Source organism: Pseudomonas sp. AK181, assembly GCF_051122975.1.
GTDB lineage: Bacteria > Pseudomonadota > Gammaproteobacteria > Pseudomonadales > Pseudomonadaceae > Aquipseudomonas > Aquipseudomonas lactis.
Map to the genome: position 1 here is coordinate 5,316,884 of NZ_CP146348.1, position 57,671 is coordinate 5,374,554.

General features: G+C 58.6%; 49 protein-coding genes, 2 tRNA genes and 1 other RNA gene (2 of these 52 running past the window's edge). 19 read left to right on the forward strand and 33 right to left on the reverse strand.

Going from position 1 to position 57,671, the window contains the following annotated elements; translation table 11 throughout:
- The 8 genes from V8689_RS24285 to V8689_RS24320 form a co-directional block, all read left to right on the forward strand.
- Positions 1–233, forward strand: partial view of a polynucleotide adenylyltransferase PcnB gene (locus tag V8689_RS24285; protein ID WP_003194157.1) — the end only. Its footprint begins 1,171 nt before the window's first position; 233 of the gene's 1,404 nt are visible here — the last part of the coding sequence; the start codon falls outside the window, past its left edge; it ends in the stop codon at positions 231–233.
- 2 nt (positions 234–235) lie between these two features.
- Positions 236–721 carry a 2-amino-4-hydroxy-6-hydroxymethyldihydropteridine diphosphokinase gene (gene folK, locus V8689_RS24290; RefSeq protein WP_056785054.1) on the forward strand — a complete coding sequence of 162 codons (486 nt, stop codon included), beginning with the start codon at positions 236–238 and terminating at the stop codon, positions 719–721.
- Positions 722–1,084: 363 nt separating this feature from the next.
- Positions 1,085–1,885: a 3-methyl-2-oxobutanoate hydroxymethyltransferase gene (gene panB, locus V8689_RS24295; RefSeq protein WP_032895284.1), complete on the forward strand. Its 801-nt coding sequence runs from the start codon at positions 1,085–1,087 to the stop codon at positions 1,883–1,885.
- Positions 1,882–2,733 carry a pantoate--beta-alanine ligase gene (panC, locus tag V8689_RS24300; protein ID WP_003194163.1) on the forward strand — a complete coding sequence of 284 codons (852 nt, stop codon included), beginning with the start codon at positions 1,882–1,884 and terminating at the stop codon, positions 2,731–2,733. Before panB ends, panC begins: the two co-directional genes overlap by 4 nt.
- Before the next feature lie 224 nt (positions 2,734–2,957).
- On the forward strand, positions 2,958–4,622 hold the full coding sequence (pgi, locus tag V8689_RS24305; RefSeq protein WP_056785050.1) for a glucose-6-phosphate isomerase: 1,665 nt from the start codon (positions 2,958–2,960) through the stop codon (positions 4,620–4,622).
- A gap of 105 nt (positions 4,623–4,727) precedes the next feature.
- Entirely contained in the window at positions 4,728–6,665 is a 1,938-nt protein-coding gene (gene acs / locus V8689_RS24310) for an acetate--CoA ligase (protein WP_056785045.1), read from the forward strand.
- A gap of 92 nt (positions 6,666–6,757) precedes the next feature.
- On the forward strand, positions 6,758–7,774 hold the full coding sequence (locus tag V8689_RS24315) for a class I SAM-dependent rRNA methyltransferase (RefSeq protein WP_056785043.1): 1,017 nt from the start codon (positions 6,758–6,760) through the stop codon (positions 7,772–7,774).
- A gap of 88 nt (positions 7,775–7,862) precedes the next feature.
- Positions 7,863–10,784 (forward strand): DUF748 domain-containing protein, encoded by a 2,922-nt coding sequence (locus V8689_RS24320; protein WP_056785040.1) that lies wholly within the window; start codon positions 7,863–7,865, stop codon positions 10,782–10,784.
- 819 nt (positions 10,785–11,603) lie between these two features.
- Here V8689_RS24320 and V8689_RS24325 read toward each other — a convergent pair.
- The 16 genes from V8689_RS24325 to rlmE form a co-directional block, all read right to left on the reverse strand.
- Positions 11,604–12,224, reverse strand: coding sequence for a BON domain-containing protein (locus tag V8689_RS24325; RefSeq protein WP_056785037.1), 621 nt, complete (start codon positions 12,222–12,224; stop codon positions 11,604–11,606).
- Positions 12,225–12,519: 295 nt separating this feature from the next.
- Positions 12,520–14,625 (reverse strand): polyribonucleotide nucleotidyltransferase, encoded by a 2,106-nt coding sequence (pnp, locus tag V8689_RS24330; protein ID WP_003194180.1) that lies wholly within the window; start codon positions 14,623–14,625, stop codon positions 12,520–12,522.
- Between the two features lie 195 nt (positions 14,626–14,820).
- The gene (rpsO, locus tag V8689_RS24335; RefSeq protein WP_003177875.1) at positions 14,821–15,090 is read right to left on the reverse strand and encodes a 30S ribosomal protein S15; all 270 of its coding nucleotides are present in this window, start codon (positions 15,088–15,090) and stop codon (positions 14,821–14,823) included.
- Positions 15,091–15,205: 115 nt separating this feature from the next.
- Positions 15,206–16,123, reverse strand: coding sequence for a tRNA pseudouridine(55) synthase TruB (gene truB / locus V8689_RS24340; RefSeq protein ID WP_003176136.1), 918 nt, complete (start codon positions 16,121–16,123; stop codon positions 15,206–15,208).
- A gap of 3 nt (positions 16,124–16,126) precedes the next feature.
- Positions 16,127–16,522 carry a 30S ribosome-binding factor RbfA gene (gene rbfA / locus V8689_RS24345; RefSeq protein ID WP_016973761.1) on the reverse strand — a complete coding sequence of 132 codons (396 nt, stop codon included), beginning with the start codon at positions 16,520–16,522 and terminating at the stop codon, positions 16,127–16,129.
- Positions 16,523–16,681: 159 nt separating this feature from the next.
- Positions 16,682–19,198 carry a translation initiation factor IF-2 gene (gene infB, locus V8689_RS24350; protein ID WP_003194185.1) on the reverse strand — a complete coding sequence of 839 codons (2,517 nt, stop codon included), beginning with the start codon at positions 19,196–19,198 and terminating at the stop codon, positions 16,682–16,684.
- Between the two features lie 27 nt (positions 19,199–19,225).
- Positions 19,226–20,707 (reverse strand): transcription termination factor NusA, encoded by a 1,482-nt coding sequence (gene nusA / locus V8689_RS24355; protein WP_003194187.1) that lies wholly within the window; start codon positions 20,705–20,707, stop codon positions 19,226–19,228.
- Positions 20,708–20,754: 47 nt separating this feature from the next.
- Positions 20,755–21,213 carry a ribosome maturation factor RimP gene (rimP, locus tag V8689_RS24360; RefSeq protein WP_032873230.1) on the reverse strand — a complete coding sequence of 153 codons (459 nt, stop codon included), beginning with the start codon at positions 21,211–21,213 and terminating at the stop codon, positions 20,755–20,757.
- 140 nt (positions 21,214–21,353) lie between these two features.
- Positions 21,354–21,430, reverse strand: a tRNA-Met gene (locus V8689_RS24365).
- A 96-nt stretch (positions 21,431–21,526) separates the two neighbouring features.
- Positions 21,527–21,612 (reverse strand) — tRNA-Leu (locus V8689_RS24370).
- Between the two features lie 22 nt (positions 21,613–21,634).
- The gene (secG, locus tag V8689_RS24375; protein WP_003194191.1) at positions 21,635–22,018 is read right to left on the reverse strand and encodes a preprotein translocase subunit SecG; all 384 of its coding nucleotides are present in this window, start codon (positions 22,016–22,018) and stop codon (positions 21,635–21,637) included.
- A gap of 4 nt (positions 22,019–22,022) precedes the next feature.
- A complete protein-coding gene (gene tpiA, locus V8689_RS24380; RefSeq protein ID WP_003194193.1) occupies positions 22,023–22,778 on the reverse strand; it encodes a triose-phosphate isomerase in 756 nt (251 codons plus the stop codon).
- Between the two features lie 66 nt (positions 22,779–22,844).
- Complete coding sequence (gene glmM / locus V8689_RS24385; protein WP_003194195.1) at positions 22,845–24,182, reverse strand: phosphoglucosamine mutase; 1,338 nt, start codon at positions 24,180–24,182, stop codon at positions 22,845–22,847.
- Between the two features lie 16 nt (positions 24,183–24,198).
- A complete protein-coding gene (folP, locus tag V8689_RS24390) occupies positions 24,199–25,050 on the reverse strand; it encodes a dihydropteroate synthase (RefSeq protein WP_056785035.1) in 852 nt (283 codons plus the stop codon).
- 8 nt (positions 25,051–25,058) lie between these two features.
- A complete protein-coding gene (gene ftsH, locus V8689_RS24395) occupies positions 25,059–26,969 on the reverse strand; it encodes an ATP-dependent zinc metalloprotease FtsH (RefSeq protein ID WP_032895273.1) in 1,911 nt (636 codons plus the stop codon).
- Positions 26,970–27,169: 200 nt separating this feature from the next.
- Positions 27,170–27,820, reverse strand: a complete 651-nt coding sequence (rlmE, locus tag V8689_RS24400; RefSeq protein ID WP_003194199.1) for a 23S rRNA (uridine(2552)-2'-O)-methyltransferase RlmE — start codon at positions 27,818–27,820, stop codon at positions 27,170–27,172.
- A gap of 107 nt (positions 27,821–27,927) precedes the next feature.
- Here rlmE and V8689_RS24405 point away from each other — a divergent pair, with 107 nt between their 5' ends.
- The gene (locus V8689_RS24405; RefSeq protein ID WP_003176146.1) at positions 27,928–28,236 is read left to right on the forward strand and encodes a YhbY family RNA-binding protein; all 309 of its coding nucleotides are present in this window, start codon (positions 27,928–27,930) and stop codon (positions 28,234–28,236) included.
- Between the two features lie 9 nt (positions 28,237–28,245).
- Here the strand turns inward: V8689_RS24405 and V8689_RS24410 are convergent, their stop codons facing one another.
- From V8689_RS24410 to grpE, 8 genes are all read right to left on the reverse strand, one after another.
- Complete coding sequence (locus V8689_RS24410; protein WP_056785033.1) at positions 28,246–28,650, reverse strand: hypothetical protein; 405 nt, start codon at positions 28,648–28,650, stop codon at positions 28,246–28,248.
- A gap of 28 nt (positions 28,651–28,678) precedes the next feature.
- On the reverse strand, positions 28,679–29,155 hold the full coding sequence (gene greA, locus V8689_RS24415) for a transcription elongation factor GreA (RefSeq protein WP_003194203.1): 477 nt from the start codon (positions 29,153–29,155) through the stop codon (positions 28,679–28,681).
- Positions 29,152–32,373, reverse strand: a complete 3,222-nt coding sequence (gene carB / locus V8689_RS24420) for a carbamoyl-phosphate synthase large subunit (protein WP_003194205.1) — start codon at positions 32,371–32,373, stop codon at positions 29,152–29,154. Before carB ends, greA begins: the two co-directional genes overlap by 4 nt.
- Before the next feature lie 105 nt (positions 32,374–32,478).
- Complete coding sequence (gene carA / locus V8689_RS24425) at positions 32,479–33,615, reverse strand: glutamine-hydrolyzing carbamoyl-phosphate synthase small subunit (protein ID WP_056785031.1); 1,137 nt, start codon at positions 33,613–33,615, stop codon at positions 32,479–32,481.
- 259 nt (positions 33,616–33,874) lie between these two features.
- Positions 33,875–34,681 (reverse strand): 4-hydroxy-tetrahydrodipicolinate reductase, encoded by an 807-nt coding sequence (dapB, locus tag V8689_RS24430; protein ID WP_032895268.1) that lies wholly within the window; start codon positions 34,679–34,681, stop codon positions 33,875–33,877.
- Between the two features lie 10 nt (positions 34,682–34,691).
- Positions 34,692–35,816, reverse strand: a complete 1,125-nt coding sequence (gene dnaJ / locus V8689_RS24435; protein ID WP_056785028.1) for a molecular chaperone DnaJ — start codon at positions 35,814–35,816, stop codon at positions 34,692–34,694.
- Positions 35,817–36,132: 316 nt separating this feature from the next.
- Entirely contained in the window at positions 36,133–38,049 is a 1,917-nt protein-coding gene (dnaK, locus tag V8689_RS24440) for a molecular chaperone DnaK (protein ID WP_014719959.1), read from the reverse strand.
- A gap of 102 nt (positions 38,050–38,151) precedes the next feature.
- The gene (gene grpE, locus V8689_RS24445; RefSeq protein ID WP_003194215.1) at positions 38,152–38,712 is read right to left on the reverse strand and encodes a nucleotide exchange factor GrpE; all 561 of its coding nucleotides are present in this window, start codon (positions 38,710–38,712) and stop codon (positions 38,152–38,154) included.
- A gap of 254 nt (positions 38,713–38,966) precedes the next feature.
- Here grpE and recN point away from each other — a divergent pair, with 254 nt between their 5' ends.
- On the forward strand, positions 38,967–40,640 hold the full coding sequence (gene recN, locus V8689_RS24450) for a DNA repair protein RecN (protein ID WP_056785027.1): 1,674 nt from the start codon (positions 38,967–38,969) through the stop codon (positions 40,638–40,640).
- 85 nt (positions 40,641–40,725) lie between these two features.
- Here recN and fur read toward each other — a convergent pair whose 3' ends face one another.
- On the reverse strand, positions 40,726–41,130 hold the full coding sequence (gene fur, locus V8689_RS24455; RefSeq protein WP_003194220.1) for a ferric iron uptake transcriptional regulator: 405 nt from the start codon (positions 41,128–41,130) through the stop codon (positions 40,726–40,728).
- Positions 41,131–41,228: 98 nt separating this feature from the next.
- Between fur and bamE the strand changes: the two genes are divergently transcribed.
- On the forward strand, positions 41,229–41,756 hold the full coding sequence (gene bamE, locus V8689_RS24460; RefSeq protein WP_056785024.1) for an outer membrane protein assembly factor BamE: 528 nt from the start codon (positions 41,229–41,231) through the stop codon (positions 41,754–41,756).
- A 290-nt stretch (positions 41,757–42,046) separates the two neighbouring features.
- On the opposite strand, the gene V8689_RS24465 is transcribed toward bamE, so the two are convergent.
- Both V8689_RS24465 and V8689_RS24470 read right to left on the reverse strand, forming a co-directional pair.
- Positions 42,047–42,349: an RnfH family protein gene (locus V8689_RS24465; RefSeq protein ID WP_056785020.1), complete on the reverse strand. Its 303-nt coding sequence runs from the start codon at positions 42,347–42,349 to the stop codon at positions 42,047–42,049.
- Entirely contained in the window at positions 42,342–42,776 is a 435-nt protein-coding gene (locus V8689_RS24470; RefSeq protein WP_003194226.1) for a type II toxin-antitoxin system RatA family toxin, read from the reverse strand. The genes V8689_RS24465 and V8689_RS24470 overlap by 8 nt, the downstream gene beginning before the upstream one ends.
- Before the next feature lie 167 nt (positions 42,777–42,943).
- On the opposite strand from V8689_RS24470, the gene smpB reads away from it, so the two are divergent.
- Complete coding sequence (smpB, locus tag V8689_RS24475) at positions 42,944–43,426, forward strand: SsrA-binding protein SmpB (RefSeq protein ID WP_003176160.1); 483 nt, start codon at positions 42,944–42,946, stop codon at positions 43,424–43,426.
- Between the two features lie 27 nt (positions 43,427–43,453).
- On the opposite strand, the gene V8689_RS24480 is transcribed toward smpB, so the two are convergent.
- The gene (locus V8689_RS24480) at positions 43,454–44,221 is read right to left on the reverse strand and encodes a GntR family transcriptional regulator (RefSeq protein WP_056785017.1); all 768 of its coding nucleotides are present in this window, start codon (positions 44,219–44,221) and stop codon (positions 43,454–43,456) included.
- A gap of 252 nt (positions 44,222–44,473) precedes the next feature.
- Between V8689_RS24480 and V8689_RS24485 the strand changes: the two genes are divergently transcribed.
- The 5 genes from V8689_RS24485 to V8689_RS24505 all read left to right on the forward strand — a co-directional run bounded on the left by V8689_RS24485 (position 44,474) and on the right by V8689_RS24505 (position 51,398).
- Positions 44,474–46,168 (forward strand): lactate permease LctP family transporter, encoded by a 1,695-nt coding sequence (locus V8689_RS24485; RefSeq protein ID WP_056785014.1) that lies wholly within the window; start codon positions 44,474–44,476, stop codon positions 46,166–46,168.
- A 70-nt stretch (positions 46,169–46,238) separates the two neighbouring features.
- Positions 46,239–49,049: an FAD-binding and (Fe-S)-binding domain-containing protein gene (locus tag V8689_RS24490; protein WP_056785011.1), complete on the forward strand. Its 2,811-nt coding sequence runs from the start codon at positions 46,239–46,241 to the stop codon at positions 49,047–49,049.
- Positions 49,050–49,185: 136 nt separating this feature from the next.
- Entirely contained in the window at positions 49,186–49,464 is a 279-nt protein-coding gene (locus V8689_RS24495) for a hypothetical protein (RefSeq protein WP_003194233.1), read from the forward strand.
- A gap of 94 nt (positions 49,465–49,558) precedes the next feature.
- Positions 49,559–49,955: a transfer-messenger RNA gene (ssrA, locus tag V8689_RS24500) on the forward strand.
- Between the two features lie 186 nt (positions 49,956–50,141).
- Positions 50,142–51,398, forward strand: a complete 1,257-nt coding sequence (locus V8689_RS24505) for an integrase domain-containing protein (protein WP_150804664.1) — start codon at positions 50,142–50,144, stop codon at positions 51,396–51,398.
- Positions 51,399–51,562: 164 nt separating this feature from the next.
- Here the strand turns inward: V8689_RS24505 and V8689_RS24510 are convergent, their stop codons facing one another.
- From V8689_RS24510 to V8689_RS24530, 5 genes are all read right to left on the reverse strand, one after another.
- Complete coding sequence (locus V8689_RS24510) at positions 51,563–51,832, reverse strand: hypothetical protein (protein WP_150804663.1); 270 nt, start codon at positions 51,830–51,832, stop codon at positions 51,563–51,565.
- A complete protein-coding gene (locus tag V8689_RS24515) occupies positions 51,829–52,809 on the reverse strand; it encodes an integrase domain-containing protein (RefSeq protein ID WP_200645671.1) in 981 nt (326 codons plus the stop codon). Before V8689_RS24515 ends, V8689_RS24510 begins: the two co-directional genes overlap by 4 nt.
- Positions 52,793–53,146 carry a hypothetical protein gene (locus tag V8689_RS24520; protein WP_198834694.1) on the reverse strand — a complete coding sequence of 118 codons (354 nt, stop codon included), beginning with the start codon at positions 53,144–53,146 and terminating at the stop codon, positions 52,793–52,795. Before V8689_RS24520 ends, V8689_RS24515 begins: the two co-directional genes overlap by 17 nt.
- Positions 53,133–54,539 carry a YfjI family protein gene (locus V8689_RS24525; protein ID WP_200645672.1) on the reverse strand — a complete coding sequence of 469 codons (1,407 nt, stop codon included), beginning with the start codon at positions 54,537–54,539 and terminating at the stop codon, positions 53,133–53,135. Before V8689_RS24525 ends, V8689_RS24520 begins: the two co-directional genes overlap by 14 nt.
- 1,068 nt (positions 54,540–55,607) lie before the next feature.
- Positions 55,608–56,144 carry a LasR-specific antiactivator QslA gene (locus tag V8689_RS24530; protein WP_200645673.1) on the reverse strand — a complete coding sequence of 179 codons (537 nt, stop codon included), beginning with the start codon at positions 56,142–56,144 and terminating at the stop codon, positions 55,608–55,610.
- A 723-nt stretch (positions 56,145–56,867) separates the two neighbouring features.
- Between V8689_RS24530 and mads1 the strand changes: the two genes are divergently transcribed.
- Positions 56,868–57,134, forward strand: coding sequence for a methylation-associated defense system helix-turn-helix domain-containing protein MAD1 (gene mads1 / locus V8689_RS24535; protein WP_325167889.1), 267 nt, complete (start codon positions 56,868–56,870; stop codon positions 57,132–57,134).
- Positions 57,134–57,671, forward strand: partial view of a DUF499 domain-containing protein gene (locus V8689_RS24540; RefSeq protein WP_034115122.1) — the 5' end (the start) only. 2,207 nt of this gene lie beyond the right edge of the window; only the first 538 of its 2,745 coding nucleotides appear in the window; the start codon lies at positions 57,134–57,136; the stop codon falls past the right edge of the window. Before mads1 ends, V8689_RS24540 begins: the two co-directional genes overlap by 1 nt.

Consider the following 57,671-nt stretch of genomic DNA (forward strand, 5'->3'; position numbering starts at 1 on the left):
TCCGTGCCGGCTACGACTTCCTGCTGCTACGTGAAAGCGCGGGCGAGCAGACCGATGGCCTGGGCGAATGGTGGACCGATTATCAGGACGCCAATGACAGCCAGCGCCGCGAGATGATTCGTGAGCTAGGCAGCAAAGGCGATAGCGCCGGCGAAGGCCCGAAAAAGCGTCGCCGCAGCGGCACCAAGCGTAAACGCAGCAGTGCCGATGCCTCGGGCGCTGCGGGCGAATAAACGTGGAACGTATCTACATCGGCATGGGCAGCAACCTGGCTGCCCCGCACCAACAATTGCGCAGCGCGATCCAGGCGCTGGCGCAATTGCCTGGCTCCCACCTCGCTGGGGTGTCCGCTTTCTACCAAAGCGATTCACTGCTGCCAGGCCAGCCGCGCTACACCAACGCCGTTGCGGCGTTGGACAGTCACTTGGCGCCATTGGACCTGCTCGATGCGCTGCAAGCCATCGAGAACGATCAGGGCCGCGAACGCCTGGAACGCTGGGGCCCACGCACCTTGGACCTGGATATCCTGCTGTTCGGTGATCGCCTGATCGACGAGCCGCGCCTGAAGGTGCCGCACTATCAGATGCATCTGCGCGCGTTTGTGCTGTATCCGTTGGCTGAGCTGGCGCCTGCCGACCTGCAACTGCCTGACGGCCAGCGCATGAGCGACCTGCTCACCGCCTGCCCGTTCGTCGGCCTGGAACGCCTCCCGCAAGAATGACTCGGTCAATGTGGGAGCTGGCTTGCCTGCGATGCAAGCGACTCGGTGTATCAGCCACACCGAGTGGATGCCATCGCAGGCAAGCCAGCTCCCACCTTTGATCTTCTTTGCCGTAATACCGCGCACACGTTGCGCAATCGCTTCAGTAACAGCGGTAACACCGCCATCGTAACAATGCGGTAACACATCCAATTGACTTCCCGTGTCCTCCTCACGACTATAGGCGTCCCGCTGCCGCCAACCCGGCGCGACAGGGCGCAATCCAGGCCTTATAAGCACTGCTTTCAAGACAGTGCGCCTGTATAAACGAAGACTCACGCGCGTTACTCGCTGTTTCCAAGCGCCTGAACGAGGACCCTTTTCATGCCAGACATTACCCTGACCACCTTGCAGAGCCTCAAGCTCAAAGGTGAAAAAATCACCATGCTGACCTGCTATGACGCCACTTTCGCCCACGCCAGCTGCAAGGCTGGAGTCGAAGTGCTGCTGGTGGGCGACTCCCTGGGCATGGTTCTTCAAGGGAATGACAGCACGCTGCCCGTGACCACCGATGAACTGGCCTACCACACCGCCAGCGTCAAGCGTGGCAACAAGGGCGCCTTTATCATCGCCGACCTGCCGTTCATGGGTTACGCCACCCTTGAGCAAACCTTCCTGAACGCCGGCAAGCTGATGCAGGCCGGCGCGCACATGATCAAAGTCGAAGGTGCGGTGTGGTTGGCCGAGTCGATCCGGCTGCTGGCCGAGCGCGGCGTACCGGTGTGTGCGCACATGGGGCTGACGCCGCAGTCGGTCAATATCCTCGGTGGCTACAAGGTCCAGGGCCGCAATGAAGCCCAGGCCCGCCAGATGCGCGCCGATGCCATCGCCCTGGAACAAGCCGGTGCGGCGATGATTCTGCTGGAGTGCGTGCCGAGCGAACTGGCCGCCGAAATCACCCAGGCCGTCAAAGTGCCCGTGATCGGCATCGGCGCCGGCTCCGCCACCGATGGCCAGGTGCTGGTCCTGCACGACATGCTCGGCCTTTCGATCACCGGCCACGTGCCGAAGTTCGTGAAGAACTTCATGGCCGGCCAGGACAGCATCCACGCCGCCCTGAGCGCCTATGTCAGCGAAGTCAAAAACGTGACGTTCCCAAGCGTTGAACACGGATTCTCGGCATGAACACCGTTAAAACCGTCCGCGAACTGCGGGCTGCCGTAACCCACGCCCGTAGCGCCGGCAAGCGCATCGGCTTTGTGCCCACCATGGGCAACCTGCACAGCGGCCACGCCACGCTGGTGACCAAGGCTGCGCAGCAAGCGGATTTTGTGGTGGCGAGCATTTTCGTCAACCCGCTGCAATTCGGTGCTGGCGAAGACCTGGACAAATACCCGCGCACATTGGCCGCCGACCAGGAAAAACTCCTGCAGGCCGGTTGCAACCTGCTGTTCGCGCCCACGGTCGAGGAAATGTACCCCGATGGCATGAACGGCCAGACCCGCGTCAGCGTGCCACAACTGTCTGAAGGCTTGTGCGGTGCCAGCCGCCCAGGGCACTTCGAAGGCGTGGCCACGGTGGTCAGCAAGCTGTTCAACATGGTCCAGCCGGACATGGCCGTATTTGGCCAGAAGGACTACCAGCAGTTGGCGGTGATCCGCGCCATGGTCCGCGACCTGAACATGCCGATCCAGATCATCGGCGAGCCCACCGTGCGCGCAGAAGACGGCCTCGCGCTGTCATCACGCAACGGTTACCTCACCGAGGAGCAACGGGCGGTTGCGCCGGTGCTGTACCGCGCGCTCAGCCAGATCGCCACGGCCATCAAAGGCGGTGATCATGATTTCGCCAGACTGCGCGCCGAGCACATCCAGCAGATTGAAGCCGCTGGGCTGCGCATGGATTACCTGGAAGTGCGCCAAGGCGTGCATCTGCGCCCGGCCACGGCTGAAGATCGTGATGTGGTGATCCTGGTCGCCGCTTACCTGGGGGCTACACGCCTGATCGATAACCTGCACCTGAACCTCGCCTGACTCCCGCTTTACCCTCAACCTGTTGCCCCGACGGCTGTGCCGGTATAAAAAAGTACCGGCCACAGCGCAGACAAAGCCAAGACATATCCACACGCTAGGTTTAATGTAACTGCCCTGCGCTATGGTTAGCGCTGTCTGGAACCCAATCCTTGCGATAAGACTGGATGTTCCGGGCTTTGAAGTGTCCTAAAGGCAGTCCCCGTAATAAAAGGAAACCCGCAGCGATGGCGTACTACCGCACCCCTCATGACGTTACCGCGCTGCCCGCCTGGCAAGCGCTTGTTCAACATCGCCAAGCCATGCAGGATTTCAGCATGCGCGAGGCGTTCAATGCCGATCCTCAGCGTTTTTCCCAGTTCACCTTGAGCAGCTGCGGACTTTTCCTCGATTACTCGAAAAACCTGATCACCAGCGAAACCCGCGACCTGCTGGTGGGCCTGGCCAAGGAAGTCAATCTCAAGGCGGCGATCGACGCGCAGTACGCCGGCGAACCGGTCAACTCCTCCGAGGGCCGCCCTGCCCTGCACACCGCCCTGCGCCGCCCGGTGGGCGACAAGCTGTCGGTCAACGGCGTGAACATCATGCCGGACGTGCACAAAGTGCTGAACCAGATCACTGACCTGGTCGGCCGTATTCACGACGGCCTGTGGCGTGGCTACACCGAGAAGCCGATCACCGACGTGGTGAACATCGGCATCGGTGGCTCGTTCCTCGGCCCGGAGCTGGTCTCCGAAGCGCTGCTGTCCTACGCCCACAAAGGCGTGCGTTGCCACTACCTGGCGAATATCGACGGCAGCGAGTTCCACGAACTGACCATGAAGCTGCGCGCCGAGACCACGCTGTTTATCGTCTCGTCCAAATCCTTCAACACCCTGGAAACCCTGAAAAACGCCCAGGCCGCTCGCGCCTGGTACCTGGCCCAGGGGGGCTCGGAAGCCGAGCTGTATCGCCACTTCATCGCCGTCTCGAGCAACAATGCCGCGGCCGTGGCGTTCGGTATCCGCGAAGAGAACATTTTCCCGATGTGGGACTGGGTCGGTGGGCGCTACTCGCTGTGGTCGGCCATCGGCTTGCCAATTGCTTTGGCCATCGGCATGTCCAACTTCAAGGAACTGCTGTCGGGTGCCTACACCATGGACCAGCACTTCCTGAACGCGCCGTTCGAAGCCAACATGCCCGTGCTGCTGGGCTTGCTGGGCGTGTGGTACGGCAACTTCTGGGGTGCGCAGAGCCATGCGATCCTGCCGTACGACCATTACCTGCGCAACATCACCAAGCATTTGCAGCAGCTGGACATGGAATCCAATGGCAAGAGCGTGCGCCAGGACGGCACGCCCGTGTCCACCGATACCGGCCCGGTGATCTGGGGCGGCGTAGGCTGCAACGGCCAGCACGCTTACCACCAGTTGCTGCACCAAGGGACTCAACTGATCCCGGCCGACTTCATCGTGCCGATCGTCAGTTTCAACCCGGTGTCCGACCACCATCAGTGGCTGTACGCCAACTGCCTGTCCCAGAGCCAGGCGCTGATGCTCGGCAAGACCCGCAGCGAGGCCGAGGCCGAACTGCGTGAGAAGGGCCTGCCGGAAGCCGACGTACAGAAGCTGGCACCGCACAAGGTGATCCCGGGCAACCGTCCGAGCAACACCCTGGTGGTCGAGCGCATCAGCCCGCGCCGCCTGGGCGCGCTGGTGGCAATGTACGAGCACAAGGTGTTCGTGCAGAGCGTGGTGTGGGGCATTAATGCCTTCGACCAATGGGGCGTGGAACTGGGCAAGGAGCTGGGCAAAGGCGTGTACAACCGCCTGACCGGCGCCGAAGAAACCTTGGCCGAAGATGCTTCGACCCAGGGCCTGATCAACTACTTCCGCGGTCGTCACCGCGGCTGAAGCCGTGCCTTCAAGGCCAACGTGCGTTTGGACGTTGGCCTTGAACCCTCCCGCCCCAGGGTGCATCTTTATGACTTGTCGCAAAAACAAGAATAAGGAGCGCTCATGTTCGATATCAGCACCTTTCCCACCGCCGATGCCGTCCGCCGGGCCGCGCAACTGCGTCAAGAGGACTACCAGCGCCTCTATCGCCAATCCATCGACCAGCCAGACACCTTCTGGGCCGAACAGGCCAAGGGCTTTCTCGACTGGATAAAACCCTGGCACAGCGTCCAGCAGTCAGACATCCACACCGGTGCCGCCCAATGGTTTGCCGGTGGTCAGTTGAATGTCAGCTACAACTGCATCGACCGCCACCTGGCGCAACGCGCTAATCAGCCGGCCTTCATCTGGGAAGGCGATGATCCGTCAAAATCCTGCACGATTACTTACCGTCAACTGCACCAAAACGTCAGCCGTCTGGCCAACGTGTTGAAAAGCCGTGGCGTGAGCAAAGGCGACCGCGTGTGTATCTACATGCCGATGATCCCCGAAGCGGCCTACGCCATGCTGGCCTGCACGAGAATCGGCGCGGTGCACTCGGTGGTGTTTGGTGGCTTCTCCCCGGACGCCCTGCGCGACCGCATTCTCGACGCTGATTGCCGCACCGTGATCACCGCCGACGAGGGCGTACGCGGTGGCAAGCCCGTGGCGCTGAAGCAGAACGTCGACAAAGCCCTGGCCAGTTGCCCGAACGTCAGCACCGTGCTGGTGGTCGAGCGCACCGGAGCGAGCGTGACTTGGCACGAAAGCCGCGACCTCAAGTACCAAGCCGCCCTGGACGCCGCCAGCGACAACTGCCCACCCGAGCCGATGGACGCCGAAGACCCGCTGTTCATCCTCTATACCTCCGGCAGCACCGGCAAACCCAAAGGCGTGCTGCACACCACCGCTGGCTACCTGCTGCAAGCGGCGATGACCTTCAAGTACGTGCTCGACTATCAGGAGGGCGAAGTGTTCTGGTGCACCGCCGACGTGGGCTGGGTCACCGGCCACAGCTATATCGTCTATGGTCCGCTGGCCAATGGCGCCACCTCGCTGATGTTCGAAGGCGTGCCGAGTTATCCGGACAGTTCGCGTTTCTGGCAGGTCATCGATAAACACCAAGTGAATATCTTCTACACCGCGCCCACCGCCCTGCGCGCCCTGATGCGTGAAGGCCACGGCCCGCTGCAGAGCACATCCCGCGCCAGCCTGCGCCTGCTGGGCAGCGTCGGTGAGCCGATCAACCCGGAAGCCTGGGACTGGTATTTCAACGCCGTCGGCGAACAGCGCTGCCCGATTGTCGATACCTGGTGGCAGACCGAAACCGGCGGCATCATGCTCAGCCCGCTGGTCAGCGCCCAGCGCATCAAACCAGGTTGTGCTACCCAGCCCATGTTCGGCGTACAACCGGTGTTACTCGATGAGCAGGGCAAGGAAATCAGTGGCGCCGGCAGTGGCGTCCTGGCGATCAAGGCCAGCTGGCCGGGGCAGATTCGCAGCGTCTACGGCGACCCGCAGCGCATGATCGACACTTACTTCAAACCTTACCCCGGCTACTACTTCACCGGGGATGGCGCACGGCGGGATGAAGACGGTGACTACTGGATCACCGGGCGTATCGACGATGTGATCAACGTCTCGGGCCATCGCATCGGCACCGCTGAAGTGGAGAGCGCCCTGGTGCTACATGATCAGGTCGCCGAAGCCGCTGTGGTGGGCTACCCCCACGACGTCAAAGGCCAGGGCATCTATGCCTTTGTCACCCCCATGAATGGCGTCGAACCCAGCGACGCGCTGAAAAAGCACCTGCTGGAGTTGGTCAGCAAGGAGATTGGCAGCTTCGCCAAACCGGAACTGATTCAATGGGCGCCTGCCCTGCCGAAAACCCGCTCTGGCAAGATCATGCGGCGCATCTTGCGCAAGATCGCCTGCAACGAACTGGACAGCCTGGGCGACACCTCGACCCTGGCCGACCCCAGCGTGGTGGACGGTTTGATCGACAAACGCCTCAACCGGTAGCGTGAGGATAATCCCCGGCCTGTGCAGGCCGGGGTTAGCTGTTAAACTTCGCGCCCCCTTTTTCTTATTCATCTGCAAGCAAGGCGCGCTCCATGACTCCCTTGAATCAGGCGCTGCGCGCCGCCCTCGATCACCGCCAAGACCTGATCAACACGCTGCACGCTCAGGGTACGGACTGCTATCGGCTGTTCCACGGCAGCCAGGAAGGCGCCGGTGGCTTGACCATCGACCGCTATGGTCCGCAATTGCTGGTACAAAGCTTCCACCAGTCCTTGGAAACGGCAGACCTGCTGGACTTGCACCAACTGATCAACCAGTACATGGGCCTGGAATTGTTGCTGGTGTACAACGACCGTGCCCGCGGCAACTCGCGTATCGACCGCGAAGACACGGTGTACCGCGCCGAGCCTGGCGCTTTGGAAGACCTGGTCGGCCACGAGTGGGGCCTCAATTACCGTGTGCGTGGGCGCCACGCCGGGCAAGACCCACTGCTGTTCCTCGACCTGCGTAACACCCGGGGCTGGGTCAAGGACCACAGCGCCGGCAAAAGCGTGCTGAACCTGTTCGCCTATACCTGCGGCGTCGGTTTGAGCGCGGCAGCAGGCGGCGCACGCGAGGTGTGCAACCTGGATTTTGCCGAGGGCAACCTGGCGGTGGGGCGTGAAAACGGCCAGCTCAACCCACAGTTGCCGAGCATGGAGTTTGTGCAGTCCGATTACTTCCCGGCGATTCGCCAACTGGCGGGCCTGCCGATCACCCAGCGGCGCGGGCAGAAGCTGCCGAGCTATCCACGCCTGGAGCAGCGCCAGTACGACCTGGTACTGCTCGATCCTCCCGCCTGGGCCAAGAGCGCTTTCGGCACCGTCGATTTGTTGCGCGACTATCAAAGCCTGCTCAAACCCGCACTGCTGACCACCGCCGACAATGGCGTGCTGATTTGCTGCAACAACCTGGCAAAGGTCAGCATGGAGGACTGGCGTGAGCAGGTGCTGCGCTGTGCAGAAAAAGCCGGGCGCCCGGTGCGCGAGTGGCAGGTTATGACACCTGGGGCCGACTTTCCTTCCAGAGACCAACAGCCTCCGTTGAAGACCCTGATCCTGCATTTGTAGGAAGTTTCCCAGCGCCCACGGTTCTTCGGAACCGAATTCCCGTGCCATACTCCAAGGCACTCTCGTTCGACATAGATGGCGTTCACCCATGCCCAAAGGATTGATCCGCGCCGTAGGCGCCTTGTTGACCGCCCTTGCTTTGTACAGCTTGCTGGGCTTTCTGATATTACCCGGCATCGCCCTTCGCATTGCCAACCAACAGTTGGCCAACTACGCCACAGTGCCGTCGCGCATCGAGCGCATCGAGCTCAACCCCTTCAGCCTGGAACTGACGCTGTGGGGCCTGAAGATTGGTGAGCCAGGCAAAGAGCAAGTGGGTTTCGAACGCCTCTACGCCAACCTGCAGATCGACAGCCTCTGGACCCGCGCCCTGCACCTGGCCGATGTGCAACTGGACAAGCCCAAGACCGAACTGCTGTTCGACAAGTCCGGCCAACTGAACCTGGCGCAGCTGTTCAAACTGCCACCGAGCGAGCCAACCCCGACCGATCCTGATGCCAAGCCGTTCCCATTGCGTATCGACAGCATCAAGCTGGCCGGTGGTAATGTGCATTTCCAGGACTTGCGCCCCAGCGAACCCATCGAATTCCTCTACGACGAACTCGACTTCGAGCTGAAAAACCTCAGCACCTTGCCCGACGACAATGCCGACATGACCCTGGTTGCCGCCGGCCCCGAAGGGGGTCAGATCGACTGGAAAGGCAATTTCAGCCTGGTACCGATCACCTCCGAAGGCACCTTGAAGGTTACCGACGGCAAGATGAAAGCCTGGTGGCCGTATGTGCGCGACGCCCTGCCATTGGTGTTGGAAGACGGGGTGCTCAACTTCAGCACTGACTACAAATTCAGCCTGGCCAAAGAGACCGAGCTGAACCTGACCAACACCGCCGCCAGCATCGCCCCCTTTGCGATCAAGGCCCCCGATGGCCGGCCACTGGCACGCCTGGAACGCCTGGACGTCAGCGAAACCACGGTAGACCTGGCCAAGCAGCAGGTGGTTATCGGCAAGATCCGCAGCAACAAGCTGGAAACCTGGGCCGCCCGTGAGGCCGATGGTCAACTGGACTGGCAAAAACTGTTCGCCAGCCAACCGAGCAAGCCTGCCAAGGCACCGGAGCCAGCCGCTGCCGACGCGCCTTCGGCGCAACCGGCTGCCCCGAGCAAACCGTGGCAAGTGCTGCTCAAGGATGTGCAACTGCGTAACTATCAGGTGCACCTCGCAGACCGCCAGGCTAAACCGGCTGTGGCGCTGGAGCTGGGCCCGTTGAATGTCGACGTACAAAACTTCGACAGCCTCAACCAGAGCCCCTTTGCCTTGAAGGTCGACACCGGCCTGGGTAAACAAGGCAAAATCCAGGCAACCGGCGAGGTTAACCTCAACCCCGTCAGCGCCAAGCTGAAAGTGAACACCCAGGACATCGACCTGCGGGTCGCCCAGGCTTATATCAGCCCGTTTATTCGCCTGGAATTGCGCAGCGGCATGCTCGGCAGCAACCTGGACGTGAACCTCAAAAGCACCGAGCCACTGGCCCTCCAGGTCACCGGCCGCGCCCAGGTTGACCAGTTGCATACCTTGGACACCCTCAAGACCCGCGACTTCCTCAAATGGCAGCGCCTGGTGCTGGAAGGCGTGAATTACCAGCACGGCCAAAGCCTGTCGATCGACAAGGTCAACCTGTTGCAGCCGTATGCGCGCTTCATGATCAACGAAGATCGCACCACTAACATCGACGACCTGCTGATCCCGCAGCCCGCCGACAGCGGCAGCAAGTCGGCCGCCAAACCTGCCGCCAGTAACGAGAAGCCCTTGGGCATTCACATCGGCCAGATCGCGATCAACGACGGTTCGGCCAACTTTGCCGACTTCAGCCTCACGCCCAACTTTGCCACCGCGATTCAACAGCTCAACGGCCAGATTGGCACCATCGACAGTCGCCAGGCCAAACCGGCCAGCGTCGACATCAAGGGCAAGGTGGACCGTTACGCGCCAGTGACGATCAAAGGCAGCGTGAACCCGTTTGACCCGATGGCCGCGTTGGACATCGCCACTAGCTTCAAGCGTGTCGAGCTGACCAACCTGACACCTTACTCAGGCAAGTTCGCAGGCTTCCGCATCCGCAAGGGCCGCCTGAATCTCGATCTGCACTACGTGATCACCAAAGGCCAGTTGAAGGCTGAAAACAAAGTGGTGGTCGAGCAACTGCAGTTGGGTGAAAAAGTCGACAGCTCCGATGCTGTGGACTTACCGATTCGCCTGGCGGTCGCCCTGCTCAAGGACTCCGACGGCAAGATCTCCATCGAACTACCGGTAAGCGGCGACCTGAACAACCCGCAATTCAGCGTAATGCCGATTGTGTGGCAGACCCTGCGCAACCTCGTGGTACGCGCGGCAACTGCGCCCTTCAAGTTCATTGGCGGGCTGGTCACCGGCGGCGGCTCTGAAGACCTGGGCAACGTGTCGTTCGCCGCAGGCTCCAGTGAGCTGAACAAAGACGCCGAAGGCGCCCTGAACACCCTGGCCAAGGCGCTGAAAGAACGCCCTGCCCTGCGCCTGGAAATTGAAGGCACAGCCGCTGCCAGCAGCGACGGGCCGTTCCTGGCCGCACAGCGACTGGAACGTGAATACCAATACAACTACTACAAGATCCTCCAGCGCCGTGGCGACAAAGTCCCGGCCCAGGCCTCGTTGCTTGAAGTGCCGGAGAAGGAAAAAGCACCCTTGCTGGAAGGCATCTACCGTACCCGTCTCAAACAGCAACCCCCTGCCGAATGGAAAGACCTGAGCAGCGATGAGCGCTCGGCGAAGCTCAAGGACGGTGTGATCAAGTTCTGGAGTGGTAGTGATGTGCTACTGCGCCAGTTGGGGCAAGACCGAGCCAGCACTATCAAGGATTACCTGGTAGACAAGGGCCAGTTGGAAGATGACCGCGTGTACTTCATCGATGCGCAGTTGGGGCAGGCCGAGAAAGATGGCCGCGTGATCACGCCAATGCACCTGGATGCTGAGTAACTTCTAAGCACCGCCCATCCTAATGTGGGAGCTGGCTTGCCTGCGATAGGATCACCTCGGTGCAACTGAATGACCGAGGTGCCCGCATCGCAGCATAGGTATCTACACAATTTTGTAGGTTGTAGCAGCCAACGGTAACCACGATGCGAAGCGAGCCGCTCTTGATCTGCTTTTGATCTTGATCTTAAGCGCCCCGTCAAACCACGCTGGCCGAACGCAGGCTTGAATTCGTGGGTAACCCGGCAGGACGCCGGGTTAGCCGCCCCGCGCCATGGATGGCGCGTGGCGGCGGCCCACGGATTCAAGCCTGTGTTCGGGCACACCGAGCCTAAGCGAGGTGCCGAGTGGTGGGGCAAGAGCGCTTTGCTTACTTTCGCCTGGGCCGGCATTCCGGCTTTTCGAAAGTGAGCCGCCGTCAGGGCGGAACCCTAGGTGGCCGTTACCTAAATAAAGGATATGTACCCGGTCCAACTGCGTTGACCGTTAGGCCGTCTTCGCAGGCAAGCCAGCTCCCACATTTGGATCGTGGTGTGTCAGGCAGATCTGCGTCGGTTGGTAGGTCGTCACGGGAGCAAGCTCCCTCGCCACAGGTTCACCGTCGCTGCCAAGTTGTGTAGACACCTATGCGTATCGCAGGCAGCTCCCACATTTTTTGGCCTGTTTCTGTTTCAGCCTGAAATAGAACAGGCCCCGACACAAGTGCCGGGGCCTGTAATGACCACATCCGTGTGGTCGGTCGCATGAACTCCAGAGGTGCATCAGGTGGATATCTAACTCACCCTAAGCCGCCGCTATTCAGTCCAAACGAAACGTCTAGGGTTAGTCTGCTTTCAGGCCATCAGCCGAAACAGCTTTAACGCCTTTGATTTTCTTGGTGATGGCTACAGCCGTTTCTTTCTGTGCAGCAGTCACAGCGGTAGGCGACGACAGGGATACAACACCCTTGTTGGTTTCAACCTTGATGTCGGTGCCAGGAATACCTTTTTCAGTTACCAGGTCAGCCTTCACTTTGGTAGTGATCCAGGTATCGCTGGTGGTCTCTTTAGCGTCATGGGCAGCGCCTTTGGTTTTGTCGATGCCGTCAGCCTTGGTAGCACCGCCAGCCAGCAGGCCGTCAGCGGAAACTGCAGTCACACCTTTGATTTTCTTGGTGATGGCTACAGCAGTAGCTTTCTGCGAATCCGAGATAGCGACGTCGGAGGACAGGGAAACCACACCTTTGTTGGTCTCAACCTTGATGTCCGAACCTGGAATGCCTTTTTCGGTCAGCAGGTCAGCTTTAACTTTAGTGGTGATCCAAGTATCCGAAACGCTTTCCTTAGCCTTGGTCGCTTCACCGGCCGCCAAAGTCATAGGGGCTTGGGAAGTCTGAGCAAAGGCTACGTTAGCACCCATGGCCAGGGTCAGAGCGGTAGCAGTAGCGAGAGCGAACTTCTTCATACGAGTAACTCCTGTTTTATTAAAAGTCTGCAGGCGTAAACCTTCATGCTGCAGCGCTACCAGGGATATTGCAGGCAGTGTGCCAAGTCGCCGAACAGATTAAATCCCTTTATAAACAATGAGTTATAGAAATGGCGTATTTTCGAAATCGTGCAACTTGCATGAAGCTCATCGTGCCTGCATGCAAGTTGCGGCTTTTGGGCGGCGCTAAACAGCTGATTCTGCTTCATTTTCTTGCGCCCATAAAAAAAGGACTCCGAAGAGTCCCTTTTTTCAGCGTAAAGCCTGCGGGTGATTAAACGCCCGAAGCCTTGGCTGCTGCTACGTCCTTGATGGACAGCTTGATACGGCCGCGATTGTCCACGTCCAGTACCAGCACTTCCACTTCCTGGCCTTCTTTCAGAATGTCGGTCACTTTCTCAACGCGAGCATCGCTCAGCATGGAGATGTGAACCAGACCGTCTTTGCCTGGGAGGATGTTGACGAACGCGCCGAAGTCGACGATGCGCTCAACCTTACCGACGTAGATCTTGCCGATCTCGGCCTCAGCGGTGATACCCAGGACGCGCTGGCGTGCTGCTTCAGCCGCTTCCTTGGTTTCGCCGAAGATCTTGATCGAGCCGTCGTCTTCGATGTCGATCGAAGCCTTGGTTTCTTCACAGATCGCACGGATGGTCGCGCCGCCTTTACCGATAACATCACGGATTTTGTCGGTGTCGATTTTCATCGCGATCATGGTCGGAGCATTTTCCGACAGTTCGGTGCGGGACTGACCAATGATCTGGTTCATCTGGCCGAGGATGTTCAGGCGCGCTTCCAGGGCTTGGCCCAGGGCGATTTCCATGATCTCTTCGGTGATGCCTTTGATCTTGATGTCCATCTGCAGCGCGGTCACACCTTTAGCGGTACCGGCTACTTTGAAGTCCATGTCGCCCAGGTGGTCTTCGTCACCCAGGATGTCGGTCAGGATGGCGAACTTCTCGCCTTCTTTAACCAGGCCCATGGCGATACCGGCAACCGGCGCCTTCATTGGCACACCGGCGTCCATCAGCGCCAGGGAAGCACCGCAGACCGAAGCCATCGAGCTGGAACCGTTGGACTCGGTGATTTCCGATACAACACGGATGGTGTACGGGAACACGTCAGCGGCAGGCAGCATGGCCTGAACCGAACGGCGGGCCAGACGGCCGTGACCGATTTCGCGACGACCTGCACCGCCCATACGACCACACTCGCCCACCGAGAACGGAGGGAAGTTGTAGTGCAGCATGAAGGGGTCTTTTTTCTCGCCTTCCAGGGTGTCCAGCAGCTGTGCGTCACGGGCAGTACCCAGGGTCGCAACGACCAGGGCCTGGGTTTCGCCACGGGTGAACAGTGCCGAACCGTGAGTCTTGGGCAGAACACCGACTTCGATGTTCAGCGGACGTACGGTGCGGGTGTCGCGACCGTCGATACGTGGCTTGCCGTTAACGATGTTTTCGCGAACGGTGCGGTATTCGATCTCACCGAAAGCCGCTTTGACTTCGCTGGAAGAAGGCTGGCCTTCTTCGCCGGACAGCTTGGCAACGACCTGGTCTTTCAACTCGCCCAGGCGAGCGTAACGGTCGGCCTTGACGGTGATGGTGTAGGCGTCGGAGATGGCAGCGCCGAACTCGGAGCGGATAGCGCCCAGCAGTTCGGTGGCTTCCGGGGCAGCAGCCCAGGTCCAGGTCGGCTTGGCAGCTTCGGCAGCCAATTCCTTAACCGCGTTGATCACAACCTGGAACTCGTCGTGAGCAAACAGTACGGCACCCAGCATCTGGTCTTCGGTCAGCTCTTTGGCTTCCGATTCAACCATCAATACGGCTTCGGACGTACCGGCAACGACCATGTCCAGGCTCGAGGCTTTCTGTTGCTCGTAAGTCGGGTTCAGCAGGTAGCCGGTGCTTTCGTGGAACGCAACGCGGGCAGCGCCGATCGGGCCATCGAAAGGAATGCCGGAGATGGCAAGGGCAGCCGAGGTACCGATCATCGCAGCGATGTCCGGATCGGTCTTCTTGCTGGTGGAAACGACGGTGCAGACAACCTGCACTTCGTTCATGAAGCCTTCTGGGAACAGCGGACGGATCGGACGGTCGATCAGTCGGGAAGTCAGGGTTTCTTTCTCGGAAGGACGGCCTTCGCGCTTGAAGAAACCGCCAGGGATCTTACCGGCAGCGTAAGTCTTTTCCTGGTAGTGAACGGACAGAGGGAAGAAGCCCTTGCTCGGGTCAGCGGTCTTGGCGCCAACAACGGTCACCAATACGGTCACGTCGTCGTCAACGGTAACCAGCACTGCGCCGGAGGCTTGACGGGCGATACGGCCTGTCTCGAGGGTAACGGTCGACTGACCGAACTGGAATTTTTTGATAACCGGGTTCACGGTGTCCTACCTTCTTTGTGGCTCTTGGGGGAACTTGTCTTCTTGCGAAATTCTTGGGCAATGCCGGGAATCGGCCCGACGCTCGTCCAGGGTAAAACGTGTATCCAGATAAAACTTGAGGCTGGGAGCCTACCACGGGCCAACGGGAATCCCGATGACACGCGGCAGACAACCAACCTCTAGCGCAATCGCTTATTAGCGACGCAGACCCAGGCGACCGATCAGAGTCTGATAACGACCCAGATCCTTGCCTTTCAGGTAGTCCAGCAGCTTACGGCGCTGGTTTACCATGCGGATCAGACCACGACGGGAGTGGTGGTCTTTACCGTTGGCCTTGAAGTGACCTTGCAGTTTGTTGATGTTGTGGGTCAGCAGTGCAACTTGCACTTCTGGCGAACCAGTGTCACCAACAGCTTGCTGATAGTCAGCTACGATTTGTGCTTTTTCTTGAACGTCGAGAGCCATGAGGCAATCCTTTTTTCAGGAAACCACCCAAAGGGTGATCTCAATAGGCCGAGGGCATACCCCCGTATCTATAAATGAGAAGTGACCATGCCTATTAACAGCCACCCTCGTTCGGTCATTCTGACCGAATCAGCCGACGCGGCGCGATGCGCCCGTCTTCGCTCACTTCACCGATACCGATAAAGCGACCGTTATGATCCTGTACTCGCACCATGCCGAACTTCGGGGCATCCGGGGCGCGTACCGGCTGGCCGTTGAGCCAGTAGAACGCGCTGTGTTCCGAAAAGTGCAGCAATGGCCAATCCAGCAAACCGCTGTCCGATGGCATGAGGAAGCGATCAACCGCTTCATTGCCGCCCTCGGCGTGTACCGCTTCCAACTCTTCCAGCGTGACCGTCTGGGCCAAGGTGAAAGGTCCGGCCTGTGTGCGTCGCAGTTCTGCAACGTACGCGCCACAGCCAAGTTGCTCACCAATATCTTCCACCAGGGTACGGATATAGGTGCCTTTGCTGCAGTCCACGGCCAAACGGGCAGTGTCGCCTTCACAAGCGAGCAATTCCAAGCGCGCAATAGTAACAGAACGCGGTTCGCGCTCCACTACTTCGCCCGCACGTGCCAGCTTGTAAAGTGGCTGGCCATCGCGCTTGAGTGCCGAGTACATCGGCGGTATCTGACTGATTTGCCCACGAAAAGCGGGTAAAGCAGCTTCGATATCCGCACGACCAACGGTCACGTCGCGAACCTGCAAAACATCACCTTCGGCATCCGCCGTGGTGGTGGTCTTGCCCAGTTGCATCAGGGTTTCGTAACCCTTGTCGGAATCAAGCAGGTATTGCGAAAACTTGGTGGCCTCGCCAAAGCACAACGGCAATACACCGGTGGCCAATGGATCAAGGCTGCCGGTATGCCCGGCCTTCTCGGCGTTGAGCAGCCAGCGAACCTTCTGCAACGCGGCATTGGAGGTAAAGCCAATGGGTTTGTCGAGCAGAATGATGCCACTGACGTTGCGACGAATACGTTTGACCTGAGCCACCGCTTACTCCTTGGCGTCTTCAGGTGTGGACGGATGCTGGCTGTCTTCAGCCACGGCGCGTTCGATCAGGGCCGACAGGTGCGCGCCACGCACGACGCTTTCGTCGTAGTGGAAGTGCAACTGCGGAACGCTGCGCAGCTTCATTTCACGGGCCAACTGCATACGCAGGAAACCTGCGGCGGAGTTGAGCACCTTGATGCTTTGCGCGATTTCTTCGCTGCTGTCCTGCCCCATCACGGTGATGAAGATCTTGGCGTGACCCACGTCACGGCTCACTTCAACAGCGGTAATGGTGACCAGGCCAACGCGTGGGTCTTTGACTTCGCGACGGATCAGTTGGGCCAGCTCACGCTGCATCTGATCGCCGATACGCTGGGTACGGCTGTATTCTTTTGCCATGTCTTGTTACCTGTTACTGCCACACGGTGAAACCCGTGGGGTCTGAAAGCGGCAAACGCCCGGCCTGACAAAAGCCAGACCGGGCGTTGCGTTTAGAGTCCTGACGCTGCGCGGGGCATCTGCATGCCCACACGCTGCGCGGCTCCTGAAGTGCGCGAGTTAGAGGCTGCGAGCAACCTGAACCTTCTCGAAGACTTCGATCTTGTCGCCAACCTTGACGTCGTTGTAGCTCTTGACGCCGATACCGCATTCCATGCCGGCACGTACTTCGGCAGCGTCATCCTTGAAGCGGCGCAGGGATTCCAGCTCGCCTTCGAAGATAACGATGTCTTCACGCAGTACACGGATTGGACGGTTACGGTACACAGTGCCTTCAACCACCATACAGCCGGCGATCGCACCGAATTTCGGCGAGCGGAACACGTCACGCACCTCGGCGATACCCAGGATGTTCTCCCGGACGTCGCTGCCAAGCATGCCGGTAAGGGCTTTCTTGACGTCTTCGATGATGTCGTAGATGACGTTGTAGTAACGCATGTCCAGACCTTCCTGCTCGACGATCTTGCGAGCGCCAGCATCGGCACGCACGTTGAAACCGAACAGTACAGCGTTGGAGGCCAGTGCCAGGTTGGCGTCGGATTCGGTGATACCACCGACACCGCCACCGACAACGCGCACTTGCACTTCGTCGTTACCCAGGCCGTTCAAGGCGCCGTTCAACGCTTCGAGGGAACCACGAACGTCAGACTTGAGGACGATGTTAAGCGTCTTCTTCTCTTCCTGGCCCATGTTCTCGAAGATGTTTTCCAGCTTGCCGGCGTGAGCACGGGCCAGCTTGACCTCGCGGAACTTGCCTTGGCGGAACAGAGCCACTTCACGGGCTTTCTTCTCGTCGGCCACTACGCTCATCTCGTCGCCAGCGTCCGGCGTACCGTCCAGGCCGAGAATCTCGACTGGGATGGCAGGACCGGCTTCCTTGATTGGCTTGCCGTTCTCGTCGAGCATGGCACGTACACGGCCGTAGTTCGAACCGACCAGCACCATGTCGCCTTGGCGCAGGGTACCGTCTTGAACCAGCACGGTAGCAACCGGGCCACGGCCCTTGTCGAGACGGGACTCAACCACGACGCCACGGCCAGGAGCCGATGGAGTAGCGGTCAGTTCCAGGACTTCGGCTTGCAACAGGACTGCTTCGAGCAGTTCGTCAACGCCGGTACCCATTTTCGCCGACACCGATACGAATGGCGTCTCGCCACCCCATTCCTCGGACGTCACGCCGTGAACCGACAGTTCGCTACGGATGCGATCGAGATCAGCGCCCGGCTTGTCGATTTTGTTCACGGCAACGACCAGAGGAACACCGGCAGCCTTGGCGTGCTGGACAGCTTCAATGGTCTGCGGCATTACGCCGTCGTCCGCTGCAACCACCAGGATCACGATGTCGGTCGCCTTGGCACCACGGGCACGCATTGCGGTAAACGCGGCGTGACCTGGGGTGTCGAGGAAGGTGACCATGCCGCGCTCGGTTTCAACGTGGTATGCACCGATGTGCTGGGTAATACCACCGGCTTCGCCTGCGGCAACCTTGGCACGACGGATGTAGTCGAGCAGGGAAGTCTTACCGTGGTCAACGTGGCCCATTACGGTCACAACCGGCGCACGGGAAACCGCTTCACCTTCAAACTTCAGGGACTCGGCCAGGGAATCTTCCAGGGCGGTGTCGCTGACCAGGGTCACTTTGTGGCCCAGCTCTTCAGCAACCAACTGGGCAGTTTCCTGGTCCAGTACCTGGTTGATGGTGGCTGGAGTGCCCAGCTTGAACATGAACTTGATGATTTCAGCAGCCTTGACCGACATCTGCTGGGCCAGATCGCCCACAGTGATGGTCTCGCCGATCTTCACTTCACGCACGACAGGGCCGGTTGGGCTCTGGAAACCGTGGGCGTTGCGCTTCTTCAGCTTGGCCTTGCCGCGACCACCACGACGGAAGCCATCGCTTTCTTCGTCGGTGGTACGTGGGGCAACGCGTGGCGCAGGCGCTTTCTCTTTGACCGAGGCGCGGTGCGGAGCGTTTTTACGCTCGCCATCGCCACCACCACCGCGACGATTGTTGTCGTCAGCACGTGGTTTGTCCGGACGACGAGGTTCGTCGCGCTTGCGGGCGTCTGCTGCAGGAGCAGGTGCAGCGGCAGCCGGGGCAGCCTCACGCACAGCTTCAACAGGGGCAGCGACCGCGTCCGTGGCAGCAGGTTGCGCAGCAGCAGGCTGGCGACGCGCTTCTTCTTCGGCGCGACGCTTGGCTTCTTCTTCAGCCTTCTGACGTGCAGCATTTTCTACTGCGCGACGTTCTTCCAGCTCGCGTTTGCGCTCGGCTTCGATTTCTTCCGGGCTGCGCTGTACGAAGACTTTCTTCTTGCGTACTTCAACGCTGATGCTCTTGCTACCCGCAACACGCAGGGTGCTGGTGGTTTTGCGCTGCAATGTAATCTTGCGCGGTTCTTCCACTTTCGCCTTGTGGCTGCTCTTCAAGTGAGTCAGCAGAGACTGCTTCTCACTATCGCTCACACCTTCATCGGCGGCGGTGTGCGGCAGACCTGCCTCACGCATCTGCTGCAACAGGCGCTCTACCGGTGTTTTGACCTCATCGGCCAGTTGTTTCACCGTGACTTGCGTCATGCACTTCTCTCCTCAGGCCGCGCCTAATTACTCGAACCAATGGGCTCGGGCGGCCATGATCAACTTGCCGGCACGATCTTCGTCAATGCCGTCGATGTCGAGCAGATCGTCAATAGACTGCTCGGCCAGGTCTTCGCGGGTAATTACGCCGCGCACCGCCAGTTCCATCGCCAAATCCTTGTCCATACCCTCAAGCGAGAGCAGGTCTTCGGCCGGATGGGCGTCTGCCAGCTTTTCCTCAGTAGCGATGGCTTTAGTCAACAAACGATCCTTGGCCCGAGCGCGGAGCTCGTTGACGATATCCTCGTCAAAGCCGTCGATGTTGAGCATTTCTTCCAACGGTACGTAGGCAATCTCTTCCAGGCTGGTGAAGCCTTCATCTACCAGCACCTGTGCCAGTTCTTCATCGACTTCCAACTCTTCGATGAAGTTGCGCAGGATGTCACCGGTTTCAGCTTGCTGCTTAGCCTGGATGTCCGATTCGGTCATCACGTTCAGGGTCCAGCCGGTCAGTTGGCTGGCCAGACGCACGTTCTGACCACCACGACCAATGGCCTGAGCCAGATTGTCTGCGCCAACGGCGATGTCCATTGCATGGGCATCTTCGTCAACGATAATTGCCGCCACTTCAGCTGGCGACATGGCGTTGATCACGAACTGCGCCGGGTTATCGTCCCACAGGACGATGTCCACACGCTCACCGCCCAATTCGCCCGACACTGCCTGGACGCGCGAACCGCGCATACCGATGCAAGCGCCTTGCGGGTCGATGCGTTTGTCCTTGGAGCGGACCGCGATCTTGGCACGCGAACCCGGGTCACGGGACGCAGCCATCACTTCGATCAGGCCTTCGGCGATTTCCGGCACTTCGATACGGAACAGCTCGATCAGCATTTCCGGCGCGGTACGCGACAGGATCAACTGTGGGCCGCGGTTCTCGGTGCGGATTTCCTTGAGCAGCGCACGCAAGCGCACGCCGACACGGAAGGTTTCGCGAGAGATGATGTCTTCGCGGGCCAGCAACGCTTCGGCGTTGTTGCCCAGGTCGACGATCACGTTGTCGCGGGTAACTTTTTTCACGGTGCCGGAGATGATTTCACCCAGGCGTTCGCGATAGGCGTCAACGACTTGAGCGCGCTCGGCTTCGCGAACCTTCTGCACGATGACCTGCTTGGCGGTCTGTGCAGCAATACGGCCGAATTCGATCGATTCGATCTTTTCTTCGACAACATCGCCAACCTGAGCGCCCGGATGCGTTTGCGCAACCTTGCTTGGCCAGGTTTCGATTGCCGGATCATCAAGATCGTCCTCTTCGACCACCGTCCAACGACGGAAAGTCTCATAGGCACCGGTGTGGCGGTTGATTTCCACACGCAGATCTACTTCGTCTTCAAAACGTTTTTTGGTAGCAGTGGCCAGGGCCAGCTCCAACGCTTCAAAAATCACGCTTGCCGGTACACCCTTTTCATTGGATACCGACTCAACAACCAGCAGTACTTCTTTGCTCATCGTACGCCTCGCCTTTCGCAAGCCATTGGATCCGCGGGATCCGCGTCTCAGTCAAAACTGGGAATAATGTTGGCCTTGTCGATCATATCGATCGGCAACAGGAACTCGTGGTCTTCTACCTGCACCACGACATCCTGCTCTTCTACACCGCGCAGAAGGCCCTGAAAGTTGCGTCGCCCTTCAAAGGGGGAGCGCAGCTTGATCTTCACTTGTTCACCGGCATATTTAGCAAACTGCTCGATAGTGAACAGTGGGCGTTCCATGCCTGGCGAGGAAACTTCAAGGGTGTATTCAACGGAGATTGGATCTTCAACATCCAGCACACCGCTGATCTGACGGCTGACAATGGCACAATCGTCCACCAGCACGCCGCCCTCTTTATCGATATAAACGCGCAACATTGAGTGGCGACCTTGAGCCGAAAACTCAATACCCCAGCATTCATAGCCTAGGGCCACGACCACCGGGGCCAACAAGGCCTGCAACTCTTCTAGCTTGCTCGACACCTGAACCCCCTCGTGCATGTATGTGCATGCTGTGCAAAATAAAAAAATGGGCGAAACGCCCATCCTTGAAACGCCGTCGAACAGCGGCGTTGAAAGTGTCCAGCTAACAAAAAGCCCCTTAAAAGGGGCTCCGCTAAAACTGGTTGCGGGGGCCGGATTTGAACCGACGACCTTCGGGTTATGAGCCCGACGAGCTACCAGACTGCTCCACCCCGCGACAAAGCTGGGGCGGAAGTATACGACCGATCCCTTGCAGGGTCAATGTAACCTTCCACCTACAAGAAAGCCCGCAACAGCGGGCTCTCCTGATAATTGGTACCGAGAAGGGGACTCGAACCCCTACACCCTATGGGCACAACCACCTCAAGGTTGCGTGTCTACCAATTCCACCACCTCGGCAATACAGCGTTTACAACCCTTCTTACTTCTGCTCTTGAGCTGGAGGTACGTCAGTCGCTGGAGTAGCCGACTTTTGCTCTTGAAGCACCGGGACATCATCAGAAGCCGGTTTTGCTTTTGGAACTTCCAACACCGCTGGGTTTGGCAAACCTACTTGAGTCAGCACATGAGCTTTCTCTTTAGCAAAGTAACCTAACCCTAAGCTGGTTATGAAGAAACCTGCGGCAAGTATAGCAGTAAACTTACTAAGAAAGGTAGAGGAACCTTGGCTTCCGAACACAGTATTTGAAGCACCTGCACCGAAAGACGCACCAGCATCCGCACCTTTACCCTGTTGCAACAAAACCAGAGCAACTACGCTCAGGGCAGCCAACAGATGAAAAACGACTACGACTGTTTCCAGCATTTTTTCAGTTTCCCGCGGCGCGACAGATCGCACCGAACTCATCTGCATTCAGGGAAGCTCCACCAATGAGCCCCCCATCGATATCCGGCATGCCGAACAGTTCGACCGCATTGGCCGCCTTCACGCTGCCGCCGTATAGAAGCCGCACACCTTGTGCGACTTCAGAATTCTCTGCCGCCAACTGCGCGCGGATGGCTGCGTGCACATCCTGCGCCTGTTGCGGTGTAGCAGTCAGCCCGGTGCCAATGGCCCAGACCGGCTCGTAAGCAATGACCGCCTTTGCAAATGCACCTACACCCAGCTCCTCGATGATGCTGCCCAGCTGACGCGAGACAACTTCAAGAGTCTTGCCCGATTCGCGCTGCTCAAGGGTCTCCCCTATGCACAACACCGGAATCAAGCCACAAGCCTGTGCTGCGGCGAACTTGCGGTTGAGCGTCCCATCCCGCTCGCCCATCATCTGGCGACGCTCGGAGTGCCCGACAAGCACATAGGAACAACCCGCATCAACCAGCTGACTCGGCGAAATCTCGCCGGTCAACGCACCTTGCATCGGCTCTACCGCAGAGTTCTGCGCGCCGACCTGAATCGACTTGCCCTTCAAGCCATCAACCACTTGGTTGATATGCAAGCAAGGCGGGAACACCGCGACGTCAACACCGCTAGGCAAGGCCAAGTGACGAAGGCCGTTGATCAGCTCAGCGACACTGGCGCGGGTACCGTGCATCTTCCAGTTACCAGCTACCATAGTGCGACGCATGCTGTACCCCGTCGGTCAAAGTGGGCGCAGATGTTACCCAACCACATCATCACTGGCAAGCCGAATTCAGGCGCAAACTTCAGTTACCAGTTTTGCCAGGTCTTCGGCATGGCCGCGAACCTGTGTTTCGTCCTCGCCTTCGACCATCACACGCACCAGCGGCTCTGTGCCGGACTTGCGCAGCAACACACGCCCGCGCCCCGCCATTGCCTGGGTCACGCGCTCGCAAGCCTCTTTGACAGCAGGGTGCTCGATGGGGTTTTCGCCACCGGCAAAACGCACATTGAGCAGCACTTGCGGGCACTTGCGCAGGGCTTGACGCGCCTGGGCCAGGCTCTCCTCGCGGCGACGCAGGGCCAGCAGCACCTGCAGAGCGGCGATGATCGCGTCACCCGTGGTGGTGTGCTGGAAGCAAACCACATGCCCGGAGTTCTCGCCGCCGACCAACCAGTTACGCTCCAGCAGCTCGGCGATCACGTAGCGGTCACCGACATTGGCGCGAATAAAGGGAATCCCCAGTTCCGCCAACGCCAATTCCAGCCCGAGATTACTCATCAGGGTGCCGACCACGCCACCTTGCAGCTTGTTACGCTCATGCAGGTCACGGGCAATGATGAACAACAGATCATCACCATCCACGATCGTGCCGGTGTGATCCACCATCAGCACACGGTCGCCATCGCCATCAAAAGCGATGCCCAGGTCCGCATGCTCAGCCAGCACTGCAGCCTGCAGCTGCTCCATGTGGGTGGAACCGCAATTGTCGTTGATGTTCAAGCCGTTGGGCTGAGCCGACAGCACGGTGACCTGTGCGCCCAGTTCCTTGAAGACGCTCGGCGCCACCTTGTAGGTCGCCCCATGGGCGCAATCGACAACAATCTTCAAGCCTGCAAAATTGGTGCTGCTCGGAACACTGCTTTTACAGAATTCGATATAGCGACCTGACGCGTCGTTAATGCGCGACACCTTGCCCAGCTTGCTGGACTCGACCACCGTCATCGGCGCATCCAGCAGCTCTTCGATCATCAACTCGATCTCGTCAGGCAGCTTGGTGCCCTGCCCCGAGAAGAACTTGATGCCGTTGTCATCATGAGGATTGTGGGAGGCGCTGATCACAATACCGGCTTCAGCGTGGAAGGTACGCGTCAGGTAAGCGATCGCCGGCGTAGGCATAGGGCCCAGCAGCATCACGTCGGCCCCGGCGGCGGACAGGCCAGCCTCCAGCGCGGATTCAAACATGTAGCCCGAAATACGGGTGTCCTTGCCCACCAGGATGCGACACGCGCCCATGCTGCGGAACGCCATGCCTGCCGCCCAACCCAGCTTGAGCATGAAATCAGGGGTGATCGGGAATTCGCCGACCCGACCACGAATGCCGTCGGTGCCAAAATATTTTTTAGTCATAAGTGCTCCATCATTCTTATTCGGCTGATTCTACAGCAGCGAGCATGCGCACCACATCGACCGTTTCGGCGACATCATGCACACGCAAAATACGTGCGCCCTTGGTCACGGCAAGCGCCGCAAGCGCCAGGCCGCCATACAGGCGTTCGCCGACCGGGCGATTCAAGGCGAGCCCTATCATGCTCTTGCGCGAAACGCCGACCAACAGCGGGCGACCAAGGGCGTGCAAGGCTTCCATATGCTTGAACAGGCTTAGATTGTGCTGCAGGGTCTTGGCAAAGCCAAACCCCGGATCAAGGATGATCTGTTCGGGCGCAATACCCACAGCTACACACTGGGCAACCCTCTCAGCAAGAAACCCACTCACCTCGCCAACCAGGTCATCGTAATGCGGATTGTCCTGCATGTTGCCGGGCTCACCCAGCATATGCATCAGGCAGACAGGCAAGCCTGTTGCAGCGGCCGCATCAAGGGCGCCGTCGCGCTGAAGCGAACGCACATCATTGATCAACCCCGCTCCGAGACGCGCGGTTTCGCGCATCACTGCCGGGGTGGAGGTATCTACCGAGATGATGACATCCAGCTCACGGGCGATGCGCTCAACCACCGGCGCCACCCGCTCCAGCTCCTCCAAGGGAGAAACAACGCGGGCGCCAGGGCGGGTCGATTCCCCTCCCACATCAATCAACGTCGCACCGGCAGCCACCATCGCCTCGGCGTGGTGCAACGCGGCGTCCAGCTGGCTGAAGCGGCCACCATCGGAAAAGGAATCAGGAGTTACATTGAGGATACCCATGACATGCGTCCGGGCAAAATCAAGAACCCGGTTGCCGCAAGGCAACCGGGTAGAGGACAAAGCAGAAGTCATTTCAAACCTTAGTGATCAGCTGCCGGGCCGCCGATAGGCGTTTCAGGGCGCTCATTCTGCACCACAGGCGGAGTGCCCGAAGTACCCGAACCACCTTCCCAGTCGCGCGGCTCACGCGGCGCACGGCCCGCCATGATGTCGTCGATCTGGTCGGCATCGATGGTTTCATACTTCATCAACGCATCAGCCATGGCGTCCAGCTTGTCACGGTTGTCAGTCAGGATCTGCTTGGCCGTGCCGTAGCACTGGTCAATGATGCTGCGAACTTCGGAGTCGATCAGCTTGGCTGTCTCACCCGAGAAGCTCGCGCTTTGCCCACCGCCCCCACGACCCAGGAACACTTCGCCTTCTTCTTCGGCGTACATCAATGGGCCGAGTTTTTCCGACAAGCCCCACTTGGTGACCATGTTTCGTGCGATCTGGCTGGCACGCATGATGTCATTGGAGGCACCAGTGGTCACACCGTCGAAGCCAAGGGTCATTTCTTCAGCAATACGACCGCCATACAGCGAGCAGATCTGGCTGATCAGCGCACGCTTGGAGAGGCTGTAGCGATCTTCTTCCGGCAGGAACATGGTCACACCGAGTGCCCGGCCACGGGGAATGATCGACACTTTGTAGACCGGGTCATGCTCAGGCACAACGCGACCTACAATGGCGTGACCGGCCTCGTGATAGGCGGTGTTCTGCTTCTCTTTCTCGGACATGACCATGGATTTGCGCTCGGCGCCCATCATGATCTTGTCTTTCGCCAATTCGAACTCTTTCATTTCAACGATGCGCTTGCCAGTACGGGCAGCGAACAGCGAAGCCTCGTTCACCAGGTTCGCCAGGTCAGCACCGGAGAAGCCGGGAGTACCACGGGCGATCACAGCCGGAGCCACGTCGTCACCCATCGGCACCTTGCGCATGTGCACTTTCAGGATCTGCTCACGACCACGAATGTCCGGCAGGCCGACCACAACCTGGCGGTCGAAACGGCCCGGACGCAGCAACGCAGGGTCCAGCACGTCGGGACGGTTGGTTGCGGCGATGACGATAATGCCGTCATTCATCTCGAAACCATCCATCTCTACCAGCAACTGGTTGAGGGTCTGCTCACGCTCATCGTGACCACCACCCATGCCAGCGCCACGATGACGACCAACGGCATCGATTTCGTCGATGAAGATGATGCATGGTGCATGCTTCTTGGCCTGCTCGAACATATCGCGAACACGGCTGGCGCCGACGCCGACAAACATTTCGACGAAGTCAGAACCGGAAATCGTGAAGAAAGGCACCTTGGCTTCGCCGGCAATCGCCTTGGCCAGCAAGGTTTTACCGGTACCCGGTGGGCCCACCATCAGCACACCACGAGGAATACGGCCACCCAGGCGCTGGAACTTGCCCGGGTCACGCAGAAACTCGACCAACTCGCCGACTTCTTCCTTGGCTTCGTCGCAACCTGCAACGTCAGCCAGGGTGGTCTTCACCTGATCTTCGGAGAGCAGGCGCGCCTTGCTCTTGCCGAAGCTCATCGGCCCGCCCTTGCCTCCCGCACCGCCCTGCATCTGGCGCATGAAGAACATGAACACGGCGATAATCACCAGGATCGGGAAGCTGGCCACCAGGAGTTGAGTCCAGATGCTTTGCTGTTCAGGCTGCTTGCCTTCCACAACGACCTTGTTATCCACCAGATCACCGATGAGACCGTTGTCCTGAATGGCAGGACGAATGGTCTTGAAGCTGTCGCCATCGTTGCGCTTACCGGTAATCACGTAGCCATCAACCGCTACGCGCTCGACCTTGCCATCCTTAACTTGCTGGATGAAGTCGGAATAGTTGAGGGTCTGCGGCTCGTTAGGGCTGGAGAAGTTGTTCATCACCGTCACCAGGACAGCCGCGATGATCAACCACAGGATCAGATTCTTTGCCATATCGTTCAATTAACTACCCTCTGAAGCAAGCTCCGCTACTGGCGCGCGCTTCGCATGATATTCACCGGCCTAACTTACTACATTACCTACAACTCTGGCAGGCGCCGTCTGTAACCCTTTGTGAAACTTTGACTACGCAATATTCGTAAAGCTTCATGACGAAAGCGATATAAAAAAACCTATCGCCCTCCTCGAATTTCTCAAAAACGCTCTTCACTCGCCGCGCCTTCGACGCCACGGTACCCACGGCACAGCAGATACTGCTCCCTGGACCTGTCACGGGAAGAGTCCGGTTTGCGGGTCTGTACCTTGTCGAACAACTTGCGAATGTTCTTGTGGTACTCGTCGAAACCTTCGCCCTGGAAGACCTTTACCAGGAAATCGCCACCCGGACGCAATACCCGACCCGCCAAATCCAGTGCCAGTTCACACAGGAACATGGCACGTGGCATATCAACAGCCGGTAATCCACTCATATTGGGGGCCATGTCGGAAATCACAAGGTCTACCTGCGAATTTCCCACAGCTTCCAGGATCTCGGCCAATACCTTGTCCTCGGTGAAATCGCCGTGAACAAAGGTCACGTCCGGGATGCTGTCCATCTCGAGGATGTCCGAAGCGATCAGTCGACCTTGCCCACCAATCAGACGACTGGTCACCTGGGACCAGCCACCGGGGGCCGCGCCGAGATCGATAACGCTCATGCCTGGACGGATCAGTTTGTCCTTGTCCTGGATCTCCAGCAGCTTGTAGCTGGCACGGGAACGATAGCCGTCCTTTTGCGCCTTTTTGACGTAAGGATCATTGAAATGTTCTTGTAGCCACTTAAGGCTGGTTTTGGAACGGGCCACGGGCCACCTCGAAAAAATAAAACGGGTCGTGATTAACTGGGCGGTCCCGGACTCGCTCGGGTAAACTGGCCGCCGCTTTTTACAAGATCAGACGCAGGGGTCAGATTATGCCGCTCACTCAAGAGCAGAAGAAACAGTACAAATCCATTGGCCACCATCTGAAACCAGTTCTGATTGTGGCAGACAACGGTTTGACTGAGGGTGTGCTAGCCGAATTCGAGCGCGCACTGAACGATCACGAACTGATCAAGATCAAGGTCAACATCCTTGATCGCGAAGCGCGCCTGGCCGCCGTTGCAGAGCTGTGCAAGGTCGGCAAAGCGGACCTGGTTCAGGTCATCGGCAAGATGGCGCTGCTGTATCGCAAGAACTTCAGCGTCAACAAGCAACTGTCGAACGTTCATCGCTTCAAATGATGAAAAGGGTCAAGGGCGTGCTTCGCGCGCCCCGCCACTCCATCCTGGCGCAGGTTGCATAACCAGCACCAAGCCAGAGAACCCTAGCACAAGATAGCTCAATAACTGCCAGCGCAACGCTTGCGGCAGCCACACATGCACCACGCAAAACATTGCGCATGCATACAGCGCCATCAACAGCAGTTGCCCGCGAATATCCCACCACAAACTCTTCAGGCCTTCAGCCTTGATCAGCACCAACACCTGAAGCGTCACGCACGCCGCCGCAAAACTCACCAGCAGCGCACTCAGCAATCCGTCGATCTCATCGATCAGCAGCGGCGCCAGGCCGATCAGGCCCAACGCCGGCAATACACCAATATGTAACAGCCATAGGCCGCCCACCCAAAGCATCTGAGAGAGCTGCCAAAGCATGGCGCCCGCACGCAGCGGGCGCCGTCTTTCAGATGTGACGAACTTCGACAATCTCGTACTCGATCACGCCACCCGGCGTCTTGACGGCCACCACATCACCCTCTTCCTTGGCAATCAAGGCGCGGGCCAGCGGCGAACCAACAGAGATCTTGCCGAGTTTGAAGTCAGCTTCATCTTCACCCACGATGTGATAGACAACGCGCTCATCAGTCTCGACGTTGGCGATCTCAACAGTGGTGCCGAAAATCACTTTACCGGTATGAGGGATGGAGGTGACATCAATGATGACCTGATTCTGAATCCGGCCCTCAATGTCACGAATCCGCGCCTCGACCATACCCTGCTGCTCGCGAGCAGCGTGGTATTCGGCGTTTTCCTTCAAGTCACCCAGCTCGCGGGCCGTACCGATGTCCTGGCTCAGCTTTGGACGTACGACCTTGGTCAGATGGGCGTGTTCCTCTTCCAGGGCCTTGGCGCCCTGGACGGTCATTGGGTATTTGATCATGCCTTCAATCCTGCGTGTAGATCCTGCAAGCGACGCACGGTCTTTTCCGGACCGAACTTGAGCGCTTCACAGATAGCTTCGCCAGCAGCAATGGTAGTGGTGCAGTAAATCTTGTGCTGCAAGGCATTACGACGAATGGAATAGGAGTCCGCGATCGACTGGCGACCTTCGGTGGTGTTGATGATCAGGGTGACTTCGTCATTCTTGATCATGTCGACCACATGCGGACGGCCTTCCGTCACCTTGTTCACGCGGCGTACTTTCAGGCCGGCAGCTTCGATCAGCTTGGCGGTCCCGGCGGTAGCCACGACTTCAAAGCCCAAGTTGATCAGATCGCGAGCGACCCCTGCAACCAGTGGCTTGTCGTCATCACGCACGCTGATAAACGCAGTACCGCCGGTCGGCAGCACTTCACTGGCGCCCATCTGGGCCTTGGCGAACGCTTCACCGAAGGTATCGCCCACGCCCATCACTTCACCGGTGGACTTCATCTCCGGGCCCAGGATCGGGTCCACGCCAGGGAATTTGGCGAATGGGAACACCGCCTCTTTCACACTGTAGAAGTTCGGAATGATTTCCTTGGTAAAGCCGATTTCCTTCAGGGTCTTACCAGCCATCACACGCGCAGCGATCATGGCCAGGGACACACCGATGCACTTGGACACGAACGGTACGGTACGCGAAGCACGCGGGTTGACTTCAATGACGTAGATGTCTTCGCCTTGCAGCGCCAACTGTACGTTCATCAGGCCGACAACGCCCAGCTCCAGGGCCATCTTCTTGACCTGTTCGCGCATCTCGTCCTGGATGTGCGCCGGCAGCGAGTAAGGCGGCAGCGAGCAGGCCGAGTCACCGGAGTGAACACCAGCTTGTTCGATGTGCTGCATGATGGCGCCGATCACTACATCGGTGCCGTCGCAGACCGCATCCACGTCCATTTCGATGGCGCAGTTGAGGAAGTGGTCCAGCAGCACCGGGCTGTCGTTGGAGACTTTCACCGCATCACGCAGGTAACGCTTGAGTTCTTCTTCTTCGTAGACGATTTCCATCGCCCGGCCGCCCAGTACGTAGGACGGACGCACCACCAACGGGTAGCCGATCTTGCTGGCCGCACGAATGGCTTCGTCTTCGCTGCGCACGGTGGCGTTCGGCGGCTGACGCAGGTTCAGGCGCTCAACCATCTGCTGGAAACGCTCACGGTCTTCGGCACGGTCGATTGCATCCGGGCTGGTACCGATGATCGGCACGCCAGCGGCCTCGAGGGCACGCGCCAGTTTCAGTGGGGTCTGGCCGCCGTACTGGACGATCACGCCTTTAGGCTTCTCGACGCGGCAGATTTCCAATACGTCTTCCAGGGTTACCGGCTCGAAGTACAGACGGTCAGAAGTGTCGTAGTCAGTGGAAACCGTTTCCGGGTTGCAGTTGACCATGATGGTCTCGTACCCATCTTCGCGCAGGGCGAGGGCGGCGTGTACGCAGCAATAGTCGAACTCGATGCCCTGGCCGATACGGTTCGGACCGCCACCCAGGATGATGATCTTGTCGCGACCCGTCGGCGCGGCTTCGCACTCTTCCTCATAGGTGGAGTACATGTAGGCCGTGTCGGTGGCGAATTCCGCGGCGCAGGTATCAACGCGCTTGTAGACCGGGAAGATATCCAGCTTGTGGCGATGAGTGCGCAGGTTCTTCTCGGTCACACCCAGCAGCTTGGCCAGACGCTGGTCGGAGAAGCCTTTGCGCTTGAGGCGGAACATCAAGTCGCGGTCGATAGACGACAGACCCAGCGTCTTGACCTTCTCTTCTTCCTTGATCAGATCTTCGATCTGCACCAGGAACCACGGGTCGATCATGTTCATGCCGAAGATATCTTCGACGCTCAGGCCCGCACGGAATGCGTCCGCCACGTACCAGATACGCTCGGCGCCCGGCACGGTCAGCTCGCGCTTGAGGATGCTCATGCTTTCCGGGTTGCTCAGGTCGAGCTTCTCGTCCAGGCCGCAAACACCCACTTCCAGGCCGCGCAGAGCTTTCTGCAGGGATTCCTGAAAAGTGCGGCCGATGGCCATGACTTCACCGACGGACTTCATCTGAGTGGTCAGGCGCGCATCAGCCTTGGCGAATTTCTCGAAGGCAAAGCGCGGCAGCTTGGTCACAACGTAGTCGATAGACGGCTCGAAAGACGCCGGCATCGCGCCGCCGGTGATTTCGTTTTGCAGCTCGTCCAGGGTGTAGCCGATAGCCAGCTTGGCAGCGATACGTGCAATCGGGAAGCCGGTCGCTTTCGAGGCCAGCGCCGAAGAACGCGATACACGTGGGTTCATCTCGATCACGACCATGCGGCCGGTGTCCGGGCAGATACCGAACTGAACGTTGGAACCGCCGGTTTCAACGCCGATCTCGCGCAATACCGCCAAGGAGGCGTTACGCAGGATCTGGTATTCCTTGTCGGTCAGGGTCTGTGCTGGCGCCACGGTGATCGAGTCACCGGTGTGCACGCCCATCGGGTCGAAGTTTTCGATGGAGCAGACGATGATGCAGTTGTCCTTCTTATCGCGGACAACCTCCATCTCATATTCTTTCCAGCCGATCAGGGATTCGTCGATCAGCAGCTCTTTGGTCGGCGACAGGTCCAGGCCACGAGCGCAGATTTCTTCGAACTCTTCGCGGTTGTAAGCGATACCGCCGCCGGTGCCGCCCATGGTGAAGGACGGACGAATGATGCACGGGAAGCCCAGGGTCTCGAGGACCGCGTTGGCTTCTTCCATGCTGTGGGCGATACCGGAACGCGGGCACGCCAGGCCGATGGACTTCATGGCCTTGTCGAAGCGCGAACGGTCTTCAGCCTTGTCGATGGTGTCGGCATTGGCACCGATCATCTCTACGCCGAATTTTTCCAGGACGCCTTCGCGCTCCAGGTCCAGGGCGCAGTTCAGAGCGGTCTGGCCGCCCATGGTTGGCAGCAGCGCGTCCGGGCGTTCTTTTTCGATGATCTTGGCAACAGTCTGCCACTTGATCGGCTCGATGTAGGTGGCGTCGGCCATGGCCGGGTCGGTCATGATGGTGGCCGGGTTGGAGTTCACCAGGATGACGCGGTAGCCCTCCTCGCGCAGGGCTTTACAGGCCTGGGCGCCGGAGTAGTCGAATTCGCAGGCCTGGCCGATCACGATCGGGCCAGCGCCGAGAATCAGGATGCTTTTTATGTCTGTACGTTTTGGCATGGGTTTGTCACTCAAATCCGCAGGTCAGTCGGCAAGCCGTCTTGAACAATCTTTGAAGAGCCTGCGGGGGCCACCGCAATCCGGGGCCGCCCGCAGGCCACTCAGTCAGCGTCGCTTGGCCATCTCATTGATGAAACGGTCGAACAGCGGCGCTACGTCGTTCGGGCCCGGGCTGGCTTCAGGGTGGCCCTGGAAGCTGAACGCGCTCTTGTCGGTGCGCTCGATGCCCTGCAGGGAACCGTCGAACAGCGACTTGTGAATGGCACGCACGTTGCTCGACAGCGAGGCTTCATCCACCGCAAAACCGTGGTTCTGGCTGGTGATCATCACAACGCCAGTGTCCAGGTCTTGTACCGGGTGGTTGGCACCGTGGTGGCCGTGGCCCATTTTCAGGGTCTTGGCGCCGGAGGCCAAAGCCAGCAGTTGGTGACCAAGGCAAATACCGAACACCGGAATCTCGGTCTCCAGTACATCCTTGATGGCTTGGATAGCGTAGTCGCACGGCTCAGGGTCACCCGGGCCGTTGGACAGGAACACACCGTCCGGCTGCATCGCGAGCACATCGCTGGCAGGGGTTTGCGCAGGCACCACGGTCACGCGGCAACCGCGCTCGACCAGCATGCGCAGGATGTTGTACTTGACGCCGTAGTCATAGGCGACCACGTGGTAAGGCAGATCGGCAGCCTCGATAGTCGCGTGGCTGTCGGTCTTCAGATCCCACACAGTGGAACGCCACTCGTACTTCTCTTTGACGCTGACGACTTTCGCCAGGTCCATGCCCTTCAGGCCAGGGAAGCCTTGCGCTGCGGCAATCGCCGCCTCTTCGGAAATATCGTCACCGACCATGATGCAGCCGTTCTGCGAGCCTTTTTCACGCAGGATGCGCGTGAGGCGGCGCGTATCGATACCGGCGATCGCCACAACGTTGTTGGCTTTCAGGTAATCGGACAGCGACATCGTGTTACGCCAGTTGCTCGCAACCAGTGGCAGGTCACGAATCACCAGGCCCGCCGACCAGACACGATCAGACTCGACATCTTCCGGCGTGGTGCCGGTGTTGCCGATGTGCGGATAGGTCAGGGTAACGATCTGTTGGGCGTAGGAAGGATCGGTAAGGATTTCCTGATAGCCGGTCATGGCGGTGTTGAACACCACCTCTCCAACGGTTTGACCGTCGGCTCCAATGGCTTCGCCGCGAAAAATGCTGCCATCAGCAAGGGCGAGTATGGCTGGCTTAGTCAAGAAGACCTCCCGTAAATAAAGCCTGAAAGGGCGATCGCAGGTTGTAAAAAAGCGGAGTGACGTATGGACACGTCACCCCGCTTCTTCACTGAATTATTCTGCGCGCTTTTAGTGGACACACTAAAGCTGTAGCTTACAGAAAAAGGCTTTTTTGGTCCACCGCTAATAAGCCTTAAAGGCAGGGGAATGCGACAGGACGTCGCCTAGCGGGTAAAAACAGGGCCACAGGATAATCCTGAGGCCCCGTTTTAGCTACTGCTTAGTGCAGATCCAGCACGTCACGCATGTCATACAGGCTTGGCTCACGCCCTTCCAACCAGAGTGCGGCACGCACCGCGCCCTTGGCGAAGGTCATGCGGCTGGAGGCTTTGTGGGTGATTTCCAGGCGTTCACCTTCGGTGGCAAACAGCACTGTGTGATCGCCGACCACATCACCACCGCGCACAGTCGCGAAACCAATGGTGTCACGCGCACGCGCACCGGTATGGCCCTCACGCCCGTACACCGCTACTTTCGACAGATCGCGACCCAGCGCATCCGCGATAGCTTCACCCATGCGCAATGCCGTGCCCGAAGGCGCGTCGATCTTGTGGCGATGGTGGGTCTCGATAATCTCGATATCCGCCTCATCACCCAGCACACGCGCCGCCAGGTCCAGCAACTTCAGCGACAGGTTCACACCCACGCTGAAATTGGCCGCGAAGACGATCGGAATATCCTTGCCCGCCTCCACCAGCAACTGCTTCTGCTCGGCACTCAAACCGGTCGTGCCAATCACCATGGCCTTGCCTGCCTTGCGGCAGAAGGCCAGATTTTTCAGCATCACTTCCGGCAGGGTGAAGTCGATCAGCACGTCGAACTCGTCAGCCACCTGCTCGAGGTTGCCAGACAGCGAAACACCGATGCGGCCCAACGAGGCCAACTCACCTGCGTCCGCGCCGATCAACGTACTGCCTGGGCGAACAATCGCCGCCGTCAGCCCGGAGGCCGGCGAGCGCTGCTGCACCGCCTCGACCAGCGTCTTGCCCATGCGCCCGGCAGCGCCCATTACGGCTATACGTCGCATATTCAGATCCTTACAGGTCGCCGAAGAAGCGTTTTACACCGTCGAAGAAGCCTGTCGTCTTCGGTGAGTGCGAGTCATCGCCTTCCAGCGAGCTGCGGAACTCTTCCAGCAGTTCACGCTGACGACGATTCAGGTTCACCGGGGTTTCCACTGCCACACGGCACATCAGGTCGCCAGCACCGCCACCGCGCACAGGCGCAACGCCTTTGCCACGAATGCGGAACTGCTTGCCGGTTTGAGTCCCCTCGGGAATCTTGAGCTTGACCCGACCATCCAGCGTCGGAATCTCCAGCTCGCCACCCAGGGCCGCATCAACAAAGCTGATCGGCACTTCGCAGAACAAGTGCTTGCCGTCACGCTGGAAGATCGAGTGCTCGCGCACATTGATCACCACGTACAGGTCGCCCGTAGGGCCGCCCTGGGCACCCGCCTCGCCTTCGCCCGACAGGCGAATACGATCACCGGTATCCACACCCGCCGGCACTTTCACCGACAGCGTCTTGTACTCTTCGACGCGGCCTTCGCCGTGGCAGGAGTCGCACGGATCGGAAATGATCTTGCCCTGGCCATGGCAACGCGGGCAGGTTTGCTGCACCGAGAAAAAGCCCTGCTGCATGCGCACCTGCCCGATACCGCCACAGGTCGGACACGTGATCGGCGACGAGCCTTTCTTCGCACCCGAGCCATCGCACGGCTTGCAGTTAACCAGCGTCGGCACACGGATATTGACACTGGTGCCGCGCACGGCTTCTTCCAGGTTCAGCTCCAGGGTGTAACGCAGGTCGCTGCCGCGCTGAGGGCCGCCACGCTGACCGCCACGGCCACCGCCGAAGAAGTCGCTGAACACGTCGCCGAAAATATCGGAGAAGTTCTGGCCACCAAAACCGGCACCGCCGCCGCCCATGCTCGGGTCGACACCGGCATGGCCATATTGGTCGTAGGCCGCACGCTTATTGGGATCAGACAGACACTCGTAGGCCTCGTTGGCCTCCTTGAACGTCTCTTCGGATTCTTTGTTATCCGGATTACGGTCCGGGTGGTGCTTCATCGCCAGGCGACGGTAGGCCTTCTTGAGGTCCGCCTCGCTGGAGCCACGCTCCACACCCAACACTTCGTAATAGTCACGCTTTGCCATAAGTCTTTGCACTCTTAAGGACGTTCGACTTGGCCCTCCTGAACCCTGCCAAACTCGTTGAGCCCCAATACAGGCCCGGACCCAACTCACGTCAATTCAACGATCCTGGTCATTACTGATTTCAGCCAGGGACCCGGCCAAAAACGCGGTGACTGTCATTCGGAAAGCAGGAGCATTCCCGTTCACACCGCCAGCATCCGAGCGTTGTCGCATGCTGTAAAAATTCGCATACCCCAGACACGCCAACGCGGGAGCAAGCTCCCGCGCGGCGACATCCTACCAGTCACCGCTTGTGTGCGGTCAACCGGGCGACAACTTACTTGTTGTCTTTAACTTCTTCGAACTCGGCATCGACAACGTCGTCGTGCTTGGCTTCAGGCTCTGCTTGTTGAGCAGCACCGTCAGCTGGCTGGCCTTGTTCGGCGTACATTTTTTGAGCAACTGGCGCGGAGACTTTCGACAGCTCCTCAACCTTGGCTTCGATGGCAGCCTTGTCGTCGCCTTTGATGGCGGCTTCCAGGGCAACCACTGCCGCTTCGATTGCGGTTTTCTCTTCGTCGGTCACTTTGTCGCCAGCATCAGCGATCATTTTGCGAGTCGAGTGAACCAGCGCGTCACCCTGGTTACGGGCGCCTGCCAATTCTTCGAACTTCTTGTCCGCTTCAGCATTGGTCTCAGCATCACGGATCATCTGTTGAATTTCTTCATCAGACAGGCCGGAGTTGGCCTTGATGGTGATCTTCTGCTCTTTGCCGGTGGCCTTGTCTTTCGCGCCGACGTGCAGGATGCCGTTGGCGTCGATGTCGAAGGTCACTTCGATTTGTGGCACGCCACGTGGTGCTGGTGGAATCTCAGCCAGGTCGAACTTGCCCAGGGACTTGTTCTGCGCAGCTTGCTTACGCTCGCCCTGCAGCACGTGGATAGTCACGGCGCCCTGGTTGTCATCGGCAGTCGAGAACACCTGGGATTTCTTGGTAGGAATCGTGGTGTTTTTCTCGATCAGCGCAGTCATCACGCCACCCATGGTTTCGATACCCAGGGTCAGCGGGCTTACGTCCAGCAGCAACACGTCTTTCACGTCACCGGCCAGTACGGCACCCTGGATGGCAGCACCCATGGCAACGGCTTCGTCCGGGTTCACGTCTTTACGAGCTTCTTTGCCGAAGAACTCGGTGACCAGCTTCTGAACCAGTGGCATACGGGTCTGACCGCCTACCAGGATCACGTCGTTGATAGAGCCAACGTCGATACCGGAGTCTTTCAGCGCGATGCGGCAAGGTTCGATGGTGCGTTGAACCAGGTCTTCAACCAGCGCTTCGAGCTTGGAACGCGAGATTTTCACGTTCAAGTGCTTAGGACCGGTGGCGTCTGCAGTGATGTACGGCAGGTTGACGTCGGTCGACTGAGCGGAAGACAGCTCGATCTTGGCTTTTTCAGCGGCTTCTTTCAGGCGCTGCATGGCCAGCGGGTCACCTTTGAGGTTCATGCCGCTTTCTTTCTTGAATTCGTCAACGAGGTAGTCGATCAGACGAATGTCAAAGTCTTCACCACCCAGGAAGGTGTCACCGTTGGTGGCCAACACTTCAAACTGGTGCTCGCCGTCAACTTCTGCGATCTCGATCACGGAGACGTCGAACGTACCGCCACCCAGGTCGTAAACGATCACAGTGTGGTCGCCCTTGGCCTTGTCCATACCGTAAGCCAGAGCAGCTGCGGTTGGTTCGTTGATGATACGTTTTACATCCAGGCCCGCGATGCGACCGGCGTCTTTGGTAGCCTGGCGCTGGCTGTCGTTGAAGTAGGCAGGAACGGTGATCACCGCTTCAGTCACTGCTTCACCGAGGTAGTCTTCGGCGGTCTTCTTCATCTTTTTCAAGATTTCAGCCGAGATTTGTGGCGGCGACATTTTCTGGCCGTTCACTTCAACCCAGGCGTCACCGTTGTCGGCCTTGGCGATTTTGTAAGGCACCATCTTGATGTCTTTCTGTACGACTTCTTCGTCGAACTTACGACCGATCAGACGCTTTACCGCGTACAGGGTGTTGTGCGGGTTGGTCACTGCCTGACGCTTGGCCGATTGGCCGACGAGGATTTCACCGTCGTTGGCGTAAGCGATGATCGACGGAGTGGTACGTGCGCCTTCGGCGTTTTCAATAACTTTTGCAACGCCGTTTTCCAGCACGGAGACGCAGGAGTTGGTGGTCCCCAGGTCGATACCGATAATTTTGCCCATGATTTACTCTCCCGAAACTTGAATTTGGTTGCCGCAGCAGTTGTGGCTAACTGCGGTAGCACTTAAACGCTTGACTTATAAATGGGGGCCTTGCGGCGTATTTCAAGCCTGCTCATCAATAGAAGGTGCAACGGGTGCAGGAGCCTTGCTCACCACCACCATTGCCGGGCGCATCAGGCGACCGTTGAGCTGGTAACCCTTCTGGAACACCTTGATCACGCTATTGGGTTCCAGGTCATGGCTTTCCTGCATGGCCATGGCTTGGTGATGCTCAGCATTGAACGGCTCGCCGGCTTGCGGATCGATCGCTTCCAACTGATAGCGCTTGAGGGTGTCCTGGAACATTTTCAGGGTCAGCTCGATGCCTTCGCGCATTGGGCGGATGTTTTCATCGTCCGGGTTGGACAATTCAAGACCACGCTCCAGGCTGTCGATGATCGGCAGCAGGTCACCGGCGAATTTTTCGAGCGCGAACTTATGAGCCTTCTCTACATCCTGCTCGGCACGGCGGCGGACGTTCTGCAGATCGGCGGCAACACGCAACGATTGATCCTGCGCAGCGGCCAATTGCTCTTCGAGCACTTGCACACGAGTCGCCAGTTCATCACCGGCAGCCGAATTGGCGTCTGGAGTTTGCGTATCCTGCGTCTGTTCGTCAGCCATAGATTTCTCCTTTCAAAATCATGCGCGAACTCAACTCGCGCTTCTGCTCCGGTATATGGGGCCACAATTTTCAGGTTCAAGGGCGCAGGCGTTACCAAAAGTCTTTCGATTGACCTGGATCATTTCCTTCACGCTCATTCCACATCGCGCTAAAAAAAATCGCGACTCAAGCAAATCGAGCTAAGCGTCAGGATTGTCAGCCCCGAACAAAACACTGTATAAATAACCAGACCTAAAGCCTGGGAGCGGCCGTCATGCTCGTGCACCTGTCTGTACATAACTACGCCATCGTTGAACACCTGGATCTTGAACTGGATCGCGGGATGAGCGTAATCACAGGCGAAACCGGCGCCGGCAAGTCGATCATGCTCGACGCCCTCGGCCTGACGCTTGGCGATCGCGCTGACAGTGGCGTGGTACGCCCTGGCTCCGACAAGGCCGACATCCTGGCCACCTTCGACCTGGCGGACATCCCCGAAGCCGAAGCATGGCTGGCCGAGCGCGACCTTAATAATGAAGGCCCCTGCATTCTGCGCCGGGTGATCACGGCCGAGGGGCGCTCGCGCGGCTATATCAACGGCACGCCTTGCCCACTGGGCGACTTGAAAGCCCTGGGCGAATTGCTGATCGATATCCACAGTCAGCACGAACACCAATCCCTGCTGAAAACCGATACCCACCGTCGCCTGCTCGATGAGTACGCCGGCGCCACCGATCTTTCCCGGCAAGTTCAACTGGCCGCCCAACGCTGGCGCCAGACACGCCAGGAACTGGAGCGCCTCTCCAACTCCGGCGACGAACAACGCGCGCGCCACCAGTTACTCAGCTATCAACTGGAAGAGCTTGAAAGCCTGGGCCTGGGTGAGACCGAATTGGAACAGCTTGAGCAGGAACACAAGAACCTGACCAACGCCGAAACCCTGCTGGGCATCTGCCGCCAGGTGGTCGAGCAATGCAGCGAGAGCGACTCCGGCAATGTGCTCAACGCACTGACGGCCAGCCTCAATCGCCTGGCCAGCGTGAACAATGCTTCCGGCTCACTGAGTGAAGCGACCACCCTGCTGACCAGCGCGCAAATCCAGGTTGAAGAGGCCGTAGGCGAACTCAATCGTTTCCTGGATCACTTCGACGCCGACCCAGCACGCCTGCAGGAAATAGAAGAGCGCCTGGATACGATTTATACCCTGGCGCGCAAGCATCGAATCCAGCCGACGGAAGTCGCAACCATGCAGCAGAAACTGCTGGACGAAATCGAAACACTCAACGCGAACGACGAATCCATTGAGCGACTGGGCGAAGAGCTCGCTTCGTTTGCCCGCCATTATCAGGAAAAGGCTCGGGAGCTGAGCGTCCTGCGCCAGCAAGCAGCCACCAGCCTGGCCAGCGCCGTCGAGCAGGAAATCCAGCGCCTGGGTATGCCTGGCGGGCGTTTCACCATCGAGCTGCATCCCAACGCCAGTCAAGAATTGCAGCCCCATGGGCTGGAGCACGTCGAACTGCTGGTGAGTGCCAACCCCGGCCAACCGCTCAAGGCCCTGGCCAAAGTGGCCTCCGGCGGCGAACTTTCGCGGATCAGCCTGGCGATCCAGGTGATTACCGCACAGACCTCACGGGTACCCACCCTGGTATTCGACGAAGTGGATGTGGGCATTGGCGGGCCGACCGCAGAAATCGTTGGCCAATTGCTGCGTCGCCTGGGGGATCGTGGTCAAGTGCTCACGGTGACCCACTTGCCGCAAGTGGCAGCCCAAGGGCATCAGCACCTGTTTGTGCATAAGGTGCGCGGCAGTGACGCGACACACACAGCCGTCTCCAAGCTGAACAAGTCGGAACGGGTGGAAGAAGTGGCGCGGATGCTCGGCGGTATCGACTTGACCAAGGAGTCCTTGGCTCACGCAAAAAAAATGGTGGTGGCCGCGAAGGCTTGAAGCGACATTTTCCCCTCTATAGAAAGCACGAAGGCGACCCGAGGGTCGCCTTCAATCGTTTCGCAAAGCAAAACTGCGTCGATTTTTACTTTTTCTTACGGATGTACAACACGAGATTGTGGTCGACCAAATCGAACCCATGCTCCTCAGCAATCTTGTGCTGCAGCGCTTCGATTTCAGGGCTGGTGAACTCGATAACCTCATTGGTATCCAGGTCAACCATGTGGTCATGGTGACCACCGTCAGCCAATTCAAACACTGCATGACCGCCGTCGAAATTATGACGAACCACCAGCCCTGCGGCTTCAAACTGGGTCAGTACACGGTAGACCGTGGCCAGGCCGACGTCCTCGTTAGACTCCATCAGCGCCTTGTAAACGTCTTCGGCACTCATGTGGCGTTGCTCAGCAGAATCGAGCATTTGTAGAATCTTGACTCGTGGCAGAGTCACTTTGAGACCGGCTTTGCGTAGTTCGCTATTTTCAACCATGGTTAGCTTTCTCGCGGATGCTGCTTCGCAGCTTCTCTTAATACGGGTATGATCGGCGTTTACGTTGTCCCAGCCAAGATAGTGGAAGTCGCCCACCGATGCAAAACACCAAGCTCTTGCTAACCAGTTTCACCTTTGTGGGACTGCTCGCACTCGCCGGTTGTTCATTCCCCGGGGTTTACAAAATCGACATCCAGCAGGGCAATGTCGTCACGCAGGACATGATAGACCAGTTACGCCCGGGAATGACCCGACGGCAAGTACGGTTTATCATGGGTAATCCCCTGCTGACCGACACTTTCCATGCCGATCGCTGGGATTATCTCTACAGCCTGCAGCCTGGTGGCGGTGAACGCCAACAGGAGCGTGTCAGTGTCATCTTCAATGGCAATGACCAGCTCGTGAGCCTGTCCGGTGACTTCATGCCCGGCGTAAGCCGCGATGAAGCCTTGCTGGGCAAGGACAGCGGCACCAACGTGACCGCACCTGCGCAGCAAGCTGAAAAACCAAAACCCGAGGAGCCGGCCAAGCCAGGCTCGTTGCTGGACAGCATCCAGAAAGACATCGACAACGTGGAAACCGTGCCCGTGCCGACGCCTGAGCCTCTGGACACCAGCCCGCAATAATTTGCGCTCGATAAAAAGCCCGGCATGCCGGGCTTTTTGTTGCCTGCCATTTGTATAGCTATTTTGCCCACAGCATCAGCGCCTGGCTCAGATCTCCTGTGGGAGCGGGCTTGCCCGCGATGGCGGTGTGTCAGGCAAGGATTCTTCAACTGAACCACCGCTATCGCAGGCAAGCCAGCTCCCACAGTTGGATCGCGGGATTCCAGGGAGATATGTGTCGGTTGGCAGGCCGTTAAGGGTTCAGCTTCATATCGCAGCGGTGTAGATAGCCAGACTGCCCTTTGGCACACTCAAGAATTCGCTTGCCTGGCCAATGCCGCCTTGGCCGCGCGTAGCCTGCGCACCTCTTTAGGGTCCGCCAGTAAAGGCCGGTAGATCTCAATACGGTCACCCGCTTGTACGCAACGCACCTGTGCATCCACGACGACCTTGCCAAAGATACCCACCGGGCAATCAGCCAGATCAACATCAGGAAAATGCGCCGCCATTCCCGACGCCTGCACTGCCGCACGCAAACTTGTACCTTCAGCCACCTTTACCGCCAGCAACACCTGCCGGTCCTCGGCGGCAAACACCACCTCAATCTCAACCATGCAGTTGCTTGGCGCGCTGACAAAACGCGTCCACCAGGGTATTGGCGGCCTGATTGAACAACGGCCCCAAGGTCGCACGAACAATCGGCCCGGCATAATCAAACGAAAGATCCAGGCTGATCTTGCAGGCCTTGTCCGTCAGCGCCTTGAACACCCACACGCCATGCAACTGGGTGAACGGCCCTTCCTGCAGGTTCATTTCGATGGATTGCCCCGGCACCAGCACATTGCGCGTCACAAAATGCTGGCTGAGGCCGCCCTTGGCCACCCCCACACTGGCAACCATGTGCTCGTCACTGCTCTCCAGAACCTCGGCCGTCGAGCACCAAGGCAGAAACTCTGGGTAACGCGCCACGTCGTTGACCAGGTCATAGAGCGCCTGCGCCGGGTAGGGCAACAGGGCCGAACGTTGAATATGCGTCGTCATGTGAGCGTTACTTCCACTGCTTAAGGCAAACATCGCGAAAGAACAGCCCAATCCGCGAGAGAAAAAAACCAAAGAACTGCCCGCATTGTCCGGGATTCGTCCAACTCGCTCAAGCACACAGGTTGACCGTAGCCGACAAGCTCGCAACTCCCTATAATGCCGCCCCTATGGCTAAACAAAAGAAACACCCCACAGGGACCATCGCGCAAAATAAAAAAGCGCGACACGATTACTTCATCGAACATCGGTTCGAGGCTGGTCTGGTCCTGGCCGGCTGGGAAGTAAAAAGTCTGCGTGCCAGCAAACTGCAGCTGGTCGACAGCTATGTGCTGCTCAAGGATGGCGAGGCATGGCTGCTTGGCAGTCATATCACCCCGCTGACCACCGCGAGCACCCACGTGATTGCCGACCCGGTGCGTACGCGCAAGTTGTTGCTCAATGCTCGCGAACTGGAAAAGCTCGCCGCAGCCGTGCAGCAAAAAGGCTACGCGTGTATCTGCTTGTCCTGGTACTGGAGCAAGCACCTGGTCAAATGCGAGATCGCATTGGGCAAGGGCAAGAAGGAATACGACAAGCGCGACACCGAACGCGAGCGCGACTCCAATCGCGAGCTGCATCGCGCCGTGCGCAACAAAGGCAAGGAAGAGTAATCCTTGTGACGGTGTAGCCCACGCGGGCTACATCCCTTTGCGCCGCTCCGCCCGAGCCACGCGCTGAACCTCCTGACGCACCTCCTCCAACACCTCCTGCACATACAGCAGATGCCGTATCGAGACGTCGCGCGCCTGCTCGGCCCGCCCCTCGATGATGGCCAGGTACAAGTCCCGATGCTGATTGATCAGCATGTCGCGGGTCTCGGTACGCTGCTGGTACATGCCACCAATATTCGTCACTACGTTACGCTTGAGCAGGTCGAACAGCCCGCGAATGGTGTGCAGCAATACGGCGTTATGACTGGCTTCGGCAATCGCCAAGTGAAACCTCGCATCCGCAGCGCCCTCCTCTACTCGGCTCACTTCATCGGCACGCGCATAGCAATCCTGCAACGCCTCGAACGCTGCGGTCAGCCGTTCACGGTCAACCTCCGTGGCGCGTAACGCCGCGTAATAGGCACACGAAGCCTCCAGGGTCTGGCGAAACTCCAGCAGATCGCGCTGTGCTTCGGGATTGCTTTCCAGCAAGTGCAGCAGCGGATCGCTGAAGGTCGAACCCAGGGAGTCGACCACATAGTTGCCACCGCCCTGGCGACTGACCAGCAACCCCTTGGCCGCCAGCTTCTGAATCGCCTCCCGCAGCGATGGGCGCGACACACCAAAGCGTTCAGCCAACGCGCGCTCGGCCGGCAAACGCTCGCCCGACTTCAGCGTGCCCTCGAGAATCATCCCCTCAAGCTGCTCGACAATATCGTCAGACAAACGGCGCTGACGCACCTGATCAAACCCCATAACTCAACTCTCCACCATCCCGACCACTCGCCGGGGCCCCTATTCTGGCCTATCGCCGTGCCGGCAGCACCTATCAGATCGCCTTCAATTTCGCCGATCAGAACACCCCGCCTCCCGACCTACGACCAAAGTTTCGCAGGCGGCAAATTGACACACCCCTGCCCACCCTCTTAATCTAGCCCACAGCGATTGTAAATTGGTATTACCAATTATCCAAGCTCATCAAACAACAACAATCAGGGGCCACCCCATATGCAAACTTGGCAACAGCTTTACAGCCCACTTGGCAGCCTCGGCCTGTCCGCATTGGCAGCCGTCATTCCCATCGTATTCTTCTTCCTGGCGCTGGCCGTGTTCCGCCTCAAAGGCCATGTGGCCGGCAGCATCACCCTGGCCCTGTCGATCCTGGTCGCCATCTTCGCCTTCCAGATGCCGGTAGACATGGCCCTGGCTGCGGCCGGTTATGGTTTTGCCTACGGCCTGTGGCCCATCGCCTGGATCATCGTCGCGGCGGTATTCCTTTACAAATTGACGGTCAAGAGCGGCCAGTTCGAGATCATTCGCAGCTCCGTTTTGTCGATCACCGACGACCAGCGCCTGCAGGTGTTGTTGATCGGTTTTTGCTTTGGTGCCTTCCTGGAAGGCGCGGCCGGTTTCGGCGCGCCCGTAGCCATCACCGCCGCGCTGCTGGTAGGCCTGGGTTTCAACCCGCTGTACGCCGCCGGTCTGTGCCTGATTGCCAATACCGCGCCCGTGGCTTTCGGCGCATTGGGCATTCCGATCATCGTCGCCGGCCAGGTCACCGGTATTGATGCGTTCAAGATTGGCGCCATGACCGGCCGCCAACTGCCGCTGCTGTCGCTGTTCGTGCCGTTCTGGCTGGTGTTCATGATGGACGGCCTGCGCGGCGTTCGCGAAACCTGGCCGGCAGCCTTGGTGGCGGGCTTGAGCTTTGCCGTCACCCAATATTTCACCTCCAACTTTATTGGCCCGGAGCTGCCGGACATCACCTCGGCACTCGCCAGCCTGATCGCTCTGACGCTGTTCCTGAAAGTCTGGCAACCCAAGCGCACCGCAGGCGCACAAATTGCCGGCGCCACCTCCAGCATAGCGGTCACTTCCAGCGCCGGCGGCTTCGGTTTGCCGCGCAACACCGTGGTTTCGCCCTACAGCCTAGGGCAAATTTTCAAGGCGTGGTCGCCGTTCCTGATCCTCACTGTACTGGTCACCATCTGGACCCTCAAACCCTTCAAGGCCCTGTTCGCCGCAGGCGGTTCGATGTACGGCTGGGTGTTCAACTTTGCGATCCCCCACCTGGATCAACTGGTGGTTAAAGTCGCGCCCATCGTGACCAACCCAACCGCCATCCCGGCCGTGTTCAAGCTGGACCCGATTTCTGCCACCGGCACGGCGATCTTCTTCTCGGCACTGGTCTCCATGCTGGTGCTGAAAATCGACGTCAAAACTGGTCTTACCACTTTAAAAGAAACCTTCTTTGAGTTGCGCTGGCCGATCCTGTCCATCGGCATGGTGCTGGCGTTCGCCTTCGTCACCAACTACTCCGGCATGTCCTCGACCATGGCCCTGGTTCTGGCGGGCACCGGTGCAGCCTTCCCGTTCTTCTCGCCATTCCTTGGCTGGCTGGGAGTTTTCTTGACGGGCTCCGATACTTCTTCCAACGCCCTGTTCAGCTCATTGCAAGCCACCACTGCGCACCAGATCGGCGTCAACGACACCCTGCTGGTAGCCGCAAACACCAGCGGTGGCGTGACCGGCAAAATGATCTCGCCGCAGTCGATCGCCGTGGCCTGCGCCGCCACCGGCCTGGTGGGCAAGGAATCCGATCTGTTCCGCTTTACCCTCAAGCACAGCCTGTTTTTTGCCACCATCGTCGGGCTGATCACCTTGGCGCAGGCGTACTGGTTCACCGGTATGCTGGTGCACTGAGACCTGCACGCAATAGGGTAAGAATCGACGCCGGGGCATCCTTCCGGCGTCTGCTATTTCTGGAGGACCGATGAGCCTGCCTGCTGCTTTCCTGAGCGACGTCGCACAACTGATCCCGCAAGATCGCCGCTTCGACGATCCACTTTCCACCCTCGCCTTCGGCACCGACGCCAGCTTCTACAGACTGATCCCACAGCTGGTGATCCGCGTGGAGTCAGAAGACGAAGTGGTAACACTGCTGCAACTGGCCCAGCGCGACCGCGTGCCGGTGACCTTCCGTGCCGCAGGCACCAGCCTCTCGGGCCAGGCCATCAGCGACTCGGTGCTGATCGTGCTAGGTGATAACTGGAACCATCGCGAAATTCGCGGGCAAGGCACCCAGATCCGCCTGCAACCCGGCGTGATCGGCGCTCAGGCCAATGCCTGGCTCGCACCGTTCGGGCGCAAGATCGGGCCAGACCCGGCATCCATCAATGCATGCAAGATCGGCGGTATCGTCGCCAACAATGCCAGTGGCATGTGCTGCGGCACGGCGCAAAACACCTACCACACCCTGGCGGGCATACGCCTGGTGCTGGCCGATGGCAGCCGCCTGGACACCGAAGATGCCGCCAGCGTGCAAGCCTTCCGCCAGTCACATGGCGCACTGCTTGAACGCCTGGCTACATTGGGTCGCGAGACACGGGCAAATACTGAGCTGGCGGCAAAGATCCGCCATAAATACCGCCTGAAAAACACCACCGGCCTGTCACTCAATGCGCTGGTGGATTTCGATGACCCGCTGGACATCCTCAGCCACCTGCTGGTGGGCTCCGAGGGCACCCTGGGGTTTATCAGTGCCGTCACCTACGACACCGTGATCGATCACCCCAACAAAGCCTCGGCGCTGATCGTCTTCCCCGATGTCGAAACCTGCTGCAATGCCGTCACCGTGCTGAAAAACCAGCCAGTCTCAGCCGTTGAACTGCTGGACCGACGCAGCATGCGCTCGGTGCAGGACAAACCGGGCATGCCTGCTTTCGTACGACACTTATCGGAAAGCGCCTGCGCCCTGCTGATCGAATCCCGCGCCGCTTCCCCATCGCTGCTGCACGAACAACTGACGCGAATCATGGCCTCCTTGGCGACGTTTCCCGTGGAGAAACAAGTCGACTTCACCGAAGACCCACTGGAAAACGCCCGCCTGTGGGCCATCCGCAAAGACACCTTCCCTGCCGTAGGTGCCGTGCGCAAAACCGGCACCACCGTGATCATCGAAGACGTGACCTTCCCGGTAGAACAACTGGCGATTGGCGTGAACCGCTTGATCGCACTGTTCGACAAACATCACTACGACGAAGCCATCCTTTTCGGACACGCCTTGGAAGGCAATCTGCACTTTGTGTTCACCCAAGGCTTCAACAGCAGCGAAGAAGTCGCACGCTATCAAGCGTTCATGGACGACGTCGCGCAACTGGTGGCCGTGGAGTTCGGTGGATCGCTGAAGGCCGAACACGGCACCGGCCGTAATATGGCCCCTTTTGTCGAACTGGAATGGGGCAGCGACGCGTATCAACTGATGTGGCAACTCAAGCGCCTGCTCGACCCCAACAGCATCCTCAACCCGGACGTGGTGCTCAGCGAAGACCCGCAGATCCACCTCAAACACCTCAAGCCGTTGCCTGCCGCCGATGAGCTGGTGGATAAGTGCATCGAGTGTGGGTTCTGCGAGCCCGTGTGCCCTTCAAAAGGACTGACCCTGAGCCCGCGCCAGCGCATCGTGATCTGGCGTGACATCCAGGCGAAAAAACGCGCAGGCGTGGACACCACCGAACTGGAAGCGGCCTACCACTACCAGGGCATCGACACCTGCGCCGCCACCGGCTTATGCGCGCAACGCTGCCCTGTAGGCATCAATACCGGCGACCTGGTGAAAAAACTGCGCAGCCGCGAGGCCGACCGTACGAAAACCGCCGACTGGCTCGCCAGCCATTTCGCCACCGCGCTGCAAGGCGCGCGCTTTACCCTGCACGTCGCCAATGGCGCACGCATGCTGCTGGGTGCTCCACGGCTGGCCAGGCTCTCGAGCACGCTGACCAAGCTGTCCAAAGGGCAAATTCCGCAGTGGACCAACGCCATGCCGCAGCCCGAAAAAGCCATCCGCTTCAGCCCGGCAGTGACGGACGCGCGCCCGCGCGTGGTTTACCTGGCCGCCTGCGTCTCCCGCGCCATGGGCCCGGCAGCCGGTGATAAAGAGCAAATGTCGCTGTACGACAAAACCCGTCAACTGCTGGAAAAAGCCGGCTACCAAGTGGTCTTCCCCGACAACCAGGACAGCCTCTGCTGCGGCCAACCGTTCGCGTCCAAAGGCTACGCCGAGCAAGCCGAACACAAGCGCCAGGAACTGATCGGCGCCCTGCTCCACGCCAGCCGCGGCGGCCTCGACCCCATCTACTGCGACACCAGCCCCTGCACCCTGCGCCTGGTGCAAGAGTTGGGAGAAACGCGCCTGGACCTCTACGACCCCGTGCGCTTTATCCGCACCCACCTGATGGACCGCCTCGACTTCACGCCCCAGGAAGCGCCCATCGCCGTGCACGTCACCTGCAGCACCCAACACCTGGGCGAAAGCCAGGCCCTGATCGAACTGGCACGACGCTGCGCAAAAACCGTGGTGATCCCAGAAGGCATTCATTGCTGCGGCTTTGCCGGTGACAAAGGCTTCACCGCCCCGGAGCTCAACGCCCACTCCCTGCGCTCACTCAAGGACGCCGTGAAATATTGCAGCGAAGGCATCTCCACCAGCCGCACCTGCGAGATCGGCCTGAGCCAGCATGGCGGCATCGACTACCACGGCCTGGTCTACCTGGTAGACCGCGTCACCCGCGCCCGCGCCCACTGACCCGGCAAAAAAACCGAACCCTCGCGCACCAGCGCAGTCATCTGCATAGGCCCGGACAAACGAGGCCCATCAGTGATGTCGCTGGCAGCGGTTGCACGCCAGCAGCGTCGAGCCCTTTTGCGCAAGGAGACACCCTATGAAGCGTTCCGCTCTTGCTGGCTTGTTCATGACCGCTGCGATGCTCGCCTCCCCCGCTTTCGCAGCCAGTGACAAAGACCTGTGCCAGATCAACCTGGACAAAATCAACAACGGCAAAGCCTTGCTCGCCACCGACACCAGCGGTAAAAGTGGCGAAATAGATACCGCCGTCTCCCAGGCCAAGGCCGCCCACGCCGCCGGTGATGAGAAGAAGTGCATCGAAATCACCTCCAAGGCCCTGCAAGACCTGCAGAACAGCGAGAAAGGCGGCCAGTAAGCGAGAGGGCCAACCTTCGGGTTGGCCTTCGCTGACGTTTTGGCGTACACTGCACAGGCTTGTCACTCACTAAGAAACAACGAGTTACAAGCACGGGGCCGTTTAGGATTCGACGCCGGTCGCGAAACTTTAGGTGCATGCCGAGTTGGTAACAGAACTCGTAAATCCACTGTTGCAACTTCTTATAGTTGCCAATGACGAAAACTACGGCCAGGAATTCGCTCTCGCTGCGTAAGCAGCCTTAGCCCTGAGCTTCTGGTACCTTCGGGTCCAGCAATCACCAGGGGATGTCTGTAAACCCAAAGTGATTGTCATATAGAACAGAATCGCCGTGCAGTACGTTGTGGACGAAGCGGCTAAAACTTACACAACTCGCCCAAAGCACCCTGCCCTTCGGGTCGCTGAGGGTTAACTTAATAGAAACGGCTACGCATGTAGTACCGACAGCGGAGTACTGGCGGACGGGGGTTCAAATCCCCCCGGCTCCACCACTTCAACATCTAAAGACGTCCACGGACGTCTTTTTTTGTGTCTGAAATCCAGTAAAAACAATGGTTTAAGGGCCATTGGCTTCCGTAGAAGAATTTAGAATTCCAAGCTTTTTGGTATCCCATTTGGTATCCCGGACCCACCGGTGCTATTTTTGGGATACCAAAACGGTGTCGGAGGTAGCTCTCATGCCTACTAATGCAACCCGCCTCTCAGACCGCCAGCTCAAGGCAGTCAAGGCAACAGGAAAAGACTTCGTTCTCACTGACGGCGACGGCCTGCAGCTCAGGGTCAGAGCCAGTGGCTCGATGATATGGAATTTCAACTACCGCGAGCCGGTAATCAAAAATCGCCTCAATATGGCGCTGGGCCCTTACCCGGCTCTTTCGTTGGCGAACGCCAGAAAGAAAGCTCAAGAAGCACGCGAACTACTGGCGCTAGGCATTGATCCCAAGGCTCACCGCGATGAACTCAGGCAAGCCAAGCTGGCGAAGACCGAACACACATTCGAGAAGGTGGCCACCGCCTGGTTCGAGCTGAAGAAAGACTCCGTAACCAAAGCCTACTCCGAAGACATTTGGAGATCGCTGACGCTTCATGTATTCCCAAGCATGAAAACAACGCCGCTCTCTCAAATCACTGCTCCGATGGTCATCAAGATCCTTCGTCCAATCGAGGCCAAAGGGAGCCTCGAAACCGTGAAGCGATTGAGCCAACGACTCAACGAGATCATGACCTACGGGGTCAATTCCGGACTGATATTCGCGAACCCCCTCAATGGAATTCGGGCGGTGTTCAAGAAACCCAAAAAAGAGAACATGGCTGCGCTACCACCTGAGGAGCTTCCCGAGCTCATGATGGAAATCGCGAACGCCAGCATCAAGCGCACGACCCGCTGCCTGATCGAATGGCAACTGCACACGATGACCCGCCCTGCCGAAGCAGCCACCACACGATGGGCAGATATCGACTTCGACAAGCGCATTTGGACCATTCCGCCAGAGCGCATGAAAAAGCGTCGGCCGCACACAATCCCTCTTACCGATCAGGCACTTTCGTTACTGGAGACGCTCAAGCAACTCAGCGGTAACCGAGAGTACGTGTTCCCCTCAGATAGAAATCCTCGCACCCATGCGAATAGCCAGACCGCCAACATGGCGCTGAAACGCATGGGCTTTCAGGACCGTCTAGTCAGCCACGGCTTGCGCTCGATGGCGAGCACTATCCTGAATGAGCATGGCTGGGATCCGGAGCTGATCGAGGTCGCACTGGCGCATGTCGACAAAGACGAAGTTCGGAGCGCCTACAACCGGACGGATTACATGGAACGCCGGCGTCCGATGATGGCCTGGTGGAGTGAACATATCCAGAAGGCGGCCACCGGCAGCCTGTCGGCATCGGCCATCAATCAAACCAGGGACCGCAACGTCGTACCGATTCGCTGAGGTCCAAAGGTACGCGACGCCGGCCACGATCCGTGTCGTGTAGCAGGGAGAAAGGAGTGACGACGGTCGCTAGATCTCTGGTATGTCTGCGCCTCTTCAGCCAAGCCCCTGAGTATGGGAAGGCTCCGCATTCCCATACTCAGGGGCTCACGCTTAAAGGTCTATCAGGCAACCACGACTTTTGCCTTTCTACGGCGGATCAACCCCGCTGTTAACTCGTAGTAGTAGATGGTAGCTGGAGCTGAGCATCGCAAATAGTGCTCCAGAAACCATCTCACGTGTTTTTCCCTCCAGGACCAGGGAGTCGCGCAACCCCAGCGCTCACGAATCACCTCGTGCATCCTTTCTGCTTGTCTGATGTGCCGCTGCCGCGTGGCATGCGCACCTTTGAGCACGGGGCACAGAAACAACGCTATGTCGAACTCAGACGTCATCGCCGACCTCCGATGTAGGCACTCACCACATCGATGCGGTTATGCCCCAACTCTTGGCTGATCTGCTGTCGCGCCCACAGATCAAGCTCTCGATCTTCGCGATGAACACGAACGCTATTTACAGGTGCAGAAAAGCCGGTCATCTGCTCATAGCGCTCACAGGCGTAAGCCGCCCGCAGCTCATGAAAGCCTTTCAATCCATTCTCATGCAGGAGATCTCGTGCAGGTCGCACGACTGCCTGTAAGAAATCTTTATAGCTTTCATCAGGTGCTAACAGGTTCCGACTCCCCTTGGGTGAAGCCTCCGTGGCCATATCGAGGGCAACACGGACTTGATCCGTGACCGCGATCCAACGCGGTGCTGATGCGCCTGACCGGCCGCCTTTGGTGCCGTCCTGGATGTTGATCTTGCCCAGGCGCCCGGCCTCACGTTGCAGTCGGGGCAGGTCCGCCAAGATCGATTCACGCAGGCGCATACCAGTCTCCCGGGCCAGATGCACAATTGCGCCCACTCGTTGCTGACCTCGCTCTGACAGTGCGCGTGCGATCAACTCGATCTGACCACGATCTTGGCCTTGCGGTGCCTCCCCGCGCACGCTTGAGCGCTGCAAACCCAGCGTCTTGCTCGGACTGGGGATTTTGACGTACTGATCACCGCGCAGCGCGGCCATCGTTCGGTTCACGCTGGACAGTCGGTTCTGCGCGGTGGCAATGCCGACGTTGCCCTGATCAACCTGCTCCCGCACGTGGACGGCATACCGCATGAGGATCTCGCGGTCTATCTGGCGCGCGTCGTTGACCCTCGGTCCTTCATCGGATCGACACCAATGCACGAACGCCTGCCAGCGATCACTATGGGCTTTGACGGTAGCAAAATGGCCGTCGCCAAACAGGTCTTTCAGTGCTTGCGGTCCAGCAAAGCTAAGCTGGCGACCGAAGCCGAAATTGCGCCCCGCTCGCTTACCGACCCGAGCCATTTTTCTGTTCCTGATCGACTGCCGCGAGATCATGCAAAAGGGCTCGCCAGTGCGCACTTACAATCGCGGACTGAGCCCAATCAGTCGGGCGAAAACACAGCGTGTTGTCGGTGACGTAAAGATGCGCACCCTCCTCTTTCAACCATTGAATAATGGCTGTCGTAGAGGCGATAGCTTTATGGGTGGTGGCGACACTGGCGACAGCGGCGACAACCCTTGTCCTGCCTGGTTTTGAGCGTGGCGACAAAGTGGCGACACTCGCGGCGACAAACTGCGCTTTTGGCTTTTTTTGGCGCTGAGCCAGATGGTTGCGCAGCGCCTCATCAAGATTGAACATGGCGCACCTCGTAGGTGTGGCCGTCGGTAATCAGCCAATGATGATCAAGCAACTCAACCAACAGCCTGGAAGCATGACGACTGCTCTTACGGGCAAAACGGGGACCGTTGCGATTCAGCTCTCGAATACTGAAGCGCTTCCAACCCTTGACCTGCAGCCAGCGCAGCAGCCGGTCCGCCTCTTCCTTAACTCGACACACCGGCTCCTGCTCAGTCAGGCGCTGGATCTCGGTGAGGTAGTAGCCGACTAAAGCGGAGGCCCGCTGGATATGGTCGACCTCCACGACGCTGCTCTCCTCCACAACTGCAAGAACGCCGGCGATGCGTAGCAGGTTATCGGCTGCCTTTGATCCGCTGGGCCGTACGCTGGCCAGCTCGCCAAACTCCCCCAGCTGAGCTTCGATAGCATCATGCAAATCAATCCAGCGACGACGCGCCAGCGGACTGAGGCTCAGCTTTGACAGCTGCAAGGCTCCGTCAGCGGAAACTGACCAAGGCTGATAAAACAGAGCCGAAAGGCGGTGATGATAGCGCTTGAGGGCGGCGTCTTTGGACAAGTCGACAGCCTGGTAGCTACGTTGCCCGGCTAGACTGGTTGGCCAGGTCATCAAGCAGCGCCCTAGAATGCCTTGCCCCTGCAGCAACGGGTCACTGAGTAACTGCATGGCCAAATACGGTTGCAGCATCAGGTGCAGGCTCAGGCGTCGGTCATAGGCTCGTAGGCTTTCGCCTGCCATAGAGCGAGCACGATCAATCGGGCTACCGTCCCAGAGTGACGACAAGGTCGTGACCGCTTTCAAACGGTTGTCCCGACTCATGGTGCTGCTGCCGAGGAATTGTCCGCCCTCGTCACAGAACAGCCCCATGCTCGGCAAGTCATGGCAGAGCCCCTTGATCAGGGCCTCGATCGTCGGATCTGTGGTGATCAGCCGAGGGGCCGAAGGCTCCGCTTCAAGCGGTACGCTGTTTGTGGGGGCGGGATCGGCAGGATTGATACGCTGCGCTTGTCGCTGTGCGGCACGGTACCGAAAGAGCTGCTCACGATAGTGTTGCCACTGTTCACGCTCCCATTGGCGCGCTGGCAGCAGTGCGGATCGGTCTGCCGCGGTCTTGCGATCACCGGACGCAGCCACCGTGATCAGGTACAACGACAGGGGATAATGTCTCCCGTCGAGTTGTAAGCCCGCATGACCTTGAGTGGCCAGGGCCGAGGCAGCCAACACCGACTGCGCGGCCAGTGCTTGGGGCACGCCGATGACCTCGGCCATGCGCTGAACCGCAGGCCCAAGAATCCCACCCAGTGCCTGCACCGGATAAGGCTGGGGCACGGGGTTCGACTCAATCAACGGTCGAGGTGGTCGTGGTAGTTCAAGCTTCGGATCTAACTGCTGCATGGGCCCTCTCCTCGTTCATTACTGGTTGTCCTCACGTAGTCCCGCCACGGCTGTTGAGTGTTATCAGGGATCAAGGCCCCTGCGGCCTGTGAGGTGTTCACTGACGCGGAACGAACGGCTCCTTACGACCGGGAGCAAGGGCATAAACCCATGAATCTGGCCTCCTTAGACGCATCCGAAGATGCGGGCGGGTGGAGGCTGTGCCGGCTGACGAGTTCGGCGCCTGGAGATCATGGGGGGGAGAAGGCAAAGACCTAGACACCTGGGGCATGCCTGACTGTCAGTCAGGTGCAGCCTTTCCATTGGCTGCGGCACCGGTGCCTGTGTAGTTGCGGATGGCGACGAATCAGATTTGTCAGGCCGGTTGTCACGAGGAGAGTTGCGGCAATGCCCTGTACGACGTGGCTTGCAGCAGTGCTACGAGCGCCCGTCTCTTTCCAGGAGAAAGAGACGGGCGCAGCCTGGCGCAGCGAAGTGTGCAGAGAGGTGAGGTTGCTGCAGAGCAGCGAGGTAGGTCCATTGTCTGCCGCAGTGGGCAGATTGGTAGAATAGGCATCCATCACTCTTGGGGAGTGACCGTGCGAGCCGCCGGACGCTAATCGCACTTGGGGAAGAACCACCACGCAAGTGGCGTAGCCTTGAAGGTTCTGGCTACCTGGGCAGGTGCTGTCAACGACAGCGATCCGTGCGCCAATTTTTATACCCACTCGAAAACGCGGTCAAGCGTCACGGCCAAAGCGCCCAAAAAGTGGCGACTGTCGCCACTTTTGTCGCCACGTTCCAGGCCACGTCAGGCGTGGGTTGTCGCCGCTGTCGCCGGTTTCGCCACATCTCTACCCATAGCCCTACGAAAGCTCGGCTCTAACGCTGACTCTGCGTTGCGCTCGATAGAGATCGTGGGAAATTAATCGGATAAAAGAAGACGTGGCGCTAATCAAATATGAAATGGAAGGGTGGAACGAGGTAGCTTCGAGAAAAAGCGAGTGAACCCTCCGATCGGCGCGATCAAAGATCGCTTGATCAGAGGGTTTGGCGGGAAAAGAAAAGTCTCAAGCGTCAATTAGAGCCTCAAGCATCGAAACTGGCTGGTCGAGATGTAGTAGCTTCACGCAGATTGAGCAGCGTCTGCTGCAAACGCAGCAGAAAACCGGCCTCGAACGCCTCCTGAAAGTCACCAGGACGATGACGTTTTCGGTTCTGCGCCAGCGCCCACCATAACGGTAATGACGAGCCTTTGAGCCAGGTCTCAGCACACCGAACGCCATCCTTGATCGTCGGAGCGAACTCATCGCCCCAGGGGGTTTGGATCGCGGGCGAACCTTCAGCGGACGGGACAGAGACGTACTCACCGAGCTGTTGATGAACGCGCTGAGCGGGTATGCCAGTCAAATATCGAAAGGCCTTGTCGAAAAGCACTGCCGCGTCATCCAGCAGCTCAACAGCCAGATCAACGTCCTGCGGAAAATGAAGCAGAATACTCTGCGCGCCATTAAGCCGAAGCGTGGCAGCCTGCCGTAATTTAACTGCGGCATCTTCGGGGGTAAGCGAAGCAGTATCGATGGTGTTGGGTTTAGGTAGGCCGATTAGAAGCGAGAGATCAAACATCGCGGAATCCTCCGAGATAGTTTGAAGTACGAAACAAACAGCCGGGGCGGCGCACGAGCTTGAAAGGGGGACGGGGCATTTTCCTTATCTCCTTGGTTTGATTAAGGAGTGCCATTCACCGTTGCGACACGAATGGGTGGCACACCGTACAGGGGTCGCAAACCGGAAACCAAGGAACCCGGCCAGGCCGAAGCCTGCCCTGCACGGTGCGCCATAGAAAAGCAGCAGCTAGCACTTGAAGTGCTGACTGTGCGATATGGCACGTACCGCGCCTTGGTTTCGATACAGGTTGCGACACCCGATCGCGGGATTGACCGCGATGGGGCAAAGCGTAAATGTGAAGTCGCGACAACACAAGCATGAGCGTCAATAAGCACCGCATCAGACCTAGCGTCCTATTCGACTTGGACAACGGTATGTGTGGCAACCTCATTGGCAGGCCGCAGCACGCAGGGTCCGATCAAAACCCTTGTCCCGCTGCACGTTTGCATGATGTCCGGCGTAGATAGTTTGGCTCTTGAAGCTGACACTCATTAATTTAAGCAATTAACCTTTGGCGACCTGAACGCTTTCATGCAGCCGGTTGCAGGGACGCCAATGCCGCATCTATTGATCCTCACTAGCGTCGTGCGTCAGTCAATATCTTGAAAAATCTACGCAAAACATGCAATTCTTGCCGCAGATTTGAAAATTTTACACTACCCTGTCGTCGTTTGACCTTGAATGGCAACCACCATGCTCACAAATAGCAGTGAAGGCGAGATCCTCACCATTAAACAGGTCGCCGACTACCTGAAGGTTACGGAGCGGACGATCTACAGGCTGGCTGCAGCCAAGAAAATCCCTGCTTTCAAAGTAGGTGGAACTTGGCGTTTTTCGCGTGCTGACATCGACAGCTGGATCAAGCTGCAGTCCTTAGAAGGGCTCGATGCTGGACGCGAAGGAGATGACGTAGCCAAAGACCAAATGAATGATGGGGAGCGCAAGTAATGCTAGGACTGATACTACGAGATGAATTTCGGGGTAAACGGCTTAGAGGGACAGCTATTGAGCTCTCTAACGATTCAAACACTGGCGCGACGCAGATCGCAGCTCAGCAGTTTCTGGAGATCACCTATCCGACGCACGACCTGCTAAAGGGTATAGAGGCAGTTGGCCCCGATAAGGGGCGCCCCGTCGTGGTAATCGGTGAGCGCGGCTTGGGTAAGTCCCACTTAATGGCTGCGCTCTACCACTCCGTTAACGACGCGGCATCGACCAGGGCGTGGCTCAATTCTTGGGCCGGTGCGCTGGGTGATGCCAACATCGGGAAGATCGCCCTTCGGGAAGGAATGTTAGTCATTGGCGAGAGTCTGCACCGCCAACGCTACAAATTTCTTTGGGACTTATTGTTCGAGCGCCATCCGCGTGGTGAATTCATCAAAGGCAAGTGGGAGGGTATGGGCGCAGCCCAAACCGATATTCCCTCTGACAAGCTTATCATCGAGCTGCTCGAACACACGCCAACAATGCTGCTACTCGACGAAT

What these genes read in the sequence shown, in the direction of transcription:
- panB (WP_032895284.1), top strand. Translation starts at nt 1,085, where the DNA reads ATGCCAGACATTACCCTGACCACCTTGCAGAGCCTCAAGCTCAAAGGT.
- panC (WP_003194163.1), top strand. Translation starts at nt 1,882, where the DNA reads ATGAACACCGTTAAAACCGTCCGCGAACTGCGGGCTGCCGTAACCCAC.
- pgi (WP_056785050.1), top strand. Translation starts at nt 2,958, where the DNA reads ATGGCGTACTACCGCACCCCTCATGACGTTACCGCGCTGCCCGCCTGG.
- acs (WP_056785045.1), top strand. Translation starts at nt 4,728, where the DNA reads ATGTTCGATATCAGCACCTTTCCCACCGCCGATGCCGTCCGCCGGGCC.
- V8689_RS24315 (WP_056785043.1), top strand. Translation starts at nt 6,758, where the DNA reads ATGACTCCCTTGAATCAGGCGCTGCGCGCCGCCCTCGATCACCGCCAA.
- V8689_RS24320 (WP_056785040.1), top strand. Translation starts at nt 7,863, where the DNA reads ATGCCCAAAGGATTGATCCGCGCCGTAGGCGCCTTGTTGACCGCCCTT.
- V8689_RS24325 (WP_056785037.1), bottom strand. Translation starts at nt 12,224, where the DNA reads ATGAAGAAGTTCGCTCTCGCTACTGCTACCGCTCTGACCCTGGCCATG.
- rpsO (WP_003177875.1), bottom strand. Translation starts at nt 15,090, where the DNA reads ATGGCTCTCGACGTTCAAGAAAAAGCACAAATCGTAGCTGACTATCAG.
- rbfA (WP_016973761.1), bottom strand. Translation starts at nt 16,522, where the DNA reads ATGGCAAAAGAATACAGCCGTACCCAGCGTATCGGCGATCAGATGCAG.
- infB (WP_003194185.1), bottom strand. Translation starts at nt 19,198, where the DNA reads ATGACGCAAGTCACGGTGAAACAACTGGCCGATGAGGTCAAAACACCG.
- nusA (WP_003194187.1), bottom strand. Translation starts at nt 20,707, where the DNA reads ATGAGCAAAGAAGTACTGCTGGTTGTTGAGTCGGTATCCAATGAAAAG.
- secG (WP_003194191.1), bottom strand. Translation starts at nt 22,018, where the DNA reads ATGCTGGAAACAGTCGTAGTCGTTTTTCATCTGTTGGCTGCCCTGAGC.
- tpiA (WP_003194193.1), bottom strand. Translation starts at nt 22,778, where the DNA reads ATGCGTCGCACTATGGTAGCTGGTAACTGGAAGATGCACGGTACCCGC.
- glmM (WP_003194195.1), bottom strand. Translation starts at nt 24,182, where the DNA reads ATGACTAAAAAATATTTTGGCACCGACGGCATTCGTGGTCGGGTCGGC.
- folP (WP_056785035.1), bottom strand. Translation starts at nt 25,050, where the DNA reads ATGACTTCTGCTTTGTCCTCTACCCGGTTGCCTTGCGGCAACCGGGTT.
- ftsH (WP_032895273.1), bottom strand. Translation starts at nt 26,969, where the DNA reads ATGGCAAAGAATCTGATCCTGTGGTTGATCATCGCGGCTGTCCTGGTG.
- V8689_RS24405 (WP_003176146.1), top strand. Translation starts at nt 27,928, where the DNA reads ATGCCGCTCACTCAAGAGCAGAAGAAACAGTACAAATCCATTGGCCAC.
- V8689_RS24410 (WP_056785033.1), bottom strand. Translation starts at nt 28,650, where the DNA reads ATGCTTTGGCAGCTCTCTCAGATGCTTTGGGTGGGCGGCCTATGGCTG.
- greA (WP_003194203.1), bottom strand. Translation starts at nt 29,155, where the DNA reads ATGATCAAATACCCAATGACCGTCCAGGGCGCCAAGGCCCTGGAAGAG.
- carB (WP_003194205.1), bottom strand. Translation starts at nt 32,373, where the DNA reads ATGCCAAAACGTACAGACATAAAAAGCATCCTGATTCTCGGCGCTGGC.
- dapB (WP_032895268.1), bottom strand. Translation starts at nt 34,681, where the DNA reads ATGCGACGTATAGCCGTAATGGGCGCTGCCGGGCGCATGGGCAAGACG.
- dnaJ (WP_056785028.1), bottom strand. Translation starts at nt 35,816, where the DNA reads ATGGCAAAGCGTGACTATTACGAAGTGTTGGGTGTGGAGCGTGGCTCC.
- dnaK (WP_014719959.1), bottom strand. Translation starts at nt 38,049, where the DNA reads ATGGGCAAAATTATCGGTATCGACCTGGGGACCACCAACTCCTGCGTC.
- grpE (WP_003194215.1), bottom strand. Translation starts at nt 38,712, where the DNA reads ATGGCTGACGAACAGACGCAGGATACGCAAACTCCAGACGCCAATTCG.
- recN (WP_056785027.1), top strand. Translation starts at nt 38,967, where the DNA reads ATGCTCGTGCACCTGTCTGTACATAACTACGCCATCGTTGAACACCTG.
- fur (WP_003194220.1), bottom strand. Translation starts at nt 41,130, where the DNA reads ATGGTTGAAAATAGCGAACTACGCAAAGCCGGTCTCAAAGTGACTCTG.
- bamE (WP_056785024.1), top strand. Translation starts at nt 41,229, where the DNA reads ATGCAAAACACCAAGCTCTTGCTAACCAGTTTCACCTTTGTGGGACTG.
- V8689_RS24465 (WP_056785020.1), bottom strand. Translation starts at nt 42,349, where the DNA reads ATGGTTGAGATTGAGGTGGTGTTTGCCGCCGAGGACCGGCAGGTGTTG.
- V8689_RS24470 (WP_003194226.1), bottom strand. Translation starts at nt 42,776, where the DNA reads ATGACGACGCATATTCAACGTTCGGCCCTGTTGCCCTACCCGGCGCAG.
- smpB (WP_003176160.1), top strand. Translation starts at nt 42,944, where the DNA reads ATGGCTAAACAAAAGAAACACCCCACAGGGACCATCGCGCAAAATAAA.
- V8689_RS24480 (WP_056785017.1), bottom strand. Translation starts at nt 44,221, where the DNA reads ATGGGGTTTGATCAGGTGCGTCAGCGCCGTTTGTCTGACGATATTGTC.
- V8689_RS24485 (WP_056785014.1), top strand. Translation starts at nt 44,474, where the DNA reads ATGCAAACTTGGCAACAGCTTTACAGCCCACTTGGCAGCCTCGGCCTG.
- V8689_RS24490 (WP_056785011.1), top strand. Translation starts at nt 46,239, where the DNA reads ATGAGCCTGCCTGCTGCTTTCCTGAGCGACGTCGCACAACTGATCCCG.
- V8689_RS24495 (WP_003194233.1), top strand. Translation starts at nt 49,186, where the DNA reads ATGAAGCGTTCCGCTCTTGCTGGCTTGTTCATGACCGCTGCGATGCTC.
- V8689_RS24505 (WP_150804664.1), top strand. Translation starts at nt 50,142, where the DNA reads ATGCCTACTAATGCAACCCGCCTCTCAGACCGCCAGCTCAAGGCAGTC.
- V8689_RS24510 (WP_150804663.1), bottom strand. Translation starts at nt 51,832, where the DNA reads ATGACGTCTGAGTTCGACATAGCGTTGTTTCTGTGCCCCGTGCTCAAA.
- V8689_RS24515 (WP_200645671.1), bottom strand. Translation starts at nt 52,809, where the DNA reads ATGGCTCGGGTCGGTAAGCGAGCGGGGCGCAATTTCGGCTTCGGTCGC.
- V8689_RS24520 (WP_198834694.1), bottom strand. Translation starts at nt 53,146, where the DNA reads ATGTTCAATCTTGATGAGGCGCTGCGCAACCATCTGGCTCAGCGCCAA.
- V8689_RS24525 (WP_200645672.1), bottom strand. Translation starts at nt 54,539, where the DNA reads ATGCAGCAGTTAGATCCGAAGCTTGAACTACCACGACCACCTCGACCG.
- V8689_RS24530 (WP_200645673.1), bottom strand. Translation starts at nt 56,144, where the DNA reads ATGTTTGATCTCTCGCTTCTAATCGGCCTACCTAAACCCAACACCATC.
- mads1 (WP_325167889.1), top strand. Translation starts at nt 56,868, where the DNA reads ATGGCAACCACCATGCTCACAAATAGCAGTGAAGGCGAGATCCTCACC.